We start from the raw sequence: 54,526 nt of genomic DNA on the forward strand, positions 1-54,526 counted from the left end.
TCGATCGGCCTGGACATCGTCAAGCACCTGCACGAGCAGGGCAAGAAGATCTTGTGGGCGCCCGACCGCCACCTGGGTTCCTACATCCAGAAGCAGACCGGCGCCGACATGCTGCTGTGGCAGGGTTCCTGCCTGGTGCACGACGAGTTCAAGGGCATCGAGCTCGACCTGCTCAAGGGCGAATACCCGGACGCCAAGGTGCTGGTGCACCCGGAATCCCCGGCGAACGTCGTGGCCCAGGCGGACGTGGTCGGCTCGACCACCCAGCTGATCAACGCCGCGGTGAACCTGCCGGCCACGACCTTCATCGTCGCCACCGACAACGGCATCCTGCACAAGATGCGCGCTGCCGCCCCTGGCAAGCGCTTCATCGAAGCGCCGACCGCCGGCAACAGCGCCACCTGCAAGAGCTGCGCCCACTGCCCGTGGATGGCCATGAACGGCCTCAAGAACCTGGCGGAGGTGCTGGAAACCGGCGCAGGATCCAGCAAAAACGAAGTCCACGTCGATGCGGAAATCGGCCGCCAGGCCAAGCGCGCGATCGACCGCATGCTCGATTTCGCCGCCGCCAAGAAGGCACAGGCCCTGCCGAGCGGTGCGCTCGAGCAGAACGCGAAGCTGTTCAATGGAGTCGGCCCGGCATGACCACCCTGCATAATCCCTTTATTTCCGAAGAGCGTTCCGACGAAAAGCTGCAAGCGGCTTTCGAGGCCAACATCCTGGCGGCCCTGCTGGAAGACGTCGGCACCGGCGACCTGACCGGCATGCTGGTGCCCGTCGAGCCGCGCGTGCAGGCCCGCGTGATCGTGCGCGAAGAAGCCGTGCTGTGCGGCGCGCCCTGGTTCGAAGGCGTGATGCTGGCCGTTGACCAGGACATCGAGATCGACTGGAAGTACGCCGAAGGCGACCTGATGGCCAAGGATTCGACCGTGTGCACCATCGAGGGCTGCCCGCGTTCGCTGCTGACGGCCGAGCGTGCGGCGCTGAACTTCATGCAGTTGCTGTCGGGCGTGGCGAGCGCCACCCGCAAGTACGTGGACGTCGTCGCCGGCACCAGGGCGGCGATCCTGGACACCCGCAAGACGCTGCCCGGCCTGCGCATGGCGCAGAAGTACGCGGTGCGCGTCGGCGGCGGCCAGAACCAGCGCATGGCGCTGTATGACGGCATCCTGATCAAGGAAAACCATATCGCAGCGGCCGGCGGCATCACCAAGGCCCTGCAGGCTGCGCAAGCGCTGGGTTCGGGCGCGCCGGTGCAGATCGAGGTCGAGACCATCGCCCAGCTGGAAGAAGCGCTGGCGGCGGGCGTGAAGTCGGTCCTGCTGGACAACTTCGACCTCGACATGATGCGTCAAGCGGTGAAGGTGAACGCCGGTCGTGCGCTGCTGGAAGCCTCCGGCGGCATCAACATGGACACGGTGCGTGCCATCGCCGAAACCGGGGTGGACCGCATCTCGATCGGCAGCCTCACCAAGGACGTGCGCGCCACCGATTATTCGCTGCGGATTGTCGATGCAGTGCGCGGGGTGGCGGCATGATGGACTGGAGCAGACTGCGACTATCGACCGGCGCCCGGATCCTCTGGCTGGTTTTCGGGCTGGTGCTCGGCCTGCCGACGCTGGCCAATGGCGTGCAGACCAACAACACTGCCGACCTGTGCTTCGGCATCGGCATGGTGCTGGTGGGGGTCCGCGGATTCCTGCGGCCGGTCATGTTCGGCAAGGCCGTACGGATGGAAATGGACCCGCGCACTTCGCAAGTGTCGATCGGGTCGCCGATGCTGCATGGCGGCCTGTCGCTGGTGATCTTCGCTGCGCTCATGGCGGGGATCGTCATCAAGTACGTGCTCAAGGGCTGAACACCGCGATATCCCGGACTATTCGTGCACGAAAAAACCTCATCGCGGTTGGCCCGGGATGAGGTTTTTTTACGCCGCCACTGCCGCCCGCGCCTGGGAGTCGCCCGCCTAGACGCCGCTCTCGCTCGCCCTGGCCAGCGCCTCGGCCTCGGGCGTGCGCATATGCGCTGGTTCACCGACCTGGGCCGCAATATCGTCGATGGCGGCCATCACCCTGTCAGGATGCGCATAATGCGACATGTGCCCCACGCCGGGCACGAGCTCAAGCTGGCTCATTGCCAGTCGCTCGTTGAGCCGCTCGGAATTGTGGCCCGCATCGACGACCCTGTCCTTCGTTCCAGCCACAATGACCGACGGTACCTTCAGTTCGGCATAGCGCTTCGACAGCGATGCCGCCGAGGGAATCATCAGCGCCGTCTCGGCCGCCGCAGCCCGCAGCTGCTTGGGCCGCAGGGCCATCCACACCGGGAATGCATTGAAGCGGCTGTCGACCGGCTTTGGTGCGAACATCCGCTTCGTCATGCCCGGCCATAGCGCCCTGGTGATCAGCGGCGACACCGTATAGCGTAACAGGTCGCCAACGATCGGTACGGCTGGCTGGGTCAGCGTGAATGCGTCGAGCCGCATGCTTGGATAGAAATAACCCGACAACAGTACCAATCCGCGCACGAAGCCGGGCTGCTGCAGCCCCATCGCCAGCGCCACCATCGTGCCCCAGGAATGGCCGAGGACAATGGCGGATTCCACACCGATCTGTCCGAGGGCGCGGTGCAGCAGGGCCGCCTGCTTGTCCGGGGTCCACACCGTGCTGCGCGGACGCTCGCTGTAGCCGAAGCCCGGGCGGTCGAAGGCGATCACATGGTAGTGCTCTGCCGCCCGCTGCAGGATACCACTGGTCTCGAAGTCCTTTGAATACACGCCGTTCCCATGCAGCAGCACCAGGGTGGGACCGGTACCACGCTCCAGGTAGTGCAGGCGCACGCCGTCGACCTCGACGAACTTGCCCAGCGGGGGATTCTCTCGCTCCGCCTGTTTCGTCCTGGCGCGGACATAGAAGAAGGATGCCGCCAGGCCGATGGCCGTGAGGATGGCGCCCGTGCTGAGGCCGGTCGAACCCATGGTCCCCGTCGTTGTATTGCGTATAGTGCGGTAGCTCTTGGTCACAAAATCCCCCTGTGGTCGAATAACGGTTGTGACTCCTCCGGCTCCTCTGCGTGGAGCAGGTCGGCGACGCGCGGCAGCAGCCGCTCGGCCGACTCTTCTATTTTGAGTGTGATCAGGTGGTCGGCGCGGGTACGCCCCAGGTTCACCGCAGCGATCGGCTTGCCGGTCTCATCGGCCATGCGGCAGAAGCGGAAACCCGAGTACACCATCAGCGAGGAACCCACCACCAGCAGCGCATCCGCCGCTTCCATCTGCGCCAGTGCGCAGGCGGTACGCGCGAGCGGGATGCCGTCGCCGAAGAATACGACATCCGGCGCCAACGCGCCGCCACAGTGGACGCAGCTCGGCAGATTGAAATCCAGCAGCGAATCCGGTTCGATGGCCGCGTCGCCGTCCGGCAGGGGTGTCGCGAGCACGTTGGCCAGCTCGGGGTTCGCTTCCTCCAGCTGCGTTTGTACGAAGGCACGTGGGAACCGGGCCTTGCAAGCCATGCACGCGACGCTGTGCACATTGCCGTGCAGTTCGAGCACCGCGAGGCTGCCTGCCTGCTGGTGCAGGCCATCGACGTTCTGGGTCAGCAGGTAGCCGAAATTGCCGTTTTTTTCCAGGCGCGTCAGTGCATGATGGCCGCTATTCGGCCTGGCCCTGGCCATGATCGGCCAGCCGACCATGCTGCGCGCCCAGTAGCGCCGCTGGATGTCGGTCGAACGCCGGAATTCCGGACCCTGGATCGGCTGGCGGCCGCGCCGGGTGCCGTCGCGGTCGCGGTAGTCGGGAATGCCCGAGGCGGTGGACAGGCCTGCGCCCGTCAGCACCAGCGCGCGCGGATACCGTTCGAGGAATTCCGCCAGCGCTCCTGCGTGGTCTTGAACGGTGAAACCTTCTGCCATGTGACGTGATCCTCCATTGGCTGGGATCGTAGCATCCGCCTTGCGCAAACAGAAACACGATACCCTGACTAAAGATGCAGCGCATTCGGCGTGAATGCGTTGCATCTTCTTTGCAACAGGGAGCAGGTGGATGCGCCGCCCGGCTTTCGCAATAGCGAAGCCTAGCGCGCAGAGACCGCGATGCCGCCAACGATCATGCCAAAGGCCAACACATGGTAGAGATGGGGCGCCTCGCCCAAAAAGGCCGAAGACAACAGCGCCGTGAACAGCGGCGTCAGGTTGATGAAGAAGGCGCCGATGCTGGGACCGGCGCGCTGCACGCCCGCACCCCAGCAGCGCATGGCCAGGATTGCCGGGCCGATGGCCACGTACAGCAGCGCTGCCGCCAGCGGCCAGCTCCAGACGATGTCCACGCCCCCCAGCGCCCACTCGCTGCCGGCCAGCGCCGCCGACCACAACACGCCGTACCCCACCTGGGCCAGCAGGAAAGCCGCCCAGTCCGCACGCAGGGCGGGGACATCCTTCTGCTGCATCAGCATCCAGCTGTAGAAGGACCAGGCAATGGTGGCGAGAATCATGTACAGGTCGCCCGCCACCAGGCGCAGCTGCAGCAAGCCGTGGATATCGCCGCGGCACAGTACTACCAGCACGCCGCCGATCGACAGGACCGCGCCCAGGATCTGCTTGCGCTTGACGGGCACGCCGTAGAACAGACGCCCGACCAGCAGCATCCAGACCGGCACGCCGGAGGCCACCAGGGTCACGTTGATCGGGCTGGAACTCTGCAGGGCCAGGTATTGCAGCGAGTTGTACAGGCCCACGCCGAGCAGGCCCAGCATGGCATAACGCTTCCAGTTGGCCAGCACGCCGCTGCCGTGTTTCAGGGCCGCGCGCCCCAGCGGCACCAGGACCAGCAGGGCGATCGTCCAGCGGATCAGGTTGAGCGTCATCGGCGGCACCGCGTCGCGCACCAGGCGGCCGACGATGGCGTTGCCGGCCCACAGCACCGGGGGGACGGTCAGGAGCAGGGTGGTGGAAGGCGTGAGGGCAGGGCGATGCATGGAGGGATTCTGGACGTCGCGACCGGCCCGCGATCGCGGGCCGCCCGGGTGAAGCTCAACGGCGTTCCGGCGTCAGCACGCTCGGCAGGGCCTTGGGCAGGGTGTCGGGGAAGTCGCGAGAATAATGCAGGCCGCGGCTTTCGTGGCGCGAGAGTGCGCTGTTGACGATCAGCGAAGCGACTTCGACCAGGTTGCGCAGCTCCAGCAGGTCATGCGTGATGCGGAAGTTGCGGTAATACTCGTCGATCTCTTCTTTCAGGAGGGCGATGCGGTGCTGGGCCCGCTCGAGGCGCTTGGTGGTGCGCACGATGCCGACATAGTTCCACATGAAGCGGCGCAGTTCGTCCCAGTTGTGGGCGATGACCACCTCTTCGTCGGCATTCGTCACGCGCGACTCGTCCCAGGGCGGCAGCGACGGGTTCTCGATGGGGGGAGCGGCCGCGATCTGGTGCGCGCAGGCGCGTCCGATCACCACGCACTCCAGCAGCGAGTTGCTCGCCAGGCGGTTCGCGCCGTGCAGGCCGGTGCAGGCGGTCTCCCCGACCGCGTACAGGCCCGGGATGTCGGTGCGACCCGCCAGGTCGGTCACGATGCCGCCGCAGGTGAAGTGCACGGCCGGGACCACGGGGATCGGCTCTTCCGTGATGTCGATCCCCAGTTCCAGGCAGCGCGCGTAGATGGTCGGGAAGTGCTCCTTCAGGAATTCCGGATCCTGGTGGCTGATGTCGAGGTGGACGTAGTCCAGGCCGCGCTTCTTCATCTCGAAGTCGATCGCGCGCGCCACCACGTCGCGCGGGGCCAGCTCGCCGCGCTCGTCATGCGCCGGCATGAAGCGGGTGCCGGCGGCCACGCCGGCTTCCGGCGGCAGCTTGAGCAGGCCGCCTTCGCCGCGGATCGCTTCCGTGATCAGGAAGGATTTCGCATACGGGTGGTACAGGCAGGTCGGGTGGAACTGGATGAATTCCATGTTCGACACGCGGCAGCCTGCGCGCCAGGCCATCGCGATGCCGTCGCCGGTGGCGGTGTCGGGGTTGGTGGTGTACAGGTAGACCTTGCCGGCGCCCCCGGTGGCCAGCACGGTATGTTCGGCCTCGAAAGTGAGCACCTGGCCGCTTTCCTCGTCCTGCACGTACAGGCCGTAGCAGCGCGGCTGGCCCACCAGATGGGGCGCGCCGCCATGCACGCCCTTGCCGGTCAGCTTGTCGGAGGTGATGACGTCGATCGCGCAGTGGTGCTCGAACAAGGCGATGTTCGGGTGCGCGCGCACCTTCTGTTCCAGCGTCACCTGCACCGCGTGGCCGGTGGCGTCGGCGGCGTGGATGATGCGGCGCTGGCTGTGGCCGCCCTCGCGGGTCAGATGGAAACCGAGTTCCGCCGATGCGTCGCGGGTGAAGGGCACGCCTTGCTCGATCAGCCATTCGATGGCCGCACGCCCGTTTTCGACGATGTAGCGGGTGGCCGCTTCTTCGCACAACCCGGCGCCGGCCACCAGGGTATCGGCGATGTGCTGGTCGTGGCTGTCGCTGGAATCGAGCACCGCGGCGATGCCGCCCTGGGCCCAGTTGCTTGCGCCGTCCAGCAGCGCACGTTTGGAGATGATCGCAACCTTGCGCGTCTGCGCCAGGTGCAGGGCCACCGACAGGCCGGCCAGTCCGCTGCCGACAATAGCGACGTCAAATTTCATGGGAATGTCATTTTTGTACAGAGGCATCACTATAGTCGATTTGCGCGGGTCGCGTCAGGGTGCGGCCGGTAGGACAAGACCGGGTCACTGTTCGCGGGCGCACGGATGGGCCGAGCATGCGGAGCTAGGATCCGCATTCCAGCTACCAGAGAGGAATGCCATGTCATCTCAACACGCCCAGGCACACGCGGCGGCGCTGCAGGACAAGATCGGCCCGATGCGCTTTGCCATGTTCACGACCCGCGACCAGAACGGCCACCTGGTCAGCCAGCCGATGACCAAGCAGCAGGTCGACGACGAAGGCGGCCTGTGGTTCTACACCCGCAGCACCACCGAGCTGTGGGACAACATCGCCCACGAACCGGAGGTGAACGTGAGCTTTGCCGACCCCGACAACAGCACCTGGGTCTCGGTCAGCGGCATTGCCGAACGCGTGGTCGAGCGCGCCCGCATCCACGCCTTGTGGAACCCCATGGTGCAGGCCTGGTTCCCGACGGGCCCCGAGGACGAGCATGTCGTGCTGGTGCGGGTGATGCCGCACGCTGCCGAGTACTGGGATGCGAACGACAGCAAGATGGTGCGCATGTTCGCGATGGCCAAGGCGGCCGTGACGGGCACCACGCCGGACATGGACGCCGACCACGGGACCATCCGCATGTAAGGGCGAGCTTGCCGCGCGCGTTGCCGCGGCAAGTCGGATGCGGATCGCGGAAGTGGCCTAGCGGGCGGGAGGCAGGTCGCGCTCGTCCTGGTTGCCGCCGGTCTCCGGGGTGCCGAGACCGGTGCCGGTGGGGCTGGGCTTGGAGGCCTGGTCGGGACGGGTGTCCTGCGGACCGCGTCCAATGTTGGTCATCGCGCTGCCTTCCGCTGCTTCGACGTGGCCGCCGCCGGCAGTGGCGCCGCCTGGCGCATTGGTGGTTTCTCCTGACTGGTTGCGGGTCAGGCCATCGCCGCCGCTGCCACCGGTTTCCTGCTGGGTTTCGTGGGACGGCGTGGCGCCTTCCTGGCCGCTGGTCGTACCGCCGACGCCGAGTGTCGTCGACGGGTCCTGCTGCGGATGCTGCTTGCTCATGTCGGTCTCCCTCGATGCTGGAAACCCATTATGCCGGCGATCGCCCCAGGCCGGCGCACATGGAGCGCCGATCAACACCCCGGGTCAGGCGCTCTACTCGTAGCGCTTGTAGACGCTGGTTTTGCCGCCATCCTTTACCAGCAGCACCTCGTAGGGGTCCTTGCGCGATCCCTCCATGCCGGGCGAGCCCATGGGCATGCCGGGCACGGCCAGGCCGCGTGCTGTCGGCTTCTCGGCGAGCAGGCGCTTGATGTCGCTGGCCGGGACGTGGCCTTCGACGGCATAGCCGCCGACGCGACCGGTGTGGCAGGAGCCGTATTCGGCCGGGATGCCGAACTTCTCGCGGTAGTCGGACGGGTTGGCGACATTCTGCGCCTTGACCTGGAAGCCGTTCGCTTCGAGGTGCTTGATCCACTCCTTGCAGCAACCGCAATATTCGGTCTTGTACACCTCGATCACGGGCTTGGCCACCGGCTGCGCGGCGCTGGCCACGAGCGGCAGGGAGAGGAGGGTAGCGGCGCCGGCTTGGCGCAGCTTGCCCAGAAAATGCGGAAGGAAACGCAAGAGGAACATGGTGACTCCGGGAGCGGTGGGAACAAACCCGCATTATGCCCCAGTCGAACACTTGGTGCCCCGGCCGGCCGATGTTATACTGTACATAAACACAGTAGCGCTGCTGTCCCACCCCTTCTCCATGCCCAACTTCCTCCCGATCGACCTCGACCCGTTGCCAAGTGACTCGCCCCTGCGGCTGGCGGCCAGCGCACGCGGCGCCGTGTTCCGCGGCGTCGGGGACGAGCCGGTGACCGATGCGCGCAGCGATGCCGAACTGGCGCGCGAATACATCGGCCAGGGTGAACTGAGCCCGAAATCCGTCGCCAATACCCAGAAGGAGCTGTACCGCTTCCTCACCTGGTGCCGTGAAGAGGCCCGCAAGACCTTCCAGCAGCTGACGGTGGCCGACCTGAACGCCTACAAGGAATTCATCCGCAACCCGCCGCCCGAATGGATTTCCACCACCAAGTGGCCGCGCAATGACCCGCGCTACCGGCCGTTCTCGGGCCCGTTGTCCGATGCCAGCCGGCGCCAGGCGATGATCGCCGTGAAGGGCCTGCTTGGCTATGCGGAGCAGACCGGCTACCTGCGGCGCAATCCTGCCCGGCTGGTGCGCAACGTGCGCGCCGCCCATGGCAGCCGCATCACCCGCTACCTGACGCCGCAGGCAATCGCGCATGCGCTCGACGCCGTCGCCTCCCGGGCAGCCGACACGCCGGCAAGTATCCGCCAGCGCGAACGTGACCGCTTCCTGCTGGTGGCCTTTGCCCAGACCGGGGCACGCCTGAACGAGATCGTCGGTGCCCACATGGGCGCCATCTACAGCGAAGGCGACGGTCGCTGGTGGCTGGACGTGATGGGGAAGGGCGCCAAGCCGCGCCGCCTGCCGGTGCCGCCGGCGATGCTGGCCGCCTACCGCGACTACCGCCAGGCCTTCGGCCTGCTGCCGCAAGCCAGCCGCGCCGACCGCACGCCGCTGGTGCTGTCCAGCCGCAGCAAGGAGGCGGTGCGCATCACCGACGAAGCGGCATCGGAAGCACTGAAGGCCGTGTTCCTGGCGGCAGCCGAGCGCGCCGGCGCGCAGGGCGACGCCGACAGCGCGGGCGCGCTGCGCCAGGCCTCGACACATTGGCTGCGCCACAGCATGCTGACCAACCACGCCAACAACGGCGTGCAGCTCAAGACGCTGCAGGACACGGCCGGTCACGCCAACATCGCGACCACGGCCGCCTACCTGCACAAGCGCGACCACGAGCGTCACGACGAAATCGTCGGGTCGGGCGTCAAGCTAGTGCCCTGAACGACGGCCCGCAGGGAAGGGCAGGCCTAGATCGGCAGTTCCGACTCGCCGCCCGCGGAGCTGCCGAAATCCTGCAGGTCGTCGAGCGACAGTCGGCGCTCGTTCAGGGCGGCGACGATTGCCTCGAGCTGTTCGGGGTCCGGATTCAGATAGACGATCCGCTGCTCCAGCTCCTGGTCCCAGTACTTCGTGTACGGCACGTCAGTCTCCGCCATCACCTTGGCGTCGAAGCTCCCATCCATCATCTCGCCGACCAGCGTGACCCTGGCCGTATCCGGCGTCGTATTCTTCACGGTAATGCCCATGCTCATCCTTTCGAGCGATCAGTTCGCATAATGCATTCTTACCTACGCGAGGGAAGGGCGCAAACGGCCCGCAGCCAGCCGTGCGCGGGGTCGGCGACGGCACGCGGCCCCATCATCCGTGGCGCGGTCGTACGGCGGGCGAGGGCAGTGCGTGCGGACGTGTGTCGACGGGGGCGCCCGATCCTGATTGGCGTAGCCGTCGTGACCCGAGTCCCGCGATGGCAAACCGGCAGGTGCGCGCTCTATTTCGGGAGTTCGCCGGGGCGTCTGGAGGCAGCAGCGGCGCAGCGTCGGCGTCCGAATCTACCAGCACGTACATGCTACATGAGACGCGTAAATAGCATCCGGCTTCTGAATCCAACTCGACATTAGCATATATAATGTCGAGTTCGGGCTAGACCGAGGAAGCAGTATCATGTTGCCTGTTCAACTCGCCAAACACGGCTTCCGCAAAAAATAACTATGCAGATCGACCTCGTTTCATCCGGCGCGACGGCGCAGCGCAACGAAGACTGGGCCGGGCATTTCAGCACATCCGGCCAGGCCGACCTCGTGATCATCGACGGCGCTACCTCGGTCGCCGACCGTGACTACATCGACCCGGTGCAGGGTGACGTGGGCTGGTTCGTTACGCGGTTCGCGGCCGCGCTCGGCACTGCGATCGACAAGGGCCTGGCGCAGGACGCGGCCATCGATGCCGCCGTCGACGCGGCGTACGCGGAATTTTGCGAGCGTAGCGCTGGACGGGACGTGCCCCTGTATGCATGGCCGGTTGCGGCGCTGAGCTGGGTACGGGCGCGCGCCACGGGGTGCGGTTACCGGCTGGAACTGTACTGCCTCGGCGACTGCAAGGTCCTGATGCAAACTTCCAATGGCGCGATCGTTGACCTCGATCCCTTCGTCAATCCACAGGAAGCCGTCGTGCGCGCCGAAGTCGCCAGGCTCCAGGCCGAAGGCATCAGCGATCCGGCGGCGCGGCTGGAGCGTCTCATGCCGATGCTGCGTGCACGGCGTGAATTCCAGAACACCGCCGCCGCCACCAATTCCCTCTGCCTGCGGCCGCCCGACGGGTTCGGCGCCCGTACGACGGCGGTCGATGCACCAGCCGATGCCACCATCCTCGCCATGACCGACGGATTCTACCGCCTGGTCGACACCTACGGCTTGCACACGCCACAGAGCCTGTTCGCTCTGTGCAGCGACCATGGCCTGCCGGCGGCAATCGCGCAGCTGCGCGCCTACGAGGCGACGGCGCGCGCAAGCGCGTCGGGCTCGGTGAAGCAGGCCGACGACGCCTCTGCCATCCTGTGGCATGCCGGGACCATCCGGCCTTGCACCGGGTGACGCCATCCAGGACTGGCGGAGATACACGGGCACCGTCGCTCTACCAAAAGGTAGAGCAAGCGAACTGTTTATGAGCAGATAGTTGTAACGGTACAACAATTGCTTTTTTTAGTAGCCCGAGAGTCATTAAGCAACAATGCAGGATTTCCGGCCAACAGTACCGCATGCGTCGGCATCTCCTGCATATTTACGAAACCCGGGGTGCGGCATGCCATCCATACGTTCAGCTCAGAATTTCTATTCTGCTAGCGATTATCTCCCATCGAAGTATTTACTAAATAGAATCGTTGAATCCTCTTTCCTCCAAGCGAAACAGCGATGTTGCGTAAGGTCGGCGGAGGTTTCGTCTGCACCCCCTCGGCAGCAGAGTCAAACCATAGGAGATAGTTCATGGCAGTAAAAACAAAACTGGCGCGTGCACTTGCCCTCGCATTCGGAGCGACGGCACTGACGCTAGGCATGAGTTCGACTGTACTGGCGCAATCGAATACCACGGGTAACGTCTACGGTGCGGTGGAAAGCCCTGCCGGCACGACCGTCGTCGTCGAAAACCTGGATACCAAGCTGCGCCGTACCGCCACCGTGGACAGCAACGGCCGCTTCCTGGCCACCTCGCTGCCGCCGGGCCGCTATGCGGTGCAGTTGGTGCGCAACGGCAGCGTAGTCCAGACCCGCGAAGTCGAGGTGCTGGTGGGCCAGGGCGCGGAAGCCCTGTTCACGACCCAGCAAGTGCAGGTCGTCGGCCGCCGCCAGTCGATCGACGTGACCAATACCAATAACGGCGCCATCTTTACTGCCGCCCAGCTGCAGAACCTGCCGATTGCGCGCAACGTCGAATCGATCATCCTGATCGCCCCGAACACGACCCAGGGCGACAGCCGCTACCCGAACGGCGCCAACAGCTTCGGTGGCGGCGCGGTGTCGGAAAACGCGTACTACGTCAACGGCTTCCCGGTCACCAACCCGCTGACCCAGCTGGGCTACATGGAACTGCCGTACGGAGCGATCGGCCAGGCACAGATCCTGACCGGCGGCTTCGGCGCGGAATTCGGCCGCTCGGTCGGCGGCGTCGCCAACATCACGACCAAGAGCGGCACGAACCGCTGGGAAGTGGGCGGCATCGTGCAATGGGATCCGAAGAAGCTGCAGGCCAGCCAGGAAGACATCTACTACCCGGTCCTTGGCGCGAGCAACACGGCTGCCACGGACGGCACCCTGTACCGCCGCCGCTCGGTCAATGAGACCGATCGCAAGCTGGTGGGCGTGAACGTCGGCGGCCCGCTGATCCAGGATAAGCTGTTCTTCTTCGGTTCGCTGGAACAGCTGCGTACCGATTTCTCGGGCACCAACGCCGTCAACGGCCTGCGCACCAATACCTCGGCAGGCATCCGTGGCTGGGAAGAGTCGGAAACCGACACCACCCGCTACCTGGTCAAGCTCGACTGGAACATCAACGACAACCACCGCCTCGAGTACACCGGCTTCGGCGATACGTCGAAGAAGGACAAGTACCTGTCCGGCTACAACTACGCCACCGGTGCACGCAACGGCACCATCGGTGCGAGCGAACACTACAAGAACTTCTCGGGCGAGACCCCGGTCGGCGGCATCGTCAACATCGCCAAGTACACCGGCAACATCACCGAGAACCTGACGGTGCTGGCCCTGTACGGCAAATCGACGACCAAGCACGAGAATACCTACGGTACCTATCCGGGCGTGAACCCGAACGTGTACCAGGTATCCTCCACGCCGGCTGCGCGCGTTCCAGGCCTGTCGTATCCGAACCCGAACCCGATCAGCGGCAACGTGCCGGTGACCGGCGGCCGCGACACGGTCGAATCGGCCCGCCTGGACCTGGAATACAAGCTGGGCAACCATACGATCCGCGCCGGTATCGACGAGAACCGCCTGAGCTCCGAGGATGCAGGCGTGTATCGCGCCGGCGGCGGCCTCTGGACCTATTCGCGCAGCTCGCAATCGCCTACTACCCCGATTGCGCTGCAAAACGTGGTCGTGGCACCGGCCAGCGGGGGAGGTTACGGCCTCCAGGGCTACTACGTGACCGAGACCAAGTTCACCTCGATTACCGACGCCTATTCGGACCAGTCGGCGCAGTACATCGAAGACCGCTGGCAGGTCACCAAGGACCTGCTGCTGACTATCGGCGTGCGTAACGAGCAGTTCGAGAACCGCAACGGCGACAAGCAGAAGTTCATGGACATCAAGGACCAGATCGCGCCGCGTTTCGCCGCATCCTGGGACGTGAACGGCGATTCCTCGTTCAAGGTGTTCGGTACCGCCGGCCGCTACTTCGTGCAGGTGCCGACCAACATCTCGGTGCGCGGCGCGTCGCGTTCCCTGTTCACCACCCAGTCCTTCACCTATACCGGTGTCGATCCGGTCACCGGCGCCCCGCAGGGCCTGGTGCCGCTGGTGCCGGCGCCGTTCTCGACCAACAACGAGTACTTCCAGTTCAAGCATCCGCAGTCCGTCGCCGCGACCAACCTGCGTCCGACCTACCAGGACGAGATCACGCTCGGCTTCGAACGCGCACTCTCGCGTGACATGACCTTCGGCGCCCGCGCAACCTACCGTACCCTGCGTTCGACCATCGACGACATGTGCGACGACCGCCCATTCAAGGCCTGGCTGGCGCGTAATCCGAGCGTCAACACCAGCAAGTGGACCGGTTTCGGCTGCGCCGCGTTCAATCCGGGCGAGGACAATACCTTCCTGGTCGACTTCGCCAACACCGGCAGCAACCTGACGGAAGTCAAGCTGAGCAAGGCCGACCTGGGCTTCGACGACGCCAAGCGTACGTACAAGGCCATCGACCTGTTCCTCGAGCATCCGTTCCGCAATGGCTGGTACGGCCGCGTGAACTACACCTGGTCGAAGAACGAGGGCAATACCGAAGGCCAGACCCAGTCGGACATCGGCCAGCTTGACGTGTCGCACACCATCAGCTGGGACAAGCCCGAGCTGATGCGCGGCAAGTACGGCCCGCTGCCGAACGACCGCCGGCATCAGCTGAAGGCTTTCGGTTTCTATCAGGTCACGCCTGAATGGATGGTCGGCGGCAACCTGCTGGCGCAGTCGGGCCGTCCGAAGAACTGCCTGGGTGCCGACCCGACCGTGCCGGCCGCCCACAGCTACGGTTCGTACTACGCAACGTGCTTCGGCCGTCCGGCGCCGCGCGGCTCCGAAGGCCGCCTGCCGTGGACCACGCGCCTGGACCTGAACGTGGCCTACATGCCGTCGTTCCTGCCGGGCCTGTCGGCGAAGGTCGACGTGTTCAACGTTGCGAACCGCCAGACCGTGCAATCGGTATCGGAATTGCTGAACAGCGGCTCGACCCAGACCCTGCTGGACAGCTACGGCCGTGTCCTGTCGACCCAGACGCCGCGCTATGCGCGCTTCACGGTCGAGTACAACCACAAGTTCTAAGCTTCAGGGTGCTTGTGTGACGGAAGCCGCGGATGCAAGTCCGCGGCTTTTTTCTTGCCGGTGCAGGCCGGGGAGGAGCTGGATAACGCAAGACCGACCCGCGGATACAGGTTGTATTTGACATAATATAGATTATGCGTACTCTGCGCGCTATTCCGAGCGCCCGCTTCGGCGCGAAGGAACTCCAGCTGCCCGTACAGAAAGACGCACACCTGGCCTTTAGGGAAGAACATTAGCGTCTCGTGATCGTCAAAGCGACCCCACCGTCAAGATCGATCCGGACGCCGATTCCGCCAGCAGGTGTTGGCACTGAGGCCGGTCCATCTGCCGTTGCCGAAGCCCCGACTACATCCCTGATAGCGCCCAGGTCGATGAATGCCGTCGGCTGCGCGAGAGCGGCTGCATGCCCGCTGGCAGCGGCCAGTTTTACTCGCCAAATGTGGAAGCTCGCTGTCGACACCGATTCATCGTGGCAGAAGGCAGCGATGGTCCTGCCGCTTTACGCCTGCCGTTGTCAGCGGTTACGCCAGATGGCCTCCTTCCATGTGTGAGATTCCAGCTTGTCCATGCGCGGCTCCGTCGTGTTGAACTCGGAACGGATTGTGCTGGCTTGAGAAATCGAAAGATACAACGCCGCTCAGGAACCGCATACGTTAGTAATGCTTGGCAGGTCGAGACAGGGTGCCTCGTTCGTCAGCAGGACCAAGTTTGATGTACTACTGCGAAGGACGGCTCTTGGTCGGAAGCAGCTTGTTGTGATGGTCCGAGAGTTTGTCGGCTCGGCAACATGTTATGCTGGCTCGACCGTCTGCTATCGGCCAGAAGCGGACATTCATCGCTCGAGTTGAATGTTGCCTATCGTGATAGTCCGTGACTTTTGCAGGCGAGCACGCTGCTATGCTAGGTCGAGCGGCTGGATTCGACAAAAGCGGATCTTCGTACAGTTCACCGCCCCTAGAATGTCGGCCTACACACAATCAGTCCTGTGGAGTGAGCGCGCGCGAATGAGGTTTCGCCTTGGCTAGAAGGCCAACAGGATTGGCTCATTTACTTTTCGTTGGAGATGACACATGGGAATTGCAGGAACACCGGCCATTCTTGTCGGGTGGGGCATGCTTGCCATTGCTTTCTGCGTGTTTGTATTCGCCTGGCGGCGGCGTTGGAAAATGGTGCTTTGGTACGATGTCATCGGCACGATCTTAATGATGCTAGCTGGTATGCATTTTAACGTGATGGACCGCATCGTCGTAAGCGTTGGCCTCGGCATGACCGCAATATTCAGCCTTATGGAATTTAAGCGTATACATCCAAAGAGGAACCGCTACGAATTGTAAATGTAGGGGTGGTCCGCTTTGGGTCGGTTCCTGCCCTTCGTGACAGTCTGCGATTTTTCCGCCTTCCTAAGTGCTATGCTGAGTTCAACGGTCGGCTTCGGCCAAGAGCGGACTGATGAAAGGCGTGCATGAGCTACTCTGGAAAAATTGTGTTGTTCTCTGCGTCTGGGTACAGGCCGGAGCGAGACGATGTGTTTTTACGTGACCTGCTCGCGGCTCGCATTGAGCTTTTCTGTGCGGTGGGCGTAGACGCGGAGAAGTGGGAAGACGCTCTCGATTGGATCTGTATTGGGGAGGACGAACTCGGCGAATATGTAATCGTCACGACAGCGCACAAAGACGAATCTCTCGCCGAAGTTGTGGCGTTCGCCGAAGCCTTCGAAACGCGAGTGCCTCATTCGGTCCAAGTCGTCCATCGCTAGTCCGGCCAACTTCGGCGAAGGACCGCTTCGGGTCGATTGCTGACGTATACTGAACGGCAGCAATCGGCCTATTGTTAAAAAGTCGGACGGCAACTTTTATAGCGGATTTCGATGGCATTGACAGTCCAACTAACTTACGCTCGTGCCGTGGTGGCCGTTTTCGACAGTCGAGATATCGATCGTTCGTTTCCGACCGACCCTAGGGTCGAGTTTTTCAACAAAATTGACCAAAAGCGGACATTTGCTCTCCTAGCGCATGGCCCCGGAAACAAACGGCTGTCTAGTTATATCTCATTTTCTTGCCTAGATTTGTCCAGCTTACTGCAGTGTTGCACGCAAGTTAACAGCTAAGCAAGGAACGTTTAGCAAAGCCTGCGCGCCTAGGATATTGGCACAGGGACCCGCACAGTCCACAGGGAGAGTTCGTTGCGATTACCGTGTGGCTCGTGAGTTAGCCTTGGGATGTATTTGCTACTAGCGTACATAGTCCGCGCTCTAACTCTAGATAAGCTCTTTCTATCCGTTGGTAGTAAGCGAGCTGCTCAGCACTAATAATTTGCAATGGACTTTTGTCATCTGGCTGACAATGCACTGTGCAGATGTGGCCACTACCTTGAGAAGTAAATGCATGGAAGTCCATATCTCATCCGTACCGTCGTTGATTGCAAGCACAAGAACTACTAGTCCAAAAACATTACTACTTCAGAAGCAGGTTAATAATCTATTTATCCTGGTGGTTAACTTTGATCTGAAGCTAAGGTCTGCGCCGTAGGCACGGTCTTCAGCTAACCGAGGCCGAACAACGCTAGCAGTGTCGGGTAGGCATACCGCTCGTACTTCTTGAGTGTTCGCGTTGAGGGCCATAGGTACTGATGCCCAGGGAACTCTGCGACTGGTATAAGGTACACCTGCTCAGAGTGATCATTACTCTGATCCATACGTACCCAAATAACGAAATCAACTGCTGGGGTATGTGTGAGTGTTACTTTCCAACATGGATGACTGCGCTCGTATCTGCACCGCGTGCATAGTAAACGAACCATGACGCCGTTGATTCTCCAAGTGCGCGGCGTGAGAGACTCGACCTGGGCGCACGCTAGACTGATGCATCGTTTAAGCTCATTTGTCATATCTCGAGTAACGCAGCGAAGGCGATACCTAGTGATGGTGGCTCGAGACAGCGACGGCCAGTTGACACCAGCTAGTCCCATGGCCGACACGAGGCCGTTAAAGCGTAAGGCATACGATTTCACCGAAGGCACGTTGCTGGCATTGATCAAGTCCGGTGTCACTCTACCGTGCTCAACCATAATGTCACGGAGCGCATCCAGCATCTCGTCATCAGTCCAGTGCTTACGGCGACGTCTGCGTTCTGCGCGAGCTTGTTCAAAGCGTTCGCGCGACACTACGCCTTCAAAGGCGCTTTCCCGCCTGATCCACTTGAGAGGATTATTTGCCCTTCGAACGCTATGCATACGTTGTGTACCGCGGTTGAAGACCATCGTGCCAACGTACTTCTCATTAGTCAGAACCTGCTTTACCAGATGAGCAGACCAAGGTCGATCAAGTCCGGTGGCAATACCTTCACTGTTGAGCCTAGCCGCAATGCCAACATCGGGTAAGCGCTCATCTAAGTACATCCCATAGATTCGATTAATGACAGCCAGCTCTTCGGCCGGCCCTGGAACGTAGGTGACGCGATCGCTTGGCATATTCTTGCGCTCACCTAATCTGAGAACACCTTTTGGTTGCCCAGTGGACGAGAGCACCATGCGTCGCAGACCGTAGCCTGCTGTTCCTCCCTGCTTGAAGCCTGCCTCAGTGAGACGCACCTGAGCAGCAAACACCTTAGCAGACAGTTCTCGACTGTACTCAGCGGCCATTGCTCGCTTTATTCCCTTGAGGATCGTCTCCAATGGCGACCCATCGTTCGCGAAAGGCTCGGCGCAGTAGGCAACTGCTATACCTACCCGACGACACGCAAATTCATAGTAAGCGCTCTCGTCAACATCCTGGAAACGTCCCCATCGGCTAACATCGTAGACTAAGACGACTTGAAAGTTAGCTCGACCAGATTGAATATCGCTCAGTAGTTGAAGAAGGCCTGCTCTCCCATCAATGGTCAGTCCGCTTCGCCCTTTGTCGCAGTAGATCCGAACAATCTCAAGGCCCTTGGACGCCGCATATTCTCTAAGTACAGCTTCTTGATGGTCTGTAGAGTAATTCTGGTGCTCGGTTGAAGCGCGTACATAAAGTGCCGCAGAAGTTGGAAGAGTGCCGCTCATCCTTCCCTCCTTGGTAACTCCGCAAATAAGGCAACTATGGAACGATCGAATGCTTAGTCATGAGGCGATAGAGCGTCATGCGTGAGAAACAGGGGTCGCGCGCGGCCTGGCTAATATTGTTGTCGCACTTGGTCAGGCTGTTCCAAATGACGGGGCGCTCGGCCCTGCCGTGCGAATGATTGAGGCCGTCACGCCGGACGATGGCGTCGTCGTGGGGGGCAGCTCGAGGTCTTCCGGCATGATGAGGTGCTCTCGCCCAGCTAACCTTTAGCCTAAATTATCAAGCCGTCTGCAAGCTAGGTTGATACTGATCAGGGATCTCGCGCCCAAGAAAAAATTTCTTTCTTGCAACATAAAGCGCTTCATGACTCGGCACCCATCAGTTCGATGTTGAGGTAAATCAAGTCGCCGCAGGAACTTATTTGTATGTTGCTGTGCTGTTCGCTACGATCAAGATGTTTCTCCAATTTAACACCGCTTTTCGCAAAGGCAACTTCATATAAGACTGGAGACGGACATGTACACAACAGCTCGGCAGATTGAAGAAATCGTTCAAACGACAAAGCCACGCGTTCACGGGCGCAACGAATTTGTTTTGAGGGAGTCGCTCCGTGCACTTGTCCGGCTAGCCCAGAAGGAATATGAGCTTGAACTTCGCAAGAGTGTTTCGCTTGCAACTGGAGAAAAAATCTCAGCTACAGATAAAAAGCGGGCAAAAGCTGAGATAAAACGAATACAAGCAGGGAGTCTGAACCTCCAAGGCCAGCTGAAGTTTTAGAGGTGATGGTTGTAGTCGTTCGGTGCCGGTATATTTCCCGACCGCCGGCTCCGGTAGAGCACAATGTGCAAAGTAGGTGTGATCTGTACAAACTGCGCCAGATCACACCATCTCAAATCGTCTCGCACATTCCGCAGTCAGTTTTTGAGCTATCGCATATTGCACTAGTTCACTCATGTTGGCGCATCGGAGCTTAATCAATATGCGTGTTTTGTGACTACTTACGGTCTTCACGCTAAGTCCTAAGTGATCCGCAACCTTTCCTATACGCCATCCACACACTAGCAGCGAAAAAATCTCGGCTTCACGCTTGCTGAGCGAATTGTGTAAACACTTGCTTTTATTAGGAAGTGAAATCGCAAATTCTTCGGCAAGTTGTTGATTAATGTGTACCCTACCCGAGTTGACGTTCAGTAGTGCTTGAACAAACTCGTCTGGTTGGCAGTTCTTCTTCAAAAAGCCTCGCGCGCCATCTCTTAAAGCTTTCTCGCCAAACCTGATTTCGTCGCGTTCTGCAAATACTATAACATTGGTGCACGGAGCCGCGGCTCGTGCCTGGGCGATCAGATCATTATTATTATTCGCGCGTTCTAGCATAGGATCAAGAACTAAAATGTCATAATTTTCACTCGCGAGTCTTTGGAACAATTCGGGCCTCGTCCCGGCATCAGTCAAACAAGCTCCAATATTAGCCTTTTCAAGGACTGAACGGATACCTAATCTAGTAGCTGCGCATTTGTCGGCCAGTAGAATTTGCATTTATATCCTCGATGCATATATGACATTAGGAATCTAACTAAATCTAACTCAATTTCAACGTTTCTGGAAATAAGAAACTTGATCTTTGATAATACGGCGGAGCAGATTAAGTTGTCTACTCATGCTTAAGAGAGATTGAACACCATCTCTTCACCGAGAAATTTCGCAATGGAAACTAAGTTGATTAAGGACATGAAATGTTGATTGAACGCATCGAGCATGTTGCCTTACATCCAGCAGTCTTAGCAATTGCAGTCGAGCTAATAATCTACCCTGACCGGCGCAGCAAGTACTCCGACACCGTGCTGTCCTTAGCTAGGGAAGCGATATTCGAAATTGAGAAGCGTTTCGCTGAAAAAGCTCCACCGAGCAGTTCTGACTAACATCAAGCTAAGGCTCGCGACAGCATATAAGATCATTAATGGCGAGGTAGCAAAGAGGATATGCTGTGGTCTGCAAAACCGCACACGCAGGTTCGATTCCTGCCCTCGCCTGATTGAAGTCAAATCTCACATGAGCGCAACTATCTCTTCTCTAGCCTGGAATATGTGCTTGGCTACATCTCCTGTTGAGCAAGCCATTATTTCACTAATCTCTGTGTAATCGCATCGTTCAGCTTCGAGAAGTACAAGAGCTAAATATGAGCGCAACGTGATTTTTCGTGCCTCAATCGGGGCATCACCTGCAAATCTCTCTACGAATAACGGCTCGTCAAGTCTGCGTCGTAGCTTTGCGAGCACCTTTTGACACGCGGTTGCAATTGATCCGCGCAAGTTGTCATCGTTAGTTATTCGCTCAATTGCGATTTTAAATAGCCACGTCTTCACCTCCATATTTACACTGAGGTTCTGTAGTTCTTGATAAGCATCTGCAAAGATTTTCAGTGTCAAGTCTTCTGCCTCCTCATAATTACTGACAATAAGACTTATGAAATGAAATACTTGTGCTTGGTGTCTATTGGCAAATTGCAGAAAGGCTGTTAGATCGCCACGTTTAGCGCATTCAATTAAACTCAAGTCTGAATATGTTTGCATGGTAAATTTATTTGGTTTGTATAGCCCTTGTTGTTCATTTAGGTTATACCCAACAGTTTTACCCGACAGGAGTTAGATCAAGCGGATCCATCTTCGATCTGTTGAAGCCATGAGCTATCCAAAACAACTGAGGAAAAGCGCTGCCAGATCGCGGCCTACGACGCCGCCGCCGTCTTAGCCAGCAAGCTGGCTCTCCGTTTCGATGTCTCGAGCGCTAATATCTTGGGGATCCTGAAACCGGCTGGAGAAGTCTGGGCGCAAAGCTAAACTCTCGCCAGCGAGCTTTCTGCGAAAGGCGGACAAGTGCTGCTATGGGTCGATTTCGGCCGTTTGCCGACGGCGCTTGACACGGATTCTTGCCGCCGCCGAGTGGCAATTTTGCTTCATAACCTGATGCATTTTTCCTGCAACGGACGGATGCGGAGGCGGCTCAGTACAAGAAGTGTCGCCGCACTGGCTGCGCCACACGTTCGCAAAAGCGTTGATCGCGAAGGGACACGATATCCGCGTGGTGGCGCAGTCGCTCGGCCATGCGAGCGTGACGGCCACGATGCGCTACACCAGGCAGAGCGCACTTGATAAGATCCGGAAGTATGAGCGCGAGGGGGCGACGATATGGCGACCCAGTAGTTGAGTAGACTCCAGTAGTGCGGCATACTTGAGCGTTCCGGCAGCGAATTCAGGGAAACGGCGTCCTGTGCTGTTCAACGCATCATTGACATCATGAAGATCGACAGAAACTGGCAAGCGAAGTTCGACTGGAATGCATACGACGATTACAAGGAAGCCTGGGTCGAACACGACCGACTGCGTCAATCGAACTCGTTGATTGGATGGATCTATATTGGCATCGATACGCGGAGACCGGGTGAAGTAAAGGTTGGCAAGACCACTGGTGAGCTTGGGACCAGAGCGAGCAGCACGCAAAATCCGTACTACACGCTTTTTCACGCGTTCAAGGTGAAAGAAGGCCTCGCGCCGCACATAATTGGTTCCATCGAGGAATCAACTTTCGCAATGTTAGACGGCCAATACGACCGGGTCACACATTGGGGCTCGAATAAGAAATCCGAGTGGTTCAAGGCTCGGCCTGGAAGGCTACTTTTGTCGCCAGAGGAAATGGCTGAGGTCGTATCTGAATTTCTCTATCAACACTACAGCAGTAGCATGTATTGCTATTACTGTCCCGATCGTGATATCGGTGTCATCCATGGTTGGCACAATCCGCTTGTCAGGGGTAATTTACCGCCTTACCAAGCGCTAGATCATAGCAATCCGCCGGTCGCGTTCGAATGTTATCTGCCAGGGGGCTGTGGGCTCGACTGCAATTGCTGGTAACCCGCGCACCCTTCTAGCAATGATTCAAGTAGGCTCTCGCCCTCGTGCGAGGGACGAATGCACTGAGTGACCGTATTTAGGTAAACTTTTGGCCACCTTCACCGAGTGGGTATATTTAGGTACATCGCCGCTAAAACTTCCGTCGGCTTTTTACCTAAAACCTATCCCGGATACTCCACGGGCCATAAATCAAGGGCTTAGCTCAGCTTACAGTGAGTAGTTTTAGGTAAGAGCACTACTCCTTCGGGTCCTGAACATGTCCAACACCGGAGACACGGTTGGCCTGCCATTCGCAGCCAAGTCCCGCCGACCCAAGTTGCACGCCCCGCATGCCATCTGCGCGGCCTCGGCTTGTTCAGGCGCCACCCGCACTGCAGGAGGAATCATGAAAACATTGCTTGTTCCGTGCGACGGCTCCGAAAACGCCCTTCGGGCTCTCATGCATGCCGCCTTGAAGGTCCAGGACAGCTGCGTCCCCGTCAAAGTGGACCTGCTGCACGTGCTCGATCCGATCAGCTTCCGCGCGCCCGACGCCGTCCTGTCGTCCGAGGGTCTGCGCCGACTGCACCCGAGGGAAGCCGAACGCGCACTGCAAGCGGCACGCGCGATGCTGGGAGAAGCCGGCATTGCCTTCCGCGAGTCCTGCCGGATCGGGCAGCCAGCCGATGAAATAGCGGACCATGTGCGCGAGCACGGCCACGCGAGCATCGTCATGGGGACACGTGGCCTCGGCCCGGTCGCCAGCCTGGTGCTGGGGTCGGTTGCGAGTCGGGTGGTGGGCCTGGTGCGCGTGCCGGTCACGCTCGTCAAGTAGCGAAACACGCCGTATTGTCCTCCCTGCCCCGATCCCGGAACCAGCCAAGGAGCCCGCATGCAGAACGCGCAATCTACCCCATCCAGCCGACCGGTACGGGTCGACATCGCCCTGCAGGGCGGCGGCGCCCACGGGGCCTTCACCTGGGGCGCGCTGGACCGCCTGCTGGAAGACGAGGACCTGGTATTCGACGGGATCAGCGGCACCAGCGCCGGGGCCATGAACGCCGTGGTACTGGCCGACGGCTACGCGCGCGGCGGCGGAAAGGCCGGGGCGCAGCGCGCGCTGCAGCGGTTCTGGCGCGCCGTCAGCGACATGGCACGCTTCAGTCCGCTCCAGCGCTCGCCGCTGGACAGCATGATGGGACGCTGGTCGATGGACGGCTCGATCGCTTACCTGTGGTTCCAACTCGCCAGCAATCTGGTGTCGCCCTACCAGTTCAATCCGGCGAACCTGAACCCGCTGCGCGAACTTCTCGTGGGCCTGGTCGACTTCGACCGGGTACGCAGCTGCGAAGAACTGAAGCTGTTCATTTCCGCCACCAATGTGCGAACCGGGCGCGCGCGCATCTTCCGGCGCGCCGAGCTCGGCATCGACCACCTGCTGGCCTCGGCCTGCCTTCCCCAGCTGTACCAGGCGGTCGACATCGACGGCGAGGCGTACTGGGATGGCGGATACATGGGCAACCCGGCACTGTTTCCGCTGATCGACGAAACCGCCGCACACGACCTGATCATCATCCAGGTCAATCCGGTGCTGCGGCCGGAGTTGCCGCGTACGGCCGTGGAGATCACGAACCGGCTCAACGAGATCACCTTCAACGCCAGCCTGGTCCGGGAAATCGCGTCGATCGTGCTGCTCAAGGAACTCATCGATGAAGAACGGATCGACCGCGCGCGTTTCACGGAAATGCGCCTGCACCAGATCGACGCCGACGAGGAACTCCTGCGTCTGAGCGTCTCCAGCAAGTTCAACGCCGACTGGAATTTCCTCCAGTACCTGCACGGGGTCGGATACTGCGCCGCCAACCGCTGGCTCGCCACCAACGCACAATTCCTGGGAACCCAGTCGACCCTGAAGTTGGCTTGACCAGTGTTCGAAGCCGGCGGCAGGGTGCGGAAACCAAACCAGCGGAATCGACTCAAAGGATGGTGACGCCACCACCCTGGGGCAAGGTGGAGCGGTTTCTACCGCCATGCGCCGGTGTCGACCATCTGCTCCATGCGATGGCGCCCTACTACGCGGTATCGTTCGATGATGCCCTTGGTCTGGTGCCGATTGGCAGGCAGAAGCACACGCGATCCTCGCGCACGCAGCCGAGCACCATGGTGCGCCACGCACCGAACAACTTCCCAGGGAGGCGCGGTGAAGAAGATCCTTGTGCCTTGTGACGGTTCCGACAGTGCCTTGCGTGCAGTCCGCCACGCCGCGGCCGAGGCGCAGTCCCACTCCACACCGGCACGGCTCGAACTGCTGCATGTCATCGAGCCCGAAGCGGCTGCGAAATTTGTGGAACAGCATCCGCTTGCCGCGTCGCAGACGGCCGCAAGCCCGGACACGCCGTCCCCGCCCGCCGTCACGCAGGCCTTGCACGCTGCTACCGGCATCCTCGAGCAGACCGGCGTTGCCTACGACCTACATTGGCGTGCGGGGCATCCCGCTCCCGAGATCGCCGCCCACGCGCAGGAGCACGGCTGCGAGGAGGTGATCATGGGCACCCGCGGCAGGGGCGCGCTCGCCAGCCTGGTGATGGGGTCCATCGCGACCCAGGTAGTCCGCCTCGTGGATATCCCGGTCACCCTGGTCAGGTAGCATCGACCCCGACTCGCCTTGCGGTGGGAGCATGAAGAAAATACTCGTCCCAAGCGATGGATCCGAGAACGCGGTACGGGCAACTCCGCCATGCCGTCGCCTATGTCCGGCGGTCGGGTCCCGCCCGGGTCGATCTCGTACACGTGCTCGACCCGCACCGCCACCGCGCCAAGGCATCCGTACTGTCGTCCGATGAGCTCGCCCGGCTCGCACCTGACGATTTCCAACGTGCCACCGACGCGGCCCGGCAGATCCTGGATGCGGCGGCAATACCCTACCGCCTGCACTGCCGGGCCGGCGATCCGGCGAGCGAGATCGCCGCACAGGCGCGCGAGTCCGGCTGCGACATGGTCATCATGGGGACACGCGGGCTGGGCCTCATGGGAAACCTGGTGATCGGTTCTGTCGCATCCCGGGTCGTGTGCTACGTCGACGTTCCGGTCACTCTCATCAAATAGGCTCCGCGCGGCGGGCCACCGGCCGTGCGTCAAACCGCGTCCAGCCGGGATACCCGCCCTTCCGGCGCAAACTCCACCAGCGACATCCTGGCAGACAGGTCGCGGTGCGACACCGCGCGCCGTACATGGCCGGCGAACGCGACTGATCTGCTCGGCTTGGACTGCCCCGGCCGCCGTCCTTGGTGGCCGGTTTTGTAGCTAATCGAGGCAATGCGTGGGTTAGTTACATTTTTCGTGCTATAGTCTCCGCACACCCAATTCCGTTTCCATCATGGCCACGCTTTCATCCTGGGACGACAACCCGACCAAGGCCTTCGATGCCTTTGTCGTCAGCCTCGACTTTGCCGAGACCGCCAAACGCCTGCCGGCCGACGGCAAGCTCAAGACGGTCTCGAAGCAATCCGTCGCGATCTACGCGTACATGTTCCGGAGTTTCTGCAACTGGATGACGGAGCAAGGGAAAACCTTCTCCACGATCGACCAGGCCGATATCAAGCGGTTCATCAACCGCGCCGACGAGCATGGCCAGGTCATCAACAGCAAGATCGCCTACCGTTACCTGCGCCTGCTCGAGCGCTGCTACCAGCACCTTGGCGCCGATCCGAACCCGGCGCGGCAGGCGATCCTGGCGACTGGACCGGCCGAGTTCAAAAGGGACGACCCCGGCCGGGCACTGTCGGAGGACCAGCTGCGCCGGTTCTTCGACGCCCTGCCCTCGGCGCCGGTGCGCCTGCGCCGCACGACTCCCTTCGACGGCTGGAAGCGCCGGCGCGACCGCGCCATGCAGCTCGTGATGGCGCTGGCCGGGCTGCGGGTGTCCGAGGCGATCGGCCTGCTGCTCACCGAGGTCGGGCAGCAGGCCGATCTCGACGGCGCCATCGAACTGACCATCACCCCGAGCCAGAAGCATGACACCAGCCATGAGCACGTCACCCTCCTCCCGCGAGAAGGCGCCGTCGAGCTGCAGGCCTGGTTGAAGGAGCGCGCCGAGATGGGTATTCCGGGCGATTTCGTCTTCCCTGCCAATACGGAGGGGCGCAGGATGATCAAGAAGACCGTGTACATGCAGGTCCGGGCCACCTTCGAGCGTGCGGGCATCGACCCGTCCCGGGCGGGCGGACGCACCTTGCGGAATACCTTCGCCCACCGGAAACTGGCCGAGGGCGCGGCGCCTAGCGAGCTCAAGGACACGCTCGGCCTGGCGCTGGAGCGGTCCGCTGCGGACTACAAGTTCGCGCGTGTCAAGCCGGATGCCGGAAGCTGATACCGTATTTTGCCCGCCGCTTTACCGCATACCCGTACTGTACCGGCCAGTGCGGCTCCTCCTCGAACGCATGCCGGGCTTTCAGCGCCCAGTACGGCTCGCGCAGCAGTTCCCGCCCGAGCAGTACGAGGTCGGCGTCGCCGCCGGTGACGGTGTCGTCGGCCTCCCCCTGGGTGCAGGGTCATTCCCCGATCAGTCGACGGATAGCGGGCGCGATCGGCAGGCGCTTGAACATGCCGATGTCCGTGCCTCCGGTATTCCCGGTCGGGACGATCCCCACGGCCGATCCCAGGGCGCCAAGCACGATGCGTACGAGCTGTCCCCAGACCTCCGGCACCGAGCGGCGCTTCAAGCCGATCTTCAGCATCCAGTAATGCGCCAGCACGTGCGGGACAAGCTGCCGCTGGCCTAGCACATGGGCTGTTTCAAGGTGCCGGAAGGCCTGTATCAACAGTCCATCGCGATACAAGCGGCCGGCTGCCGCCATCTCGGCGTCGAACGCCTGCCGGCGCAGGTCCCCCGGCACGCGCCGCTTCGATCCGGATGCCACTCCACGCGCGGCACAGGCTGCCGGTCCGGTTCTCCCCGTAGGCTCCGGCACCGGCTCGCTCCGCGCCGCGCTGCGCCGCTGTACTTTGCGGTAGCGACAGAACAGGCAGCCGGTAGCGGCCGGCGAAGCCGGGCCGGACGCGAACGAGGCCTGTGGCGGGACGCCGGCTCCTGCCGGTCGCGGGCGCGCGGATGTCGTCGCGCCGGCGCTGGACGAGGAGTTTCGGGCTGGGTCGGGGACGGCGGTAGGTGGCTGGACCATGGTGAACCTCATGAACAATGCTTGAGTAACACTGTAAACCTTCCAATAATGGGAAGGTCAAGCCCTGGCCGCCATGCTCCAGAACGGCGGAACCGATGTCCAGCGATCCTGCGCCTGCCCGTTACGGGCAGTGCCGGCGCATCGCTTCCCTATGCTGGCGGCAACCGGGCGACATCCCGCCCGGTTGCCGCTCCAACGTCGCCTGCCCCGCTCCCTCGTTGGGCGCGTCCGCCATGTTCCGATGCATTGCGCACATCGTTCCTTGGTCGGCGTGCCCGGTCGCGCCAGCGGCCGTGCCCCCGCGCCGAGGCTGAAGGGCAGCCCACAGGTTCCTGAAACGCCGCACATATGTCGAGCAAGCACCGCGCCGAAGATGTCGACAGCCGTAGGCGTACCGTCTTCCGCGGCGGCTGCATGCGATTGCCTGAAATATGTATGTGGCCTGTTCGTGCAGGCTTGGTTTTCCCACCCATCGCCGGGTCCTTTCGGCAGCTCATCCTGTTGCACCGTTGGTAAACCCACGCCGATTGTCGGGTCCGCCAATCGTGCGCCGACGCGGCCCGCCTATACTCGATTCACGTCCAGGGCACTGGGCATCCAATCGAGGAGGCCGCGATGAAACGTATTTCCGCAGCAGCGATGTCCCTGGCGCTGCTATCCCTTCCGCCCATTGCCGGCGCCGAAACGCTGAGTTTCGAAGGCAGGATCCCATCGTCTCGCGCCGTAGTGCGGATTCCCATCACACTGGCCAACCCGCTCTCCGGCGTGATCGTCTGGACCGATTCCTACGCGGGCGGGCAGGCTTTCGATCCGATCACGGCCCTGTGGCGGGATGGCGTCCTGCTGGGCGAGAACGACGACGGGCCGGGATTGATGCCGGGCCAGAGCTGGTTCGATTCCGGGCTGCGCCTGGGCACACTGGAAGCGGGCGACTATCTGCTGACCATTACCAACTTCAACAACTTCGCCAATGGCAGCCTGCTCGCGGATGGCTTTCGTTTCGACGATCCCCTCTATCCGGCCTTGAACCTGAACAACTGCTTCGGTAGCGACAATTGCCCCGGCAACTTCTGGCGGGTCCATTTGCAGGATGGCTTCATGCCGCCGGCGGTTCCGGAACCCGCACACGCCCTCCTGTTCGCCGCCGGCACCGCCGTTCTCGCGGCAGCCCGGCGCCGGCGCATACGCTCTTCCCAAGCTACCTGAATGGCGCCGCCGAACAGCGTGCGGCAGCCATGCGTTCGCACCGTGCCAAAAGAATAGTTTGGCGAAAGTGCATCCAAAACGCTGCGTCCATCGTAGTGCCTGTATCCGCATTGCGCCGTGTCGTTCCGGCTGGCGCAGTGGAAACAGGCAGCACCCATCTTCAACTTCTACGACAGGACGCGACATGAACAAGCACAGCTTTGCCAAACTCATCCTTGCTTCAAGCATCGCCGCTGCACTTGCCGGCTGCGGCAGCAGCGACGACGACAAGATGGCCGCCCCTCCGGCCGCGCCCCCGCCACCGGCCGCCGTGACGGCGGGCGACCTGGTGGTCCTGACGTCCGGCGACCGCCTGGTCTCGTTCAACCGCGACACCCCCGGCACGGCGCGCACCTCGGTCGCCGTCACCGGCCTGCAGGCCGGCGAGAACCTGCTCGGCATCGACTACCGGCCGGCCGACGGCATGCTCTATGGAGTCGGCAGCGGCGGGCGGATCTATACGCTCAACCCCGAAACCGGCGCCGCCACACTGAAGTCCACCCTGGCCGCCGACGCCACCGATGCCAGCGCCCCTTACACTGCACTGGCGGGAACGGACTTCGGCGTCGACTTCAACCCAGCCGCCGACCGCCTGCGCCTGGTCAGCAATACGGGGCAGAGCCTGCGCATCAATGTCGATACCGGTGCGACCACGACCGACGGAAACATCAACGGCGGGGCTGCCAACACGGCGGTCACCGGCTCGGCCTACACCAATTCGTTCGCGGGCACGACAAGCACCACGCTGTACGCGCTCGACAGCGCGACCGACACGCTGTACGTGCAGAACCCGCCCAACGACGGCACCCTGGCGACGCCGGTAGGGCTCGGCGTCGATGCCGGGGCCGTGAACGGATTCGACATCGATGGCCGTACCAACGTCGGCTATGCGGTGATGACGGTCGCCGGGGCGCGCGTGCTCCATACGATCAGCCTGTCGGCCACGGCGAATGCCGCCACTGCCGCCGGCGCGCTGGCCTTGACCGAGGATGTGCGCGGACTGGCACTGCGGGCGACACCGGCGCCGATGGTGCTCGGCCTGACGGACAACGGCCGCATCGTGGCCTTTCGGCCTGCCACCCCGAACACGCTGAGCGCCGATGTCGCGCTTGCCGGCTTGAACGCGAACGAGACCGTCGTGGGCATCGACTTCCGCCCGCGCGACGGATTGTTGTACGGGATCACGTCGGCGGCGCGCATCGTGACCATCGACGCTGTCACCGGCGCGACGACGGTCAAGGCGACCCTGGCCGCCGATCCGGCCGACACCAGCCAGCCCTACGCCGGCATGGTGGGCGGCATGTTCGCGGTCGACTTCAACCCGGTGGCCGACCGCTTGCGCGTGATCAGCGACCGCGGCCAGAACCTGCGCATCAATGTCGACACCGGCGCGACCACCACCGACGGCGAGATCAACCGGACCGGGGCGATGCCGATGGTGACCGCGGCCGCCTATACCAACAGTATCCCGAATGCGGCGACGACCCAGCTGTTCGACATCGACCTGGAGAGCGACAGCCTGGCCCTGCAGAACCCGCCGAACGAGGGCAGCCTGGTCAACGTCGGCCCATTGGGCGTGGCGGTGGCGGGCGATGCCGGCTTCGACATCGCCGGCGGCGCCAATGGCATCGCACTGGCGGCGCTGCGCACGACGGCCGGAGGGCCGTCCTCGCTGTACCGGGTCGACCTGGCAAGCGGCGCCGCCACCCTGGCGGCCGGCACTGCGAACCCGGCGCTGTCGGTAGCGGGCGCCAAGCTGGGCCTGCGTGACATCGCGATCTCGTTCAGGTAAGCAACGGCGCCGCCTTCTCGCAAGGGGCCTCAGATCATCTTGACGGCGCGGCCGATGAAGAGGATCGGTCCGGTCGGGCGCCCGATCGGCGACCCGGCCGGCGGTTCGAGGGTGATCTCGAACAGCTGGTTCGGCTGCAGCGGCGGCAGCTTGCCGAGCGGGACCTCGACCGCCTTGCCAGGCTCGACCAAGCCCAGCGACACCGGCCCGGCCCAGCCTTCCGCCTTGGTCCATAATTGCAGCGCGCGCGCCGGCGGCACCGCGGTCGGACGCAGAGGAACCAGGCGCAGTCTGTCGTCGCCGGCGGACTGCAACACCCAGCCCGGCGCCATGTCCTGCGGCGCGGCCAGCACGACCATGTAGCGCGGGGCCGCCGGCTCCGGCGGCTGCACGGTCAAGACTGCCATCGCGACAGCCGCCGCAAAGCCGGCCGCCGCCAGGGCGCGCCAGAGGTTGAGCCGCTCCCGCCAGCCGGGGCGCGGCGCCTGCGGCGACGCCCCTCCCTGCTGGGCCAGCGAACGGGCGATGCGCGGCCACAGCTGCGCCGAGGGCTCGACCGGCTCGACCAGCTCCGTCAGCGGCAGCAGCCGCGCTTCCCATTCGGCTACGGCGGCGCGCAATGCCGGATCGTGGGGCAAGGCCGCTTCCAGTTCGCGCCGTGCGCGGGCCGGCAGGGTGCCGAGTACGTACTGGCCGGCCAGGTCATGCGGATCGCGCTTCGCCTCGGCGCTCATCCCATGCACTCCCGCAGCGCGCTCAGCCCGCGCTTGATCCAGGCTTTGACCGTACCGAGGGGCGACCTGAGGCGCTCCGCGATCTCGCTGTGCGAGCAGCCGTCGACGTAGGCATACAGGATACTGTTGCGCTTGGCTACATCCAGCCCGACCAGGCAATCATGCAGGCGCCCGATGTCCTGGCGCAGCGCGAAAGCGTCTTCCATCCCCGCATGCTGCCCGGATGCCGTAGCGATACGGTCGAGTTCATCCTCGTCGGCGGCCACCTCGTGTTCACCGCTGCGCGCCAGGCTCAAGGCCTGGTTGCGCACCACACTGTAGATCCAGCCGCGTCCCGCGCCGCGAGCCGGATCGAAGCTGGCCGCCTTCGTCCAGATGTTCAGGAAGGCGTCGTGCAGCACCTCCTCGGCGATCTGGCGGTGGCGCACGATGCGCAGGGCGACGCCGAGCAGGCGTCGGGCGTCGCGCTCATAGATGCGGCGCAGCGCCGCCTGCTCGCCACGGGCGCAAGCGGCAAGCGCCGCCTCATAATCGAAATCCGCAGCGGTGCTCATGCGGGACGTCGCTGATGCATCGGAGACTCCAGGACAGACAACTGTTGCAGCAATGATAATCGAAGTAGCGACGCCGGACGAGCAGATTCGCCGGAAATGCCCCTGCCGCCGTTCGAAAAACGGTTCAAAGTCGTCCGGCCAGGATTGGCCCCTTGGCGAACGCGGGATTTTCCTTTATACATAGCCGGTTTCCATTCTCATGAGCCGACGACGACCGCATGAATGTCCTGCCACCCACCTTGCGCCTGACGGCCGGCACCGTCGTCAGCGCCACCTGCGTCGTCGCCCTGCTGTATTTTGGCCGTGAAGTCCTCGAACCGCTGGCCCTGGCCCTGATCCTGAGCCTGGTGCTGGCGCCGCTGGTGCGCAGCATGACGCGGGTCGGCCTGCCGCGCATGCCGGCCGTGCTGCTGTCGGTGGCCCTGGTGGCCACCTGCGTGGGCGGGATCGGCGCGGTGCTGTTCGACCAGCTGGTGACGATCACGCGCGACCTGCCGCAGTACCGCAAGGCAATCAAGACCAAGGTCGCCAACGTGCGCGAGCTGGTCGAACGCCCGATCAGCCGCATCGAGGCCGAGCTGAGTGCGGTGGCACCGGTCACAGCCAGCGAGGCGGCGCGGGTACGGCGCGGCAACCTGGTGGTCACGCCCAACCAGCCGCTGCCGGTGGAGGTGCGCACCCCGCGCACCATGAAGGATACGCTGGGACGCGTGATCAACCTGGTCTGGGGACCGATCGGCGAAGCCGGCGTGGTACTGATCCTGCTCGTCTTCATCCTGCTGGAGCAAGGCTCGCTGCGCGACCGGCTGGTGCGCCTGGCCGGCCAGGCCGAAGTCAGCCGCACCATCCGTACCCTGGGCGATGCGGCCCAGGGCGTGTCGCGCTTCTTCCTTTCGCAGTTCATCGTCAACGCCACCTTCGGCGTCGTCATCGGCCTGTCGCTGTGGCTGGCCGGGATCCCGCACGCCATCCTGTGGGGCGTGCTGAGCGGCGTACTGCGCTTCGTGCCCTACCTCGGCGTGCTGCTGGCGGGGACGATCATCGCGGTGTTCGTCGCCGCCATCGACCCCGGCTGGTCGCTGGCGCTTACCTGCATGGCGATCTTCCTGGCCTTCGAGCTGGTGCTGGCCAACTTCATCGAGCCGAAGGTCTACGGCCACAGTTCCGGACTGTCGCCGCTGGCGGTGGTCGTCTCGGCGCTGTTCTGGGGCGCGATGTGGGGTCCGGTCGGCCTGCTGCTGTCGACGCCGCTGACCCTGTGCCTGGTGGTGGCCGGGCGCCACGTGCGTGCGCTGGCGCCGATCACCATCCTGCTGGGCGATGCTCCCAACATGTCGGACGCCGAACGCTTCCACCAGCGCGTGCTGGCCGGCGAGGCCGCCGAGCTGACCAAGGATGCGCGCGCCTACGTGCGCCGCTACAGCTTCGCGCGCTATTGCGACCACGTGCTGCTGCCCGGCCTGCGCATGGCGGTGTCGGATCTCGGCACCGGCGCCATCGACAAGGCCCAGGAGGCGCGCATGCGCGCCGTGATCGCCAACATCGCCGACACCGTGGCCACGGCTGCGGACATCGGCGCGCGCGGACGGCGCAAGCAGGTCGCGCTGCTGGACGCGAACATCGGCGCCCACCTGCGCCAGATGCGCGAGGCCCGGTTCGGCCGCTGGCAGGGTTCGCTCGACGTGCCGGCCGGCTCGATCGTGCTGTGCGCCGGGCTGCCGTCCGAGCGCGACGAGTTCCTGACGGAGCTGCTGGTGCGCGCGCTGCGCGAGGGCGACGTCGATGCGCGCAGCCTGATCGCCGGCGCGCCATTCGAGCGTCCGGAAGGCGGCACGCCCGAGCTGGTGTCGACCGTGTTCATCACCTATCCGCGCCAGGACAATTTCGAAGCGTGGCGGGCCGCGGTGGCCGAGCTGCGCGCCAGCCTGCCGGAGGCACTGATGGTCACTGTCCTGCTGCCCTACGACGAGCAGCTGCCCAAGCGCGCGCTGGTCGAAGCCTATGTGGACATGATCCTGCGCTCCTTCGAGGAAGGGCTGGCCTTCGTGGCGCCCGACCGCAATGCCCAGGCCAGGACCGCCGCTACGCCGGAGTTCGTGCGCCAAGGCTAGACAGCCGTCAAAGTTGTTGTTTTCCGTCCATCAACGGGCGAAAAACCACCTCCGTTTTGCCGCAGTCTTTACGCTCGACGATGTTTCCCACGTAAAATGCTTGCCTATCTGCATTACTTTCCGCATTACTTTTCTCACGGCGAAATATGAACTCGGTCCAACAAGAAGTCGACGAACGCAGCAACCTCACCGGCACCAACAAGTTCGAGCTCCTCCTGTTCCGCCTCGGCGGCGACGAGAACGGGGAGCGCAGCGAACTGTTCGGCATCAATGTGTTCAAGATCCGCGAGATCGTCGCGATGCCGGAAATCACCACTGTTGCCGGTGCGATGCCGCACGTGCTGGGCGTGGTGAACCTGCGCGGCCAGATCATCCAGGTGCTGGACCTTCCCGCGATCGCCGGCGTCAAGCCGAAAACCGGCCTGAACATCATGCTGGTGACGGAATTCGCCCGCACCACCCAGGCCTTCGCCGTCGAAAGCGTCGAGGAGATCGTGCGCCTGGACTGGAACCAGGTGATGTCGGCCGAGCACAGCGCCGGCAGCGGCATGGTCACCAGCATTGCCCGCCTGCCCGAAGAAAACGGCCAGCCTGGCCGCCTGGCCCAGGTGCTGGACGTGGAGACCATCCTGCGCAACATGAACCCGGACGCGGGCCCCGAGATCAACCGGCAGACGGTTGGCGCGACAATCCAGATCAAGCCCGGTTCGGTGGTGCTGGCGGCCGACGATTCGGTGGTGGCGCGCGCGCTCATCGAGCAAGGCCTCGAGGCCATGGGCCTGCCCTTCATCATGGCCAAGAGCGGCAAGGAAGCCTGGGACCAGCTCAACAGCATCGCAAATGCCGCCGAAAGCGAAGGTCGAAGCGTGCACGACAAGGTTGCCCTGGTGCTGACCGACCTCGAAATGCCGGAAATGGACGGTTTCACGCTTACCCGCAGCATCAAGAAGAGTGGCCGCTTCGCCAACATGCCGGTCATCATCCACTCGTCGCTGTCGGGCACGACCAATGAAGAGCACGTCAAGAACGTGCAGGCGGACGCCTACGTGGCCAAGTTCTCGGCCGAAGACCTGGCGAATACGATCCGCCGCGTCCTGCGCCAGTAAATCAGTCCGACGACACTGCGGCAGCGCCGGAAGCGGACGTCTCCCGCGCTGCCGCAGCCACGTTCGCTTCCACTTGTTCGGCGGCGCGCGCCGCGCCCCCCTCGCGGTACCGGGCGATGAGCAGGTCGGCAGTCTCCCTGGTCGCCGGATGACCGGGGCGCGTGCGCAGCCGGATCGCCGGGGCGCGCTGCCAGGTCGCGAGCGCTTCGCTCTTGCGGCCCTGCGCGATGTAGAGCCTGCCCAGTTCGGTCAGGCTGTAGGCGACGTCAACATGGCCGTCCCCCAGCAACTGTTCCGGCATGGCCAGTCCGGCCACCAGCCTGGCCTCGCCTTCCTGCAATTGGCCGGCCTCGGCCAGCGCGGCCCCCCCAGGCTGGTGAGGGCACTGGCCACCAAATGGTGGGTCCGGCTGCCGAAGTCGGCCTCACGCACGAGGGGAAGGCGATATCCATGAGGCCGGTGTCGCCGCGCATATGCGCTGTCAACGCGAAATGCATTCCAGTCGTTCCGATGTAACAAACACTAACACATTCACATCGTGCGCAGCGGCGAGTAATGTACTATTGACAACACGTCGGTACGATATCGGGGGTACCGGCCAGGCGGGGAACTGTTTCTCCGCCGACCGGACAAAGCGGGATCGCGCGGCGAGCAGCCGCCATTTCGCAGAGAGCACACTATGCCGCAACGACGACGGGACGAAGACAGCGCAGTGACCGCCGAGTACGCCTTCTTTCTGGCGGAAACCCGGGGACTGCGCTTCGCCCTCGACTACCTCGACAGCTGCCACCTCCCGCGCGACATCCTGCTGCGCGCCTACGACCAGCCCGAGCGCCGGCGCAAGGGCGAACGGCGCCGCCATCACCGCAACGACTGACTCCTGCAGCCGTCCGTCGGCGCCACACCTGCAGCGCCCTGCGCGCCGTGCTATCGTTGGGGCGCGATCGGAGGCGACCATGGCGCATGCATACCGCTGGCAGCCCGTCGACGGCGTCGGGCTGGAACACCTGAGTCTTGAATACCGCGACGACACCATCGTCGCGGATGGGGTCGTGGTCGGCGATTGCGGCGACGGCCCCTTCGGCTGCAGCTACTGGATCTGCTGCGATACATGTGACGCGTCAATCTACGGCCCACGAATGACTTAAGGCCTTGATCTCGCTATAATTTCGCCCTTCGCATCAAGGATTCCCGCCATGTCACTGCTCGACCACCAGCTTGAACTGCTGTCGCCCGCCAAAACCGCCGAGATCGGCCGCGAGGCCATCCTCCACGGCGCCGACGCGGTGTACATCGGCGGGCCCGCCTTCGGCGCGCGCCACAACGCCAGCAATCCGCTGGAGGACATCGCCGCCCTGGTGGAATTCGCCCACCGCTACCGCGCGCGCATCTTCGTGACCATGAACACGATCATGCACGACAGCGAGCTCGATCTCGCCCGCAAGCAGATCTGGCAGCTGTACGAGGCCGGCGTGGATGCCCTGATCATCCAGGACATGGGCCTGCTGGAGATGGACCTGCCGCCGATCCAGCTGCACGCCTCGACCCAGTGCGATATCCGCACCGCCGAGAAGGCCAGGTTCCTGGGCGAGGTCGGCTTCTCGCAGCTGGTGCTGGCGCGCGAGCTCACCGTCGAGCAGATCAGGAAGATCAAAAGCGAAGTCGACACCCCGCTCGAGTATTTTGTCCACGGCGCCCTGTGCGTGGCCTTTTCGGGCCAGTGCTACATCTCGCATGCCGACACCGGCCGCAGCGCCAACCGCGGCGACTGCTCGCAGGCCTGTCGCCTGCCGTACACCCTGAGCGACGGCCAGGGCCGCGTGGTCGCGTATGAGAAGCACCTGCTGTCGATGAAGGACAACGACCAGAGCCGCAACCTGGAAGCCCTGGTCGACGCCGGCATCCGCTCGTTCAAGATCGAAGGTCGCTACAAGGACATGGGTTATGTGAAGAACATCACGGCCCACTATCGCCTGCTGCTGGATGAGCTGCTCGAGCGCCGCCCGGAATTCGCACGCGCCTCCAGCGGCGATACCCGCGTGCTGTTCACTCCGGACGTGGACAAGAACTTCCACCGCGGCCACACCGATTATTTCGCGCTCGGCCGCCAGGACGACATCGGCGCCTTCGACTCGCCCAAGTACATCGGCGTCGAACTGGGCACGGTCACCCGCATCGGCCCGGACTTCATCGACCTCGCCACCAATGCGCCGATGGCCAACGGCGACGGCCTGAACTACATGAACAAGCGCGATACCGTCGGCATCCACGCCAACACGGTTCAAAAACTGGGCGAAGACGACGATGGCCAGCGCTGGCGCGTGTTCCCGAACGAGGTGGTGAAGAGCCTGGCGGGCCTGAAGGTGGGCACCATCGTCCACCGCAACCGCGACCACCAGTGGGAATCGGCACTGAGCAAGAAATCCTCGGAACGCAAGGTCCGCGTGGATCTGCTGCTCGCCGAGCGGCCGGACGGCCTGGTTCTCGCCATCCGCGACGAGGACGGCATCGAGACCGCGACAAGCGCGGCGATTGCCCTGCAGCCGGCCCAGCAGGCGGCCCAGGCGGAAGCATCGCTGCGCACCAGCATCGCCAAGCTCGGCAATACGATGTTCGAAGCCGGCTCGGTGGAGCTGCAGCTGTCGCAGCCCTGGTTCGTGGCATCGAGCGCCATCAATGCGCTGCGCCGCGATGCGATCGCCGCCCACGAAGCGGCGCGCCTGGCCAGCTGGGAGCGTCCGCCGCGCAAGGCCCCGAGCGAGCCGCCGGCGATCTATCCCGAGCAGCAGCTGAGCTACCTGGCCAACGTCTACAACGAAAAGGCGCGTGCCTTCTATCACAAGCACGGCGTCCAGCTGATCGATGCGGCCTACGAGGCGCACGAGGAGCCGGGCGAAGTTTCCTTGATGATCACCAAGCACTGCCTGCGCTTCTCCTTCAACCTGTGCCCGAAGCAGGCCAAGGGTGTGCAGGGCGTGCAGGGCCAGGTCAAGGCCGAGCCCATGACCCTGGTGAGCGGCAACGAGCGCTATACCCTGCGTTTCGACTGCAAGCCCTGCGAGATGCACGTGGTGGGGGCGATGAAGGACAACATCCTCAAGCAGCCGCCACCCTCGGCCGTCCCTTACAGCCCGCTGGTCTTCCACAAGCAGCGCCCGCGCGCCTGAATTTGACCAATCGGTAAAAAACGCCGCCCGGTCGCCCGTGGCGGCGTTTCTATTTAGCAGCCGGCAGGATCAGTCGACGGTCGCGCCGCTGTCCTTCACGACCTTCGACCAGCGCGCATGCTCGGCCTGTACGAACTTGCCGAAGTTCGCCGGTGTATCGCCCACGAAGTCGGAACCGGTATCGGCCAACACCTTCTGGAATTCCGGTCCCTTCATCACCTTGATCGCCTCGGCATTGATCTTGGCGACCACGTTTGCCGGCGTCTTGGCAGGTGCAAACATGCCGTACCAGGCGTAGGACTCGATCTGCGGCTGGCCGGCTTCGGCGAAGGTCGGCACGTTCGGCAGCAGCGGCGAGCGCTTGGCGCCCGAGATCGCGATCGCCTTGACCTTGCCGCTCTTGATGTGCGGCATGATCGCGATAGTACTGTCGAACATCATCGGGATGTGGCCGCCCAGCAGGTCGGAGATGGCCGGCGCCGAACCCTTGTAGGGCACGTGGGTCATCGAGAGCTTGGTGACGCTGGCGAACAGTTCGCTGGTCAGGTGCTGCGGGGTGCCGTTGCCCGAGGAACCGTACGAAAACTGGCCCTTCTTGGACTGGATGTGGGCCATCAGCTCCTTGAGGTTGTTGGCAGGCACCGAGGGATGGACGACCAGCACCAGCGGCACGCGCAGCAGGTTGGTGACCGGCGCCAGGTCCTTCAGCGGATCGAAGCTCATGCTCTTGTACAGGCTCGGGTTGATCACGATCGGTGCACTCGAGGTGATCAGGAGGGTCGTGCCGTCCGGCTTAGCGCGGGTGACGGCCGCCGTCCCGATGTTGCCGCCGCCGCCGGCGCGGTTGTCGATCACGAAGGATTGGCCCAGCCCCTGGGTCAGGCCCTTGGCGAGCGGGCGTGCGGCAATGTCCGACGGTCCGCCCGGCGGCCATGGCACCACCACAGTCACGGTCGAGCCCGGCCAGTTCTGCGCCAGTGCACTGAAGGAAATCGCCGATGCCGCCGCTGCACATGCCAGCTTGAGAGCAGTACCCCCAGCCGTGCCGAAAAATAGTCGCATAGTCTCCACCCTTTGTTGATGCTTAGTTGATGAACTGGTATTGCGCAGACAGTTTATCCTATTCGTCACACTGGAAGACGGGCGGCGCGCTACGTGGAAATACGTAGTTTGTGCACGCATTGCCGCCCCTGCGGCCGCAAAGCGAGGGCTGCGCCGCTCGCGCGGCACCTGGGCCTTTGGCTCAACCGGGTATCTTCAGGCCCGCCGCCACGGCCAGGTAGATCAGGATCGCGCCGGACTCGAACAGGGGCAGTGGCTTGCCTCCCGGCCCGTTCGGGTCGAGGATGGCGGGGATCTTGTTGTTCGGGTTCAGCGAAAGAAAAGCCGCCGACATCCGGTCATCCGTCGCGAAGCTGACCTCGTGCGCCTCGTAGGGCAGCCTGGTTTCCTCGAGCATGATCGATGCCTTTACGCCGTTGGGCGTGGGCAGCGGGTACAGCTGGATGCGGTCGGGGTGCCGCGCGGGCCACTTGGCGGTGATGCCGAAAGCGCTGAGATCCAACATGGCGGTCCTCCGTCGGATTGCGGGACTGCCAACGATAGCAAACTTCCGGCCGGCCCGCCGACGCCAGTCCTTTTCTCCCCCCCTCAACCGAAGAGCTTGTTGGCCGTGCGTGCGATCAGCTCGCCCTGGTGGCGTGCCCCGCCGAGCTCGATCTCGCTCGGCTGGCGCTGGCCCTGGCCGCCGGCGATGGTCGAGGCGCCATAGGGGCTGCCGCCGACGATCTCGTCGAGCGACATCTGGCCCGCGTAGCTGTACGGCAGGCCCACCACCGTCATGCCGAAGTGCAGCAGGTTGGTGATGATCGAGAACAGGGTCGTTTCCTGGCCGCCGTGCTGGGTGGCGGTCGAGGTGAAGGCCCCGCCCACCTTGCCGTTCAGGGCGCCGCGGGCCCACAGGCCGCCGGTCTGGTCGAGGAAGGCTGCCATCTGGGCCGGCATGCGGCCGTAGCGGGTCGGCGCGCCGATGATGATCGCGTCGTAGTCCGGAAGCTCATTCACGGTCGCGATCGGGGCGTCCTGCTGCAGCTTGAAGTGGGCGTGCTTCGCGATTTCTTCCGGCACCGTTTCGGGAACGCGCTTCACGTCCACCGTCGCGCCGGCCGCGCGCGCGCCTTCGGCCACTGCATTGGCCATCTGCTCGATGTGGCCATAGGTCGAGTAGTACAGCACCAGGACTTTCGACATACCTTCCTCCACGTGATTGGAAAAATCCTATTCTGCTTCGAAAGGCATTTTCACGTCACCCGCCAGAAGTCAGGTTTTCGCCAACCAGTCCAGTGCCGACTCGGCGATGCCGGGCGGGATCACGTGCTCGCCCTCGAACTCTTCGTAGCGCAGCGGGTAGCCGGCGGCGCGCAGCTGGGCCACGATGCGTCGGCTGCAGGGATCGATCGGCAGGATAGGGTCGTCGGTGCCGTGCGAGATGAACACGTTGGGTTCGCCGCGAGGAGTCATCGGCCCGATGAAGCCCGGCGAGAACGCCAGTACGTGGGTGAACAGATCGCCGTTGGCCAGGCCCAGCGACAGCGCGTACGAGGCGCCATCGGAAAAGCCTCCGACCGCCACGCGCGTGTCGTCGACGTGGTAGCGTGCGAAGACGTCGGCGAGCGCGCGGTCGGCCAGGTCGCGGTCGGGACCGTAGCTGCGTCCGGCGATGATGTCCCAGGTATGGCGGGTCGATGCCGGCGCCACCAGGATCAGGCCGGCGTGGTCGGCCAGGTGCAGCAGCACCCGCAAGCCATCGTGGGCATGGCCGCCGGCCCCGTGCAGCAGCAGGACCAGCGGCGCCGGCCTATCCGGGCGGTATTGGCTGGAAACGAAGACGTAGCTGTCGCGGGTCCCGCCCACGTCGAGCTTGTGCAGGCCTGTCGGGGCCTCAAGGGGGAATACGGCGGCGGGCGCGGGTCGCGCGCCCAGACGTGCGTCGGGCATGGTGGCCTCCTCGGGCGGTTTGCCGGCCGAGGAGGCTGCCTCGCCCGGTCAGATCCAGTAGATGAAGGCGGCCAACGCGATCACCAGTCCCACGCGGGTGATGTTGTAGGCCGTCTTGTTCCACGCCTTGAGACGGCGGCGGTACTGGCCCATGTAATAGGAAATGCGGAACAGCTTGCTCACCAGGCCAACCTGGTCGCCGGTTTCGTTGGGCGAGGCGGCGGCCGTCATGACGGTGCGGCCGAACCAGCGGTTGAATGCCCCCATCCAGCGATAGCGCATCGGACGCTCGACGTCGCAGAACAGGATCACCCGGTCGCTTTCGCTGCCATTGATGGCCCAGTGGATATAGGTTTCATCGAAGACCACGCCCTGGCCGTCGCGCCAGCTGTGGCGTTCGCCGTCCACCTCGATGAAGCAGCGGTCGTCGTTCGGCGTGGCCAGGCCGAGGTGGTAGCGCATCGAGCCGGCAAAGGGGTCGCGGTGCGGGTTCAGCTTGCCGCCCGGCGGCAGCTCCGCGAACATGGCCGCCTTCACCGAGGGGATCGACTGCAGCAGCGCATAGGTTTGCGGGCACAGGCGCTCGGCCGACGGGTGGCTGGCGTCGTACCACTTCAGGTAGAAGCGCTTCCAGCCGTTCTTGAAGAAAGAGTTGAAGCCGGCGTCGTCGTTCTGCTCGGCCGCCTTGATCTTCTTGAGTGCCAGCAGGTTTTCGGCTTCGGCACGGATGACCGGCCAGTTCTCCTGCAGGCGCGCCAGCTCCGGGAATGCGCTCACCGGGATGAAGGGCGTGCTCGGGACCCGCGAGAACTTGTGCATGAAGATGTTGATCGGCGCCATGAACGACGAATGGTCGAACAGCTGGCGCCGGAAAGGCAGGCGCACGCGGCCCCGGAAGTGGATGTGCAGGATCGAGAGAACGTAAAAACCGACCACTACCCATTTCATTGCGACCTCCGTCCGTGCTGGCTTACCTGATGAGGGACGCAGGATATCACAACGGCCAGACGGCCGTCGGTGGCCGGGTCGTAATTTTGGGAAACTATGTCACGCCGGCAATTCCTCAGCGGAGCGCCGGCGTCTTGCTGCTGGGACTGGGGCAAGCCAGTCCAGGAAAGACTACCGAGATGCGTTCTTAGTGCTGGACCGAGGTGATCGCATACCCTTTTTCACTGATCTGGCCGGCGACGTTGTCGAGATCGTAGTCCTCGAGCCGGTCGGCGTCGTCGGGCACTTCGATCGCACGGACTTCGATTTCCCAGTCGGTGTTGGTGGCTTCTTCAGGGATGTTGCGTGCTTCCGGGACTGCCAGGTAAGACAGCTTGCCCTCGTTTTCTGGTCTGCGGTAAATATCCAGGCGCATAGTCGTTTCCTCAAAGTCAAAGCCCGCTTTCCCGATGAAAGCGGGCAGTTCCACAGTAGAAGATCGAAACGCTGTCGTCTGTTAATTGGCCCACACTCAGCCGCGCAGCCTGCCACCAGGGCTCAGCGGCCGGGCGATGCCCCGAGTATGCGTGCCGGCAGCATCACGATGGCGCGCAGCAACTCGAATACGGCCTCGACCCCGACACCAAGCAACCGGAACGGCAGCAGGAGCAGCCAGACCAGCGGGTACAGCACCAGGGCCAGCAGGGCAATGGGCCAGCACAGGAACAGCAGCAGCAACCATAGCAGGAAACCGAACATTGTCTCGCTCCTCTGAAAAATAACGGCGCAGGAGAAGGGTAGGCTGCCGGGGCCATCCAGGCAACGGATCTGCGACAAATGGGAGAAATGACGGGGTGGATGGGGGAAAAGCTCGGCCAGGCGGATTGCATGGCCCAGGCCGAGCATCTCGACGCCGTTTACGTCGATCCGCAAATGAACGAAACAGCCAAGGGCGCGGATGCATTCCGACTGGCGATGGCCGAGATCGAATACTTCAATACCCTGCCCGACGAAGACGTCTATCAGGCGTTCATGGATTGGGAGACCTTAGATTGATCCCTGAGCAGCTTCCCGAAAAATCAGGCAAACGCCGCCAGCTGCTCCCTCACACGCTGGTTCACCACCTGCGCCCTCAGTGAGGCCTGCAGCGAGGGAATCGACCCGCCCGCCCGGTACTGGAAGGCCACGTGCACCAGGTCGCCCGCCTCCACCTGCACCGGCTGGGCCAGCGGCAGCGTCATGTAGTGGTTCAGCCAGTCGATGGTGGTCGACTCTTCCTGCACGATCGCGAGCACGTTCTTGGTAATGAAGCGCATCGCATTGAGCAGGCCGCTCTTCTCCGCCACGATCCCGCCTTCCCAGGAAAACACATTGTCGACCGGCTGGTTGAAGTCGATCAGGCTGTACACGGCCGGCTGGCCCAGCTCGACGGTGCCCGAATGGACCACGCCGGTCTCCTGGAACTGCACGATCGGCGCATGAAAGCCTTCGAAATCGTACTCCTGCTGGATCGGCTGGGCCGCCATGATGACCGCCTCGGGCAGGAACACCGGCAGCGGGCCGCCGAATCTGGCCAGGTAGCGGCGCTTGAAGGATTCGATCACCTCGACCTGCTTTTCGCGCAGCATGGCGACGTGGATCATCTCGCAGATGACGACATCGACCGGCTCCGGCGGCAGGTAATCGAAGGCGTCGGCATGGATCACCTCGACCTTGTGGCCGTTGGGATTGATCGCCAGGAACTTGCGCGCCTCGCGCACCATGTCGGGGTTGAATTCGACGCAGTAGACCTTCGCCGCCTTCTGGGCCGCAAAGAAGGACAGCACGCCGGTGCCGCCGCCCAGCTCCAGCACTTTGGCGCCCGGCTTGACCGCATAGTGGATGGCGGACTTGAAGCTGTGCATCCGGTTCTGGTCCATCAGCATGTTGTGATGGTAGTGCACTGGAATGAACTGCCCCAGGTAGCAGCTTTCGATTTCGCGTTCGTTCAGCATAATTGGCCCTATCTCCCTCATGGTCGTTATCCGTGGAGGCATTATGGCCAAGGATGCAGGCGCTTCAAGCGGCGAGCTGCGGGGTGTTTACCGCCTAGTTCCCAGCAAAAATGTGAAACGCTTAGCGCTTGAAGTTGGAAATCGTCGCTGCGATGTCCGTTTGGCCGGCGCGCTCGGCGATCTGGGCCGCCGTCAGGCCCTCGGTGTTTTTCAAGGCCGGGTTGGCGCCCTGCTCCAGCAGCAGGCGCACCATGCCGGACTGGGCTTCGCGCGCAGCCATCATCAGCGGCGTGTAGGCGCCGCTCTGTTTTGGCGACAGCGCGTCCAGCCTGGCCTTGCGGGCGATCAGCAGGCGGGCGATGTCTTCGCTGCCGCCGGCGGCCGCATAGTGCAATGGCGTCCAGCCGGAACGGTTCACCTTCGCGCCCTTGGCGAGCAAGGCCTCGGCCGCGCGGCGGTTGTTCCTGAAGGCGGCCATCATCAGCGCCGTGTTGCCGTTGATGGCCTCGGCTTCGAGGTCGGTTCCGGGGTGAAGCAGCAAGGCGTCGAACACGCGCATCGATCCCTCGCGCACGGCCAGCACCAGGGCCGGTTCGCCGCCGACCGGGTTGATCGCGTTCGGATTGATCTCCTTCCCCACCATCGATTTGACCGCGGAGACATTGTCGACCTGCACCGCGCGGAAGAAGTTGGCGACCTGCTCGGGTGTTGCCGCCGAGGCGGTACCAAGGTGAACGGCTGCGGCAAGCAGGCAGCCGGAGAGGATCGCGCGGCGGGTTCGGGTCATGGCTCAGGCCTTTGCGGTATTGAACAGCGTGAAGAAGTTTTCGCTGGTTTGCAGGGCGACGTCGCGCAGCGACACGCCTTTCAGGTTGGCGATGAACTCGCCCACGTGGGCCACGTAGCCCGGCTCGTTCATCTTGCCGCGGTAAGGTACCGGGGCCAGGTAGGGCGAATCGGTCTCGATCAGCATGCGCTCGAGCGGCACGGCCCTGGCCACTTCCTGCAGTTCCTTCGCGCTCTTGAACGTGACGATGCCGGAGAAGGAGATGTAGAAACCCTGCTCCATGGCCGCCTGGGCGACTTCCAGCGATTCGGTAAAGCAGTGCATGACGCCCGCCACGCCTCCCGCATCGGTGCCGGCGCCCTCTTCCTTCATGATGCGGATGGTGTCGCTGCTTGCGGCGCGGGTATGGATGATCAGTGGCTTGCGGGTCTCGCGCGAGGCGCGGATATGGGTGCGGAAGCGCTCGCGCTGCCATTCGAGGTCGCCCTCGAGGCGGTAGTAATCGAGCCCGGTCTCGCCGATGGCGACGATCTTCGGGTGGTCGGCCAGCGCGACCAGTTGCTGGACGCTGGGTTCGGGCGTGTCTTCGTAGTCGGGATGGACGCCGACCGAGGCGAAGATGTGCGGATGCTGTTCGGCCAGGGCAAGCACCTGGGGGAAGTCCGGCAGGTCGACCGAGACGCACAGCGCGTGCGTCACCTTGTTCTCGGCCATCCTGGCCAGGATCTCGGGCATCCGGGCAGCCAGCTCCGGGAAATTGATGTGGCAGTGGGAATCGATAAACATCCCGATATTGTACCCGAGCGGGTGCCGGCCCTCTTCCGGGTCATGTCAGCGGGACTGCCCGATCGCGACCGGGACCGCCGGCTGCTCCCTGCGAAAACGGGACCGAAGCCCAGCTGACGCTTTACCGGCGCTTAGCAGCAGCCCAGCATCTCCAGGCAGCACGCGAGGGTTTTGCAGCAGCTCGTGCTCGCTGCGAAGGCAGCGGCGGACGCCAGTGCCATGGCGGCGCCGACAGCGATTTTGGTGAACTTCGATTTCATTGGAACCTCTTGGTAAGTGTTGGCCTGCTCACTCGGCTGGCTGGGGCGAGTCTAGCTCGCAAGATAGTGAACAACGATTAAGCCGGGCTTAAGGCCTATTGGGCCACCCGCTTGCCCAGGATGATCAGGTCGCGCTCGATCCCATCCAGGTTGGCCACGCGCGGGAAATGCGCCCACTTCTCGAAGCCATACTTGCCGAACAGCGCCAGGCTCGGCGCATTGTGGCCGAAGATGAAGCCCAGCAGCGTGTGTACGTTCACGTTCGGCGCGTGGGCAATCGCCAGCTCCAGGCAGTAGCGCCCGATCCCCTTGCCGCGCGCCGCCTCCGCGATGTAGATGGACACCTCGGCCGTGCCCGAGTATGCCGGGCGCCCGTAGAAATTCGAGTAGGACAGCCAGCCCAGCACTTCCGGGTGAGCGCCCGTGTCGTCGGCGGCGTGGATCACCCACAGCGGACGACGCTCGGGCGTGTGGTCGGCAAACCATTGTTCGCGCGACTGGACCGTGATCGGTTCGGTGTCGGCGGTGACTTCGCGCGAGGCGACGGTCGAATTGTAGATGTCGACAATGACCGGCAGGTCATCGCGGGTGGCAAGGCGGTGGACGTAGGACGGCATAAGTTAAGCAAAGCTGATCCAAAGTCAGCAAAGATGAAGAAAACTGAACTAGAGGGTGTGCGTGGCGCGCGCCGAGCGCAGCGCCGCGCCGAGGATTTCCTCGATGCGCAGCTTGGCGCGCTGCCCGGCTTCGTCGGCCGGGAAGTGCACGCCGATGCCCTGCGCCTTGTTGTTGTTCGCGCCCGCCGGGGTGATCCAGGCCACCTTGCCGGCGATCGGGTATTTGTTGGGGTCGTCCATCAGCGACAGGATCAGGTAGATCTCGTCGCCGATCTTGTAGGGCTTGGTCGTGGGCACGAACATGCCGCCATTCTTGAGGAAGGGCATGTAGGCCGCGTACAGCGCGGCCTTTTCCTTGATCGCCAGCGACAGCACGGACGGCCGCGGCGGCTGCGGGACGCTCGGCTCTACGGAGGTGGCGTTCATCGGTTTCCTTTCATGCGCAGCACGAAGTGTACTCAAGCAACATATCCTCGACAAACAATTTTGCCGACAGAGGGTGATCGGCGACCGCGCGGCGCTCGTTGGCGGCCTTGATCGCCCGGTTCAGGCTGCCGGCAGACACCCTGCCCGCCAGCGCCGCGAGCTGGTTCCGGTAGCGCGGGTAGTAGCGAACCCTGCCCGACAGCTTCACCGAGAACACATCATAGAGCCAGCGCTGCTGCCAAGCGACCAGCGCCGACAAGGATGCCTTCGACAGCTTCTCGGCCGTGCGCAGGGCGCCGTCGACGGCCGGGTTGGCCAGGAAATGGAGCAAGGCCTCCATGTCCTCGCGGCTGCCCGCCTCCGCCTGAAGCAGCGCCGCCAGCGGGGCCCCGCCCTGCTCGCGCAGCCAGCTGTCGGCGTCCTGCACGCCCTGCTCCTTGAGCCAGGCCAAGGCCTCATCATGGGCCGGCATCGACAGCGCAAATTTGCGGCAACGCGACAGGATGGTCGGCAGCAGGCGGTCGAGGCTGTTCGAGGCCAGCAGGAACACGGTGCCCGGCGGCGGCTCTTCCAGAGTCTTCAGCAGCGCGTTCGAGGCCGGCATGTTCAGGCTTTCGGCCGGGTAGAGCACCACCACGCGCAGGCCCTGCCGGTGGGTCGAGATGTTCATGAAGTCGGCCAGCGCACGAATCTGCTCGATCTTGATCTCTTTCGATGGCGCCTTGCTCGACTTGGCCTTGGCGGTTGCGGGTGCGGCCGGTTCCGCGCCTTCTTCGGCGTCCGCCGCCGGCTCGTCTTCCAGGGCTTCCGGTCGCACGCGCCGGTAATCCGGGTGGTTGTTCTGCAGGAACCAGCCGCAGGAAGCGCAGCTGCTGCAGGCGTGGCCGTCCGGGCGCACGTTCTCGCACAGCAGGGCCTGGGCGAAGGTTTCCATGAAGTCGGCCTTGCCGACGCCCGCCGGGCCGTGGAACAGGATGGCATGCGGCAGGCGCTCGCGCATCTGCTGGAGGCGCGTCCACGCCGCTCCCTGCCAGGGGTACATCGTCACGACAACTTCTCCAAAATTTCAGCCAGCCGCAGCTGGATCGCCGCGATCGACCGGGTCGAATCGACGACCACGATGCGTTCCGGGAATTGCGCGGCGCGGCGCAGGTATTCGTTGCGGCACTTCTCGAAAAAATCCGCCTGCTCGCGCTCGAACTTGTCGAGCGTGCGGGTGGCGTCCAGGCGCTGGCGCGCCACCGCCAGCGGCACGTCGAACAGCAGGGTCAGGTCCGGCTGCAGTTCCGGGTGCACCCACCCTTCCAGCGCTTCCAGCTTGGCGCGATCCAGGCCGCGCCCGCCGCTCTGGTAGGCGAAGCTGGCATCGGTGAAGCGGTCCGACAGCACCCAGTCGCCGCGGCTCAATGCCGGCTCGATCACCCGGGCCATGTGCTCGCGGCGGCTGGCGAACATCAGGAGCGCTTCGGTTTCCAGGTGCATCTTCTCGTGCAGCAGAAGCTCGCGCAGCTTTTCGCCCAGCGGCGTGCCCCCCGGTTCGCGCGACGACACCACGGTCTTGCCGCGCGCGGCCAGGTACTCCGCGACGAAGCCGATATGGGTCGACTTGCCGGCCCCGTCGATGCCCTCGAAGGTGATGAATTTTCCCGCCTTGCCCGGCTCCGTCATTGGTTGATCCGCCGCTGGTACTGGTTGACCGCCCGGTTATGGTCGTTCAGGTTGTCGGAAAACTGGCTGGTGCCGTCGCCGCGCGCCACGAAATACAGGGCCTGGGTCTTGGCCGGCGCCAGCGCCGCCTGCAGCGATCCGATGCCCGGCAGGGCGATCGGGGTCGGCGGCAGGCCGGCACGGGTGTAGGTATTATAGGGGGTGTCGGTCTGCAGGTCCTTCTTACGGATGTTGCCGGCAAAGCGCTCGCCCATGCCGTAGATGACGGCCGGGTCGGTCTGCAGCATCATGCCGGTACGCAGGCGATTCACGAACACGCCCGCTATCATGCTGCGTTCGCTTGTCTGGCCGGTTTCCTTTTCGATGATCGAGGCCATGATCAAGGCCTCGTAGGGCGTCTTGTACGGCAGACTCGGGTCGCGTCCTTCCCAGGCGCTCTTCAGGCGGTTCAGCATGGCCTGGTGCGCCTTCTTGTAGATCTCGAGCTCCGACGAGCCCTTGGCGAACAAATAGGTGTCCGGGAAGAACAGGCCTTCGGGCGCCTTGTACTCGCTCGAGATCTTCTGCATCAGTTCTTCGTCCGACAGCGCGACGGTGTCGTGGCGCAGGCGTTCATGGGCGGCGATGGCCGCGCGCATCTGGCGGAAGGTCCAGCCTTCGACGATGGTGATCGCTTCCTGCGCGAACTCGCCGCGCACCAGCTGGGCCAGCAAGCGGCGCGGCGAGGTGTCCTGCTTGAGCTCGTAGCTGCCGGCCTTGATCCTGCCGGCCTCGCCGGTCACGCGCGCCAGGATGTTGAACAACTGCGGATTGACCGGCACGCCGGCCTTGGCCATCTGCTGGGCGGCCGCGCCGACGCCGCTGCCCGGGGCGATGCTGAATTCGACCACCTTGCCGCCGGTATCGAGCGGGCTCTTGGCCCAGTACGAGAAGCCGGCGACCGCGGCCACCGAGACGATGACGCCGGTGACCAGGAGTTTTTTGATGAATGCCATGTTTTTTTGTTTTGGGTTTCGCCGTGGGTTGGACCGTGGGTTTGGACGCCCTCGGCGCGATTTTGCCGACATCTTTATAATGAGCCCGTAATGATAAAGCTTATTTGCTATCTGAATTGCTAATACTAACTGGATTTATGCTCAACTGGACAGATACCCTTTCCTCGCTCGGCGCCCGCTTCCATATTGACGAAGCCTCGCAAGTCGAAGATTTCGGCCGCTCGCTGGCCGCCGGCGAGCTGGCCGACGGTTTCGTGGCCCCGGTCACCGACCTCGGCATCATCGCCGTCGAAGGCCCGGACGCCGCCAGTTTCCTGCACAACCAGCTGACCAACGACGTCGAACACCTCGGCCGCAACGAAGCCCGGCTGGCGGGGTACTGCACCCCGAAGGGCCGCCTGCAGGCGACCTTGCTGTATTGGAGGAGCAGCGCGGCCGAACCGGACACCGTCTACCTGCAGCTGCCGCGCGCCATCCAGGCGCCGCTGCAGAAGCGCCTGACGATGTTCGTGCTGCGGGCAAAGGCCAAGCTGCGCGACGCCACCCTCGAAGCGCCCTTCGCCGCCGTCCTGGGCCTGGGCGGCGCCAGGGCCGAAACCGCCCTGCGCCGTCACGTTCCCGCGCTGCCCGCCTTTCCTTATGGCAAGGTCGACAGCCCTTCCGGGACCGTGATCCGCCTGGCAAATGCCTTCGGCGCGCCGCGCTACCTGTGGCTGGCCACGACCGAGACGGCGAGCGCCGCGCTGCCGGGATTGGTGGGCGAGCTGGCCCTGGGCGGCAACCAGGCCTGGCAGTTGGCCGCGATCCACGCCGGCGTGCCGCAAGTGACGGCCGCGACCCAGGAACAGTTCGTGCCGCAGATGATCAACCTCGAGCTGCTGGGCGGCGTGAACTTCAAGAAGGGTTGCTACCCGGGCCAGGAAATCGTCGCGCGCAGCCAGTACCTTGGCAAGCTCAAGCGCCGTACCGCGCTCGCCACGGTGGCCAACCCGGCGGCGCGCGCCGGCGACGAAGTATACGCGATGGCGGACCCGGGCCAGCCCTGCGGCATGGTGGTGAATGCCGCCGCGAACGGCCTGGGCGGCGCCGACCTGCTGGTCGAGATGAAACTCGATGCGCTCGGCCAGGACGTGCGCCATGGCGCGGCCGGCGGTCCGGCCCTCGGCTTCCAGCACATGCCCTACCACCTCGACGCGCTTGACGTCTGAGCGACGATGATCGACCTGTACGTCTACTACAAGGTGCGCATCGACGACGCCGCAGCGCTGGCGCCGCGCGTGCGCGCCATGCAGATGCAATTGCAAGGGAGCGGCGCGCGCGACGGGCACGGCCAACCGCTGCTGCAGCGACGCCCTGAAGCGCGCGACGGCCTGCAGACCTGGATGGAAGTCTATCCCGGCGTCGACGAGGGTTTCGGCGCGGTCCTCGAACGGGCCGTGCACGATGCCGGACTCGGCGCCTGCATCCAGGGACCGCGCCGCGCCGAAGCATTCATTGACCTCCTACCTGGGACCTGACACATGTGCCTGATTGTTTTTGCCTGGCATGTCCTGCCGGGGGTGCCGATTATCGCCGCCGCCAACCGCGACGAATTCTACGACCGCCCGGCCACCCCGGCCGCCCCGTGGCCCGAGCATCCGCACGTGATCGCCGGCCGCGATCTGCAGGGGGGCGGCAGCTGGATGGGTGTGACCACGACGGGCCCGAACGGCCCGAGGTTCGCCGCCCTGACGAACATCCGCGGCCCCGCCGAGCGCCGCGACAACGTCCCCTCGCGCGGCGAGCTGGTGGCCGGCTTCCTTACCGGTTCGACGAGCGCTGCCGAGTATCTGGAGCAGATCATCGCGCGCGGCGACGTCTACAACGGCTACAACCTGGTGCTGGGCGACCGCGACACCCTGTACTGGTACTCGAACCGCGGCGGCGCCGATCCGCGCAACGGCAAGCCGCTCGATCCGGGCCGCATCTACGGCATCTCGAACGGCCTGCTGGATGCGCCCTGGCCCAAGGTGCTGCGCACCAAGGCGCAGTTCGCCAGCTTGCTGTGCCAGGGCGCGCCGGAAGACGCCTATTTCGAGATGCTGGCCGACACCACCCGCGCCCCCGACCTGCGACTGCCGGAAACCGGGATGCCGATCGAGGTCGAGCGCATGCTCTCCCCTGTGTGCATCGAGATGGAAGGCTACGGCACCCGCACCTCGACGGTGGTCAAGCTGTACGGCGAAGGCGAGCCGGAACTGCACGAGCGCGTGGTGCAGCCTGCCGGCCAGGCGGCTTGAGGTCGCTCACGCTGCGGCCCGGTCCTCGCCCGGCTTCCCCCACGCGTGGGGTCATTACATTTCCGAGACATATCGTCGACCGGGCCCGGTGATACATTGTTTCCTTGTGGCAACCTCATAAGGAAAGAAGATGAAAACTTCACTGAAACGCCTGGCCGTCCTGACGTTGCTGGCGGCCGCCGCAGGCAGCCCGTTTGTCGTGCACGCAAGCGATGCGCCTCCCGCTCCGGCCAACAAGTGGGTGACCGGCTACTATGGCGCCTACTTCTGGGACAACAAGGATTACCAGGCCCCCGAGCATGTCGACATGACGGCGATGACCCACTTCGTCTTCGCGCGCATCGGCCCGGGCGGCGGCAAGACCGGCAAGCCGGGCGAGATCGTGCTCGGCGCCGGCACCGCCCACGACCGCCGCGACCTCGGTCCGGGTGCGGCCTGGGACAAGAGCGTCGAGGAATACCTGATCATGCGTGCCAAGCAGGTCGGCACCAAGGCCTTGATCATGCTTGGCGGCGAAGGCGACAATGCCGGCTTCATCGCGTCCTCGCAGCCCGCAGTGCGCCCGATCTTCGTGAAAAACCTGGTCGACTACATGGTGGCCAAGGGCTACGACGGCGTCGACGTGGACTGGGAGGGCATCCCCGACAAGGCTGTCGAGGAACAGGCGCTGCTCGAAGCCCTGATCGCCGACATCCGCAAGGAAGCCAACGCGCGCCCGCAGTACCAGGCCAACCCGGTGATCATTACCTTCCCGGCCGGCATGCTGAACACCAACCTCGACAAGGTGACGGAGCACCACAAGCGCGTGGCCAACCTGGTCGACCAGTACAACTTCATGAGCTACGGCATGGGCTGGTTCGGCCAGGGCTGGACCTCCACCACCTTCGCCCCACTGACAGGGCACAAGAAATCGCGCCCGATGTCGATCGCCAGCACCATCCAGATGTACGAGGATGCCGGCATCCCGCGCTCGAAGCTCGGCATGGGCCTGGGTTTCTACGGCATGAACTATGCGCCGCCGCACGCCGGCCCGGACGAGGAAACCGACGGCGACCTGAGCAAGTGGTCGGTGCTCGACGTGCGCTGGAACTACGCGCAACTGCACAAGCACGGCTACCTCGACAACGGCATCTATGCCTGGGACGATGCGACCCAGACCAGCTACCGCACCTACCCGGGCGGCTTCACCCCGCCTAGCCGCCTCGACTGGGCGACCGGCTACCTCAGCTACGAGGAACCGGCCACCATCGCCGCCAAGGGCGCGTGGGCGCACTCGACCCGCGCGGGCGAAGGCGCGGCCGGGACCATCATCTGGCTGGTGAACTACGGCACCACGAACGGCGTCAACAACCCGCTTCTCACCGCCACCAAGAAGGCATTCCTCGATCCGAACGCAGCCGAGCCCGGCCCGTACCCGAACCCGCTGCCGCCGGCGCCTGTCCCGACCGTGTCCGTCACCTTCGCCAAGCCGAACGACTGGGGCAGCGGCTGGTGCGGCACCATGACGGTCAAGAACATCGGCGACGTGGCCGGCTGGTTCGTGGCCGAAACCGACTTCCCGGATACCATCACCTCGCTCTGGAACGGCACTTATACGCTCGAGAACAAGAAGCTGGTCGTGCGAGGCATGAACTGGAACAAGATGCTGCGTCCGGGTGACGCGACCGAGATCGGCCTGTGCGCGACCCGCCCGGCCAAGCCGGTGGAGCCGCCGCAGCAGCTGCCCGAGGGTGCGCTCACCGCCAAGCTGGTCATCACGGGCGACTGGGGCAGCGGCTACTGCGCCAAGGTAGCGGTGACCAACAACAGCGCGGTCAAGGCCGTGCGCTGGTCGGTACAGCTGCCGGTCCAGGGCACGCCGAGCGGACTGTGGAACGGCAAGTACACGCTCGAGAACGGCATCATGACCCTGCAGGGTGCGGACTGGAATCCGGACCTGGCGCCGGGCGCGACCAACAGCGATCCAGGCTTCTGCGCGAGCCGTTGAGCGCCTGACCTGGTCTGAACACGCGGCCGGCAAAGCGGCCGCGTGTTGGCGCCTCGACCCGTTCAACGCCGCCTGGCGCGTCCGTCGCCGGCAGGCATGACGCCGGCCTTGAGCAGGTCCTTCACCTGCGGCGTGGCCGCGTACGGATCGGCCGGCGCTTGCGCCCGCACCAGCACATCGAAGCGTTCCGCTGCCGTCTGCAGGGCCTGCGGATGCGAATAGATATAGAACTGGCCGTTGCGAATGCCGTCGAAGGTCAGCGTCGCGACATCCTGCGCCGTTACCCTGCCGGACGCGACTGC

General features: G+C 63.6%; 60 protein-coding genes, 1 tRNA gene and 1 pseudogene (2 of these 62 running past the window's edge). 31 read left to right on the forward strand and 31 right to left on the reverse strand.

Annotated features, from left to right (window positions below; genetic code table 11):
• The 3 genes in view from nadA to MA09_RS08455 are tightly spaced (each overlapping or abutting the next) and all read left to right on the forward strand, a layout consistent with a single transcriptional unit that may run on beyond the window.
• Positions 1 to 645, forward strand: partial view of a quinolinate synthase NadA gene (gene nadA / locus MA09_RS08445; RefSeq protein WP_036246874.1) — the 3' portion only. Its footprint begins 516 nt before the window's first position; 645 of the gene's 1,161 nt are visible here — the last part of the coding sequence; the start codon falls outside the window, past its left edge; the stop codon is at positions 643 to 645.
• Complete coding sequence (nadC, locus tag MA09_RS08450) at positions 642 to 1,538, forward strand: carboxylating nicotinate-nucleotide diphosphorylase (RefSeq protein ID WP_036246875.1); 897 nt, start codon at positions 642 to 644, stop codon at positions 1,536 to 1,538. The genes nadA and nadC overlap by 4 nt, the downstream gene beginning before the upstream one ends.
• Positions 1,535 to 1,858: a hypothetical protein gene (locus tag MA09_RS08455; protein ID WP_229440626.1), complete on the forward strand. Its 324-nt coding sequence runs from the start codon at positions 1,535 to 1,537 to the stop codon at positions 1,856 to 1,858. The genes nadC and MA09_RS08455 overlap by 4 nt, the downstream gene beginning before the upstream one ends.
• A 108-nt stretch (positions 1,859 to 1,966) precedes the next feature.
• Here the strand turns inward: MA09_RS08455 and MA09_RS08460 are convergent, their stop codons facing one another.
• The 4 genes from MA09_RS08460 to nadB form a co-directional block, all read right to left on the reverse strand.
• Entirely contained in the window at positions 1,967 to 2,977 is a 1,011-nt protein-coding gene (locus MA09_RS08460) for an alpha/beta fold hydrolase (RefSeq protein WP_081897491.1), read from the reverse strand.
• 41 nt (positions 2,978 to 3,018) lie between these two features.
• Positions 3,019 to 3,912, reverse strand: a complete 894-nt coding sequence (locus tag MA09_RS08465; protein ID WP_036246877.1) for an NAD-dependent protein deacetylase — start codon at positions 3,910 to 3,912, stop codon at positions 3,019 to 3,021.
• A 161-nt stretch (positions 3,913 to 4,073) separates the two neighbouring features.
• Positions 4,074 to 4,973, reverse strand: a complete 900-nt coding sequence (locus tag MA09_RS08470) for a DMT family transporter (protein WP_036246878.1) — start codon at positions 4,971 to 4,973, stop codon at positions 4,074 to 4,076.
• 55 nt (positions 4,974 to 5,028) lie between these two features.
• A complete protein-coding gene (gene nadB, locus MA09_RS08475) occupies positions 5,029 to 6,657 on the reverse strand; it encodes an L-aspartate oxidase (protein ID WP_036246879.1) in 1,629 nt (542 codons plus the stop codon).
• A 160-nt stretch (positions 6,658 to 6,817) separates the two neighbouring features.
• Here nadB and MA09_RS08480 point away from each other — a divergent pair, with 160 nt between their 5' ends.
• Positions 6,818 to 7,318, forward strand: a complete 501-nt coding sequence (locus tag MA09_RS08480) for a pyridoxamine 5'-phosphate oxidase family protein (RefSeq protein ID WP_036246880.1) — start codon at positions 6,818 to 6,820, stop codon at positions 7,316 to 7,318.
• Positions 7,319 to 7,375: 57 nt separating this feature from the next.
• On the opposite strand, the gene MA09_RS08485 is transcribed toward MA09_RS08480, so the two are convergent.
• Together MA09_RS08485 and MA09_RS08490 are read right to left on the reverse strand one after the other, a co-directional pair.
• Entirely contained in the window at positions 7,376 to 7,729 is a 354-nt protein-coding gene (locus MA09_RS08485; RefSeq protein ID WP_036246881.1) for a hypothetical protein, read from the reverse strand.
• A gap of 93 nt (positions 7,730 to 7,822) precedes the next feature.
• A complete protein-coding gene (locus tag MA09_RS08490) occupies positions 7,823 to 8,302 on the reverse strand; it encodes a DUF411 domain-containing protein (protein WP_051933291.1) in 480 nt (159 codons plus the stop codon).
• A 121-nt stretch (positions 8,303 to 8,423) separates the two neighbouring features.
• Here MA09_RS08490 and MA09_RS08495 point away from each other — a divergent pair, with 121 nt between their 5' ends.
• Complete coding sequence (locus MA09_RS08495) at positions 8,424 to 9,584, forward strand: tyrosine-type recombinase/integrase (protein ID WP_036246883.1); 1,161 nt, start codon at positions 8,424 to 8,426, stop codon at positions 9,582 to 9,584.
• A 26-nt stretch (positions 9,585 to 9,610) separates the two neighbouring features.
• Here MA09_RS08495 and MA09_RS08500 read toward each other — a convergent pair whose 3' ends face one another.
• On the reverse strand, positions 9,611 to 9,889 hold the full coding sequence (locus MA09_RS08500) for a hypothetical protein (protein ID WP_036247477.1): 279 nt from the start codon (positions 9,887 to 9,889) through the stop codon (positions 9,611 to 9,613).
• A gap of 462 nt (positions 9,890 to 10,351) precedes the next feature.
• On the opposite strand from MA09_RS08500, the gene MA09_RS08505 reads away from it, so the two are divergent.
• From MA09_RS08505 to MA09_RS08520, 4 genes are all read left to right on the forward strand, one after another.
• On the forward strand, positions 10,352 to 11,233 hold the full coding sequence (locus MA09_RS08505; RefSeq protein ID WP_036246885.1) for a protein phosphatase 2C domain-containing protein: 882 nt from the start codon (positions 10,352 to 10,354) through the stop codon (positions 11,231 to 11,233).
• Between the two features lie 459 nt (positions 11,234 to 11,692).
• Entirely contained in the window at positions 11,693 to 14,683 is a 2,991-nt protein-coding gene (locus tag MA09_RS08510) for a TonB-dependent receptor domain-containing protein (RefSeq protein WP_051933292.1), read from the forward strand.
• A gap of 1,070 nt (positions 14,684 to 15,753) precedes the next feature.
• On the forward strand, positions 15,754 to 16,017 hold the full coding sequence (locus MA09_RS08515; RefSeq protein WP_152594598.1) for a hypothetical protein: 264 nt from the start codon (positions 15,754 to 15,756) through the stop codon (positions 16,015 to 16,017).
• A 128-nt stretch (positions 16,018 to 16,145) separates the two neighbouring features.
• Complete coding sequence (locus MA09_RS08520; protein WP_036246890.1) at positions 16,146 to 16,439, forward strand: hypothetical protein; 294 nt, start codon at positions 16,146 to 16,148, stop codon at positions 16,437 to 16,439.
• Between the two features lie 785 nt (positions 16,440 to 17,224).
• Here the strand turns inward: MA09_RS08520 and MA09_RS24055 are convergent.
• Positions 17,225 to 18,724, reverse strand: a complete 1,500-nt coding sequence (locus MA09_RS24055) for a recombinase family protein (RefSeq protein WP_081897492.1) — start codon at positions 18,722 to 18,724, stop codon at positions 17,225 to 17,227.
• 517 nt (positions 18,725 to 19,241) lie between these two features.
• Here MA09_RS24055 and MA09_RS24515 point away from each other — a divergent pair.
• Positions 19,242 to 19,502, forward strand: a complete 261-nt coding sequence (locus tag MA09_RS24515) for a hypothetical protein (RefSeq protein ID WP_152594599.1) — start codon at positions 19,242 to 19,244, stop codon at positions 19,500 to 19,502.
• 102 nt (positions 19,503 to 19,604) lie between these two features.
• Here the strand turns inward: MA09_RS24515 and MA09_RS24060 are convergent, their stop codons facing one another.
• Entirely contained in the window at positions 19,605 to 20,261 is a 657-nt protein-coding gene (locus MA09_RS24060) for a response regulator transcription factor (protein ID WP_081897493.1), read from the reverse strand.
• A 197-nt stretch (positions 20,262 to 20,458) separates the two neighbouring features.
• Here MA09_RS24060 and MA09_RS24520 point away from each other — a divergent pair, with 197 nt between their 5' ends.
• Together MA09_RS24520 and MA09_RS08525 are read left to right on the forward strand one after the other, a co-directional pair.
• Complete coding sequence (locus MA09_RS24520) at positions 20,459 to 20,644, forward strand: hypothetical protein (RefSeq protein ID WP_152594600.1); 186 nt, start codon at positions 20,459 to 20,461, stop codon at positions 20,642 to 20,644.
• A 40-nt stretch (positions 20,645 to 20,684) separates the two neighbouring features.
• Positions 20,685 to 20,755 (forward strand) — tRNA-Cys (locus MA09_RS08525).
• 15 nt (positions 20,756 to 20,770) lie between these two features.
• On the opposite strand, the gene MA09_RS24065 is transcribed toward MA09_RS08525, so the two are convergent.
• Positions 20,771 to 21,295: an RNA polymerase sigma factor gene (locus MA09_RS24065; RefSeq protein ID WP_081897494.1), complete on the reverse strand. Its 525-nt coding sequence runs from the start codon at positions 21,293 to 21,295 to the stop codon at positions 20,771 to 20,773.
• Between the two features lie 442 nt (positions 21,296 to 21,737).
• On the opposite strand from MA09_RS24065, the gene MA09_RS25580 reads away from it, so the two are divergent.
• The 7 genes from MA09_RS25580 (at position 21,738) to MA09_RS08555 (ending at position 26,981) form a co-directional block, all read left to right on the forward strand.
• On the forward strand, positions 21,738 to 21,929 hold the full coding sequence (locus tag MA09_RS25580; RefSeq protein ID WP_036246891.1) for a site-specific integrase: 192 nt from the start codon (positions 21,738 to 21,740) through the stop codon (positions 21,927 to 21,929).
• 89 nt (positions 21,930 to 22,018) lie between these two features.
• Positions 22,019 to 22,633 carry a hypothetical protein gene (locus MA09_RS24525; RefSeq protein WP_152594601.1) on the forward strand — a complete coding sequence of 205 codons (615 nt, stop codon included), beginning with the start codon at positions 22,019 to 22,021 and terminating at the stop codon, positions 22,631 to 22,633.
• 385 nt (positions 22,634 to 23,018) lie between these two features.
• Positions 23,019 to 23,447, forward strand: coding sequence for a universal stress protein (locus MA09_RS08535; protein ID WP_036246893.1), 429 nt, complete (start codon positions 23,019 to 23,021; stop codon positions 23,445 to 23,447).
• Positions 23,448 to 23,504: 57 nt separating this feature from the next.
• A complete protein-coding gene (locus tag MA09_RS08540; RefSeq protein WP_036246895.1) occupies positions 23,505 to 24,536 on the forward strand; it encodes a patatin-like phospholipase family protein in 1,032 nt (343 codons plus the stop codon).
• 276 nt (positions 24,537 to 24,812) lie between these two features.
• Entirely contained in the window at positions 24,813 to 25,259 is a 447-nt protein-coding gene (locus MA09_RS08545; protein ID WP_036246897.1) for a universal stress protein, read from the forward strand.
• Between the two features lie 56 nt (positions 25,260 to 25,315).
• Positions 25,316 to 25,717: a universal stress protein gene (locus MA09_RS08550; protein ID WP_051933294.1), complete on the forward strand. Its 402-nt coding sequence runs from the start codon at positions 25,316 to 25,318 to the stop codon at positions 25,715 to 25,717.
• A gap of 271 nt (positions 25,718 to 25,988) precedes the next feature.
• Positions 25,989 to 26,981 carry a tyrosine-type recombinase/integrase gene (locus MA09_RS08555; RefSeq protein WP_036246899.1) on the forward strand — a complete coding sequence of 331 codons (993 nt, stop codon included), beginning with the start codon at positions 25,989 to 25,991 and terminating at the stop codon, positions 26,979 to 26,981.
• Positions 26,982 to 27,162: 181 nt separating this feature from the next.
• On the opposite strand, the gene MA09_RS24835 is transcribed toward MA09_RS08555, so the two are convergent.
• Entirely contained in the window at positions 27,163 to 27,507 is a 345-nt protein-coding gene (locus MA09_RS24835; RefSeq protein WP_036246901.1) for a DUF3703 domain-containing protein, read from the reverse strand.
• A gap of 900 nt (positions 27,508 to 28,407) precedes the next feature.
• On the opposite strand from MA09_RS24835, the gene MA09_RS08565 reads away from it, so the two are divergent.
• Together MA09_RS08565 and MA09_RS08570 are read left to right on the forward strand one after the other, a co-directional pair.
• Positions 28,408 to 28,998 carry a DVUA0089 family protein gene (locus MA09_RS08565; RefSeq protein WP_081897499.1) on the forward strand — a complete coding sequence of 197 codons (591 nt, stop codon included), beginning with the start codon at positions 28,408 to 28,410 and terminating at the stop codon, positions 28,996 to 28,998.
• Positions 28,999 to 29,182: 184 nt separating this feature from the next.
• On the forward strand, positions 29,183 to 30,829 hold the full coding sequence (locus MA09_RS08570; RefSeq protein WP_036246905.1) for a DUF4394 domain-containing protein: 1,647 nt from the start codon (positions 29,183 to 29,185) through the stop codon (positions 30,827 to 30,829).
• A 29-nt stretch (positions 30,830 to 30,858) separates the two neighbouring features.
• On the opposite strand, the gene MA09_RS08575 is transcribed toward MA09_RS08570, so the two are convergent.
• The gene (locus MA09_RS08575) at positions 30,859 to 31,563 is read right to left on the reverse strand and encodes an anti-sigma factor domain-containing protein (protein WP_036246907.1); all 705 of its coding nucleotides are present in this window, start codon (positions 31,561 to 31,563) and stop codon (positions 30,859 to 30,861) included.
• Positions 31,560 to 32,117, reverse strand: coding sequence for a sigma-70 family RNA polymerase sigma factor (locus MA09_RS08580; protein ID WP_036246909.1), 558 nt, complete (start codon positions 32,115 to 32,117; stop codon positions 31,560 to 31,562). The genes MA09_RS08575 and MA09_RS08580 overlap by 4 nt, the downstream gene beginning before the upstream one ends.
• 218 nt (positions 32,118 to 32,335) lie before the next feature.
• Between MA09_RS08580 and MA09_RS08585 the strand changes: the two genes are divergently transcribed.
• Complete coding sequence (locus MA09_RS08585; protein ID WP_051933295.1) at positions 32,336 to 34,228, forward strand: AI-2E family transporter; 1,893 nt, start codon at positions 32,336 to 32,338, stop codon at positions 34,226 to 34,228.
• A gap of 146 nt (positions 34,229 to 34,374) precedes the next feature.
• Entirely contained in the window at positions 34,375 to 35,334 is a 960-nt protein-coding gene (locus MA09_RS08590; RefSeq protein ID WP_036246911.1) for a chemotaxis protein, read from the forward strand.
• Between the two features lies 1 nt (position 35,335).
• On the opposite strand, the gene MA09_RS08595 is transcribed toward MA09_RS08590, so the two are convergent.
• Positions 35,336 to 35,674: a hypothetical protein gene (locus tag MA09_RS08595; protein WP_036246913.1), complete on the reverse strand. Its 339-nt coding sequence runs from the start codon at positions 35,672 to 35,674 to the stop codon at positions 35,336 to 35,338.
• A 339-nt stretch (positions 35,675 to 36,013) separates the two neighbouring features.
• Here MA09_RS08595 and MA09_RS24530 point away from each other — a divergent pair, with 339 nt between their 5' ends.
• From MA09_RS24530 to MA09_RS08605, 3 genes are all read left to right on the forward strand, one after another.
• Positions 36,014 to 36,211: a hypothetical protein gene (locus MA09_RS24530; protein ID WP_152594602.1), complete on the forward strand. Its 198-nt coding sequence runs from the start codon at positions 36,014 to 36,016 to the stop codon at positions 36,209 to 36,211.
• Positions 36,212 to 36,290: 79 nt separating this feature from the next.
• Positions 36,291 to 36,482 (forward strand): putative glycolipid-binding domain-containing protein, encoded by a 192-nt coding sequence (locus MA09_RS08600; RefSeq protein ID WP_036246915.1) that lies wholly within the window; start codon positions 36,291 to 36,293, stop codon positions 36,480 to 36,482.
• Positions 36,483 to 36,530: 48 nt separating this feature from the next.
• The gene (locus MA09_RS08605) at positions 36,531 to 38,501 is read left to right on the forward strand and encodes a U32 family peptidase (protein ID WP_036246917.1); all 1,971 of its coding nucleotides are present in this window, start codon (positions 36,531 to 36,533) and stop codon (positions 38,499 to 38,501) included.
• A 69-nt stretch (positions 38,502 to 38,570) separates the two neighbouring features.
• On the opposite strand, the gene MA09_RS08610 is transcribed toward MA09_RS08605, so the two are convergent.
• From MA09_RS08610 to MA09_RS08640, 7 genes and pseudogenes are all read right to left on the reverse strand, one after another.
• Positions 38,571 to 39,563 carry a tripartite tricarboxylate transporter substrate binding protein gene (locus MA09_RS08610; protein WP_036246919.1) on the reverse strand — a complete coding sequence of 331 codons (993 nt, stop codon included), beginning with the start codon at positions 39,561 to 39,563 and terminating at the stop codon, positions 38,571 to 38,573.
• 187 nt (positions 39,564 to 39,750) lie between these two features.
• Positions 39,751 to 40,068: pseudogene (locus MA09_RS08615) on the reverse strand (glutathione S-transferase N-terminal domain-containing protein); the annotation flags it as partial.
• An 83-nt stretch (positions 40,069 to 40,151) separates the two neighbouring features.
• Positions 40,152 to 40,751, reverse strand: coding sequence for an NAD(P)H:quinone oxidoreductase (wrbA, locus tag MA09_RS08620; RefSeq protein ID WP_036246921.1), 600 nt, complete (start codon positions 40,749 to 40,751; stop codon positions 40,152 to 40,154).
• A 69-nt stretch (positions 40,752 to 40,820) separates the two neighbouring features.
• A complete protein-coding gene (locus MA09_RS08625; RefSeq protein WP_036246923.1) occupies positions 40,821 to 41,498 on the reverse strand; it encodes an alpha/beta hydrolase in 678 nt (225 codons plus the stop codon).
• A 48-nt stretch (positions 41,499 to 41,546) separates the two neighbouring features.
• Positions 41,547 to 42,446: a lipid A hydroxylase LpxO gene (gene lpxO / locus MA09_RS08630; protein ID WP_036246925.1), complete on the reverse strand. Its 900-nt coding sequence runs from the start codon at positions 42,444 to 42,446 to the stop codon at positions 41,547 to 41,549.
• A gap of 187 nt (positions 42,447 to 42,633) precedes the next feature.
• On the reverse strand, positions 42,634 to 42,861 hold the full coding sequence (locus tag MA09_RS08635) for a DUF6139 family protein (RefSeq protein WP_036246927.1): 228 nt from the start codon (positions 42,859 to 42,861) through the stop codon (positions 42,634 to 42,636).
• Between the two features lie 122 nt (positions 42,862 to 42,983).
• Entirely contained in the window at positions 42,984 to 43,184 is a 201-nt protein-coding gene (locus MA09_RS08640) for a hypothetical protein (protein WP_036246928.1), read from the reverse strand.
• A gap of 78 nt (positions 43,185 to 43,262) precedes the next feature.
• Between MA09_RS08640 and MA09_RS08645 the strand changes: the two genes are divergently transcribed.
• A complete protein-coding gene (locus tag MA09_RS08645; RefSeq protein ID WP_036246930.1) occupies positions 43,263 to 43,481 on the forward strand; it encodes a hypothetical protein in 219 nt (72 codons plus the stop codon).
• Between the two features lie 23 nt (positions 43,482 to 43,504).
• Here the strand turns inward: MA09_RS08645 and MA09_RS08650 are convergent, their stop codons facing one another.
• The 9 genes from MA09_RS08650 to mltG all read right to left on the reverse strand — a co-directional run bounded on the left by MA09_RS08650 (position 43,505) and on the right by mltG (position 49,958).
• Positions 43,505 to 44,419, reverse strand: a complete 915-nt coding sequence (locus tag MA09_RS08650; RefSeq protein WP_036246932.1) for a methyltransferase domain-containing protein — start codon at positions 44,417 to 44,419, stop codon at positions 43,505 to 43,507.
• A 121-nt stretch (positions 44,420 to 44,540) separates the two neighbouring features.
• Positions 44,541 to 45,206 (reverse strand): ankyrin repeat domain-containing protein, encoded by a 666-nt coding sequence (locus MA09_RS08655; RefSeq protein ID WP_036246934.1) that lies wholly within the window; start codon positions 45,204 to 45,206, stop codon positions 44,541 to 44,543.
• Positions 45,207 to 45,209: 3 nt separating this feature from the next.
• A complete protein-coding gene (locus tag MA09_RS08660; RefSeq protein ID WP_036246937.1) occupies positions 45,210 to 45,992 on the reverse strand; it encodes a TatD family hydrolase in 783 nt (260 codons plus the stop codon).
• A gap of 131 nt (positions 45,993 to 46,123) precedes the next feature.
• Entirely contained in the window at positions 46,124 to 46,252 is a 129-nt protein-coding gene (locus MA09_RS25465) for a hypothetical protein (RefSeq protein WP_267872579.1), read from the reverse strand.
• Between the two features lie 95 nt (positions 46,253 to 46,347).
• A complete protein-coding gene (locus tag MA09_RS08665; protein ID WP_036246939.1) occupies positions 46,348 to 46,869 on the reverse strand; it encodes a GNAT family N-acetyltransferase in 522 nt (173 codons plus the stop codon).
• A 48-nt stretch (positions 46,870 to 46,917) separates the two neighbouring features.
• On the reverse strand, positions 46,918 to 47,295 hold the full coding sequence (locus MA09_RS08670) for a PilZ domain-containing protein (RefSeq protein ID WP_036246941.1): 378 nt from the start codon (positions 47,293 to 47,295) through the stop codon (positions 46,918 to 46,920).
• A gap of 10 nt (positions 47,296 to 47,305) precedes the next feature.
• Entirely contained in the window at positions 47,306 to 48,337 is a 1,032-nt protein-coding gene (locus MA09_RS08675; RefSeq protein ID WP_036246943.1) for a DNA polymerase III subunit delta', read from the reverse strand.
• A gap of 2 nt (positions 48,338 to 48,339) precedes the next feature.
• On the reverse strand, positions 48,340 to 48,963 hold the full coding sequence (gene tmk / locus MA09_RS08680; protein WP_036246945.1) for a dTMP kinase: 624 nt from the start codon (positions 48,961 to 48,963) through the stop codon (positions 48,340 to 48,342).
• On the reverse strand, positions 48,960 to 49,958 hold the full coding sequence (mltG, locus tag MA09_RS08685; protein ID WP_200883045.1) for an endolytic transglycosylase MltG: 999 nt from the start codon (positions 49,956 to 49,958) through the stop codon (positions 48,960 to 48,962). Before mltG ends, tmk begins: the two co-directional genes overlap by 4 nt.
• Before the next feature lie 137 nt (positions 49,959 to 50,095).
• On the opposite strand from mltG, the gene MA09_RS08690 reads away from it, so the two are divergent.
• From MA09_RS08690 to MA09_RS08705, 4 genes are all read left to right on the forward strand, one after another.
• Positions 50,096 to 51,166 carry a folate-binding protein YgfZ gene (locus tag MA09_RS08690; protein WP_036246948.1) on the forward strand — a complete coding sequence of 357 codons (1,071 nt, stop codon included), beginning with the start codon at positions 50,096 to 50,098 and terminating at the stop codon, positions 51,164 to 51,166.
• Positions 51,167 to 51,172: 6 nt separating this feature from the next.
• The gene (locus tag MA09_RS08695; protein WP_051933296.1) at positions 51,173 to 51,475 is read left to right on the forward strand and encodes a DUF4936 family protein; all 303 of its coding nucleotides are present in this window, start codon (positions 51,173 to 51,175) and stop codon (positions 51,473 to 51,475) included.
• Positions 51,476 to 51,478: 3 nt separating this feature from the next.
• Complete coding sequence (locus tag MA09_RS08700; RefSeq protein ID WP_036246950.1) at positions 51,479 to 52,237, forward strand: NRDE family protein; 759 nt, start codon at positions 51,479 to 51,481, stop codon at positions 52,235 to 52,237.
• Positions 52,238 to 52,367: 130 nt separating this feature from the next.
• Complete coding sequence (locus MA09_RS08705) at positions 52,368 to 54,224, forward strand: glycosyl hydrolase family 18 protein (RefSeq protein WP_036246952.1); 1,857 nt, start codon at positions 52,368 to 52,370, stop codon at positions 54,222 to 54,224.
• Between the two features lie 62 nt (positions 54,225 to 54,286).
• Here MA09_RS08705 and MA09_RS08710 read toward each other — a convergent pair whose 3' ends face one another.
• Positions 54,287 to 54,526 carry the end of an SDR family oxidoreductase gene (locus MA09_RS08710; RefSeq protein ID WP_036246954.1) on the reverse strand. 690 nt of this gene lie beyond the right edge of the window, so the window shows 240 of its 930 coding nt (coding positions 691–930); the start codon falls outside the window, past its right edge; the stop codon is at positions 54,287 to 54,289.

Source organism: Massilia sp. BSC265 (assembly GCF_000740675.1).
Lineage (GTDB): Bacteria > Pseudomonadota > Gammaproteobacteria > Burkholderiales > Burkholderiaceae_D > Telluria.

Excerpts from the sequence above, each read along its gene's own strand:
- nadC (WP_036246875.1), top strand. The coding sequence starts at position 642 with ATGACCACCCTGCATAATCCCTTTATTTCCGAAGAGCGTTCCGACGAA.
- MA09_RS08455 (WP_229440626.1), top strand. The coding sequence starts at position 1,535 with ATGATGGACTGGAGCAGACTGCGACTATCGACCGGCGCCCGGATCCTC.
- MA09_RS08460 (WP_081897491.1), bottom strand. The coding sequence starts at position 2,977 with ATGGGTTCGACCGGCCTCAGCACGGGCGCCATCCTCACGGCCATCGGC.
- MA09_RS08465 (WP_036246877.1), bottom strand. The coding sequence starts at position 3,912 with ATGGCAGAAGGTTTCACCGTTCAAGACCACGCAGGAGCGCTGGCGGAA.
- MA09_RS08470 (WP_036246878.1), bottom strand. The coding sequence starts at position 4,973 with ATGCATCGCCCTGCCCTCACGCCTTCCACCACCCTGCTCCTGACCGTC.
- nadB (WP_036246879.1), bottom strand. The coding sequence starts at position 6,657 with ATGAAATTTGACGTCGCTATTGTCGGCAGCGGACTGGCCGGCCTGTCG.
- MA09_RS08480 (WP_036246880.1), top strand. The coding sequence starts at position 6,818 with ATGTCATCTCAACACGCCCAGGCACACGCGGCGGCGCTGCAGGACAAG.
- MA09_RS08485 (WP_036246881.1), bottom strand. The coding sequence starts at position 7,729 with ATGAGCAAGCAGCATCCGCAGCAGGACCCGTCGACGACACTCGGCGTC.
- MA09_RS08490 (WP_051933291.1), bottom strand. The coding sequence starts at position 8,302 with ATGTTCCTCTTGCGTTTCCTTCCGCATTTTCTGGGCAAGCTGCGCCAA.
- MA09_RS08495 (WP_036246883.1), top strand. The coding sequence starts at position 8,424 with ATGCCCAACTTCCTCCCGATCGACCTCGACCCGTTGCCAAGTGACTCG.
- MA09_RS08500 (WP_036247477.1), bottom strand. The coding sequence starts at position 9,889 with ATGGGCATTACCGTGAAGAATACGACGCCGGATACGGCCAGGGTCACG.
- MA09_RS08505 (WP_036246885.1), top strand. The coding sequence starts at position 10,352 with ATGCAGATCGACCTCGTTTCATCCGGCGCGACGGCGCAGCGCAACGAA.
- MA09_RS08510 (WP_051933292.1), top strand. The coding sequence starts at position 11,693 with ATGAGTTCGACTGTACTGGCGCAATCGAATACCACGGGTAACGTCTAC.
- MA09_RS08515 (WP_152594598.1), top strand. The coding sequence starts at position 15,754 with ATGGGAATTGCAGGAACACCGGCCATTCTTGTCGGGTGGGGCATGCTT.
- MA09_RS08520 (WP_036246890.1), top strand. The coding sequence starts at position 16,146 with ATGAGCTACTCTGGAAAAATTGTGTTGTTCTCTGCGTCTGGGTACAGG.
- MA09_RS24055 (WP_081897492.1), bottom strand. The coding sequence starts at position 18,724 with ATGAGCGGCACTCTTCCAACTTCTGCGGCACTTTATGTACGCGCTTCA.
- MA09_RS24515 (WP_152594599.1), top strand. The coding sequence starts at position 19,242 with ATGTACACAACAGCTCGGCAGATTGAAGAAATCGTTCAAACGACAAAG.
- MA09_RS24060 (WP_081897493.1), bottom strand. The coding sequence starts at position 20,261 with ATGCAAATTCTACTGGCCGACAAATGCGCAGCTACTAGATTAGGTATC.
- MA09_RS24520 (WP_152594600.1), top strand. The coding sequence starts at position 20,459 with ATGTTGATTGAACGCATCGAGCATGTTGCCTTACATCCAGCAGTCTTA.
- MA09_RS24065 (WP_081897494.1), bottom strand. The coding sequence starts at position 21,295 with ATGCAAACATATTCAGACTTGAGTTTAATTGAATGCGCTAAACGTGGC.
- MA09_RS24525 (WP_152594601.1), top strand. The coding sequence starts at position 22,019 with ATGAAGATCGACAGAAACTGGCAAGCGAAGTTCGACTGGAATGCATAC.
- MA09_RS08535 (WP_036246893.1), top strand. The coding sequence starts at position 23,019 with ATGAAAACATTGCTTGTTCCGTGCGACGGCTCCGAAAACGCCCTTCGG.
- MA09_RS08540 (WP_036246895.1), top strand. The coding sequence starts at position 23,505 with ATGCAGAACGCGCAATCTACCCCATCCAGCCGACCGGTACGGGTCGAC.
- MA09_RS08550 (WP_051933294.1), top strand. The coding sequence starts at position 25,316 with ATGGATCCGAGAACGCGGTACGGGCAACTCCGCCATGCCGTCGCCTAT.
- MA09_RS08555 (WP_036246899.1), top strand. The coding sequence starts at position 25,989 with ATGGCCACGCTTTCATCCTGGGACGACAACCCGACCAAGGCCTTCGAT.
- MA09_RS08565 (WP_081897499.1), top strand. The coding sequence starts at position 28,408 with ATGAAACGTATTTCCGCAGCAGCGATGTCCCTGGCGCTGCTATCCCTT.
- MA09_RS08570 (WP_036246905.1), top strand. The coding sequence starts at position 29,183 with ATGAACAAGCACAGCTTTGCCAAACTCATCCTTGCTTCAAGCATCGCC.
- MA09_RS08575 (WP_036246907.1), bottom strand. The coding sequence starts at position 31,563 with ATGAGCGCCGAGGCGAAGCGCGATCCGCATGACCTGGCCGGCCAGTAC.
- MA09_RS08580 (WP_036246909.1), bottom strand. The coding sequence starts at position 32,117 with ATGAGCACCGCTGCGGATTTCGATTATGAGGCGGCGCTTGCCGCTTGC.
- MA09_RS08585 (WP_051933295.1), top strand. The coding sequence starts at position 32,336 with ATGAATGTCCTGCCACCCACCTTGCGCCTGACGGCCGGCACCGTCGTC.
- MA09_RS08590 (WP_036246911.1), top strand. The coding sequence starts at position 34,375 with ATGAACTCGGTCCAACAAGAAGTCGACGAACGCAGCAACCTCACCGGC.
- MA09_RS24530 (WP_152594602.1), top strand. The coding sequence starts at position 36,014 with ATGCCGCAACGACGACGGGACGAAGACAGCGCAGTGACCGCCGAGTAC.
- MA09_RS08600 (WP_036246915.1), top strand. The coding sequence starts at position 36,291 with ATGGCGCATGCATACCGCTGGCAGCCCGTCGACGGCGTCGGGCTGGAA.
- MA09_RS08605 (WP_036246917.1), top strand. The coding sequence starts at position 36,531 with ATGTCACTGCTCGACCACCAGCTTGAACTGCTGTCGCCCGCCAAAACC.
- MA09_RS08610 (WP_036246919.1), bottom strand. The coding sequence starts at position 39,563 with ATGCGACTATTTTTCGGCACGGCTGGGGGTACTGCTCTCAAGCTGGCA.
- wrbA (WP_036246921.1), bottom strand. The coding sequence starts at position 40,751 with ATGTCGAAAGTCCTGGTGCTGTACTACTCGACCTATGGCCACATCGAG.
- MA09_RS08625 (WP_036246923.1), bottom strand. The coding sequence starts at position 41,498 with ATGCCCGACGCACGTCTGGGCGCGCGACCCGCGCCCGCCGCCGTATTC.
- lpxO (WP_036246925.1), bottom strand. The coding sequence starts at position 42,446 with ATGAAATGGGTAGTGGTCGGTTTTTACGTTCTCTCGATCCTGCACATC.
- MA09_RS08635 (WP_036246927.1), bottom strand. The coding sequence starts at position 42,861 with ATGCGCCTGGATATTTACCGCAGACCAGAAAACGAGGGCAAGCTGTCT.
- MA09_RS08640 (WP_036246928.1), bottom strand. The coding sequence starts at position 43,184 with ATGTTCGGTTTCCTGCTATGGTTGCTGCTGCTGTTCCTGTGCTGGCCC.
- MA09_RS08645 (WP_036246930.1), top strand. The coding sequence starts at position 43,263 with ATGGGAGAAATGACGGGGTGGATGGGGGAAAAGCTCGGCCAGGCGGAT.
- MA09_RS08650 (WP_036246932.1), bottom strand. The coding sequence starts at position 44,419 with ATGCTGAACGAACGCGAAATCGAAAGCTGCTACCTGGGGCAGTTCATT.
- MA09_RS08655 (WP_036246934.1), bottom strand. The coding sequence starts at position 45,206 with ATGACCCGAACCCGCCGCGCGATCCTCTCCGGCTGCCTGCTTGCCGCA.
- MA09_RS08660 (WP_036246937.1), bottom strand. The coding sequence starts at position 45,992 with ATGTTTATCGATTCCCACTGCCACATCAATTTCCCGGAGCTGGCTGCC.
- MA09_RS25465 (WP_267872579.1), bottom strand. The coding sequence starts at position 46,252 with ATGAAATCGAAGTTCACCAAAATCGCTGTCGGCGCCGCCATGGCACTG.
- MA09_RS08665 (WP_036246939.1), bottom strand. The coding sequence starts at position 46,869 with ATGCCGTCCTACGTCCACCGCCTTGCCACCCGCGATGACCTGCCGGTC.
- MA09_RS08670 (WP_036246941.1), bottom strand. The coding sequence starts at position 47,295 with ATGAACGCCACCTCCGTAGAGCCGAGCGTCCCGCAGCCGCCGCGGCCG.
- MA09_RS08675 (WP_036246943.1), bottom strand. The coding sequence starts at position 48,337 with ATGTACCCCTGGCAGGGAGCGGCGTGGACGCGCCTCCAGCAGATGCGC.
- tmk (WP_036246945.1), bottom strand. The coding sequence starts at position 48,963 with ATGACGGAGCCGGGCAAGGCGGGAAAATTCATCACCTTCGAGGGCATC.
- mltG (WP_200883045.1), bottom strand. The coding sequence starts at position 49,958 with ATGGCATTCATCAAAAAACTCCTGGTCACCGGCGTCATCGTCTCGGTG.
- MA09_RS08690 (WP_036246948.1), top strand. The coding sequence starts at position 50,096 with ATGCTCAACTGGACAGATACCCTTTCCTCGCTCGGCGCCCGCTTCCAT.
- MA09_RS08695 (WP_051933296.1), top strand. The coding sequence starts at position 51,173 with ATGATCGACCTGTACGTCTACTACAAGGTGCGCATCGACGACGCCGCA.
- MA09_RS08700 (WP_036246950.1), top strand. The coding sequence starts at position 51,479 with ATGTGCCTGATTGTTTTTGCCTGGCATGTCCTGCCGGGGGTGCCGATT.
- MA09_RS08705 (WP_036246952.1), top strand. The coding sequence starts at position 52,368 with ATGAAAACTTCACTGAAACGCCTGGCCGTCCTGACGTTGCTGGCGGCC.